Source organism: Janibacter sp. GXQ6167, from assembly GCF_041365945.1.
Classification (GTDB): Bacteria; Actinomycetota; Actinomycetes; order Actinomycetales; family Dermatophilaceae; genus JBGFSK01.
In genome coordinates this window covers 244,015-300,471 of sequence record NZ_JBGFSK010000004.1, presented here as the reverse complement: position 1 = coordinate 300,471, position 56,457 = coordinate 244,015, and the positions used below count along the sequence as shown (strand labels likewise).

The window sequence follows — 56,457 nt, the reverse complement described above, 5'->3', positions numbered from 1 at the left end:
ATGATCCACTCGGCGAAGTTCGGTTCGATCGAGCGCTTCATGGGCGTGCTGATCGAGCACTACGCCGGGCAGCTCCCGCCGTGGCTCGCGCCCGTCCAGGTCCTCGGCGTCCCCGTCGCCGAAGAGTTCGAGCCGTACCTCCAAGAGGTGCTCGACCAGATGGCGGCCGCCGGGATCCGCGTCGAAATCGACCGCACCGATGACCGTTTCCCGAAGAAGATCCGCAACGCGAGCAAGTCCAAGGTCCCCTTCGTGCTGATCGCGGGGGATGAGGACCGCGGCCAGGGCTCGGTCTCCTTCCGGTACCGCGACGGCTCGCAAGAAAACGGCGTCCCGGTCGCCGACGCGATCGCCAAGATCGTCGCCGCGATCGACTCCAAGGCGCAGGTGACCTCCGCGTCATGAGCGTGCCCACGGAGCCTTCGGAGAGCTTCCCGGGCTCGGCGGACGGTTTCGAACGGCTCTGGACGCCTCACCGGCTCGCCTATGTCCGCGGTGAGCGCCCGAGCAAGGACGCCGGAGACGGCTGCCCCTTCTGCGCCGCGCCCGAGAAGTCCGACGAGGACGGCCTGATCGTTCACCGCGGCGAGCGCTGCTATGTCGTGATGAACCTCTTCCCCTACAACCCGGGGCACGTCCTGATCTGTCCCTACCGTCACGTGCCGCTCTACGTGGACCTCACCGACGAAGAGACCGCGGAGTTCACGGCCCTGACGAAGGGGGCGATCGCGGCCCTGGTCGCCGCCTCCGCACCGCACGGCTACAACATCGGCATGAATCAGGGAGAGGTCGCCGGTGCCGGCGTCGCCGCCCACCTGCACCAGCACATCGTGCCGCGCTGGGGTGGGGACGCGAACTTCCTGCCGATCATCGCCCAGACCAAGGCCCTGCCCAGCCTCATCGAGGACATGCGCAGGGCCCTGGTCGCGGCGTGGCCGCAGGGGTCGGACTAACTAGTCCCGATCGGCGAGGTGCTCGGCGACGAGGCGCGTCGGGAGCGGTTCGTACCCGACGAGCTCGCGGGAGAGTTCGCCCGTGCCGTGCGCGAAGGAGCGCAACGCGATCGGGTAGTCGAGCAGTTCGAGCTGAGGCACGAGCGCCGTCAACACGCTGCGGCTCGCGTCCTCGGGATCGGTGTCCGTGCCAAGGATCTGCCCGCGCCGGGTCGACAGGTCCGTCATCGCGGCGCCGAGGTAATCGGTGTCGATCGTGACGGTCACCTTGTCGACCGGCTCCAGCAGCGAGACGGTCTGGGTCGAGGTCATCTCGCGTAGCGCGATCCCGGCCGCAGTCTGAAAGGCCATATCGGACGAATCCACCGAGTGGGCCTTCCCGTCGGTCAGGGTGACCTTGACATCGACGACCGGCCAGCCCGCGAGCAGGCCCTTGTCGAGTTGCGCGCGCGCCCCCTTCTCGACGCTCGGGATGTAGGAGCGAGGCACCGCCCCGCCGACGACCGTCTCGTGGAACTCGACCCCCGCGCCCCGCTCCAGCGGTTCAACCGTGAGGTGGCAGACCGCAAACTGGCCGTGCCCACCGGACTGCTTGACGTGCCGGCCCTGGGCCTCGGCGGTCGCGACGAAGGTTTCGCGCAGCGCCACCTTGACCGGACCGGTCTTCACCTCGAGGTTGAAGCGCTCCCGCAGGCGCTCGAGGACAAGGTCCTGCTGCGCGGGACCGGTGCTCCACAAGACGATCTGGCCGGTTTCGGGGGAGAAGGCGAGACGAAGGGAGGGATCCTCGGCCGCCAACTCGCGAAAGGCCGTCGGCAGCTTGTCCTCGTCGCCGCGTGAGACCGGTTCGAGCGCCACCGGCAGGAGCGCCTCGGGCAGCTCCCAGGGTTCGATGAGCAGCGGCTGGTCGACCGAGGAGATCGTGTCCGAGGTCTGCGCGGACCCCAACTTGGTGACGACCGCGATCTCGCCGGCGATGACCTGCGGCCGGTCGTCGAAGCCGTCGAGCGTCGGCACACCGAGCGCCCCGGCCCGTTCCTCGTCATCGTGGCCCGCGTGACCCTCCGAGGCGTCGGGGCGCAGCCGGTCCAGGTGACCGGAGATGTGCAGCGGGTGCTCGCGGGTGAGCGTCCCCGAGAAGACCCGCACCAGCGAGACGTGGCCGACGTAGGCGTCGCTGCGGGTGTGGACGACCTCGGCGACGAGCGGGCCGCTGGGGTCGGTGGTGACCTCGATGAGGTCGCTGCCGTCGACGGTCGTCACGACCGGGACCGGTCGCTGCGTTGGGTTCGGGAAGGCGGCCGCGAGCAGGTGACGAAGGACCGCCACGCCCGAGCCGGTCTCCGCCGAGACGGGCAGCACCGGGTGGAAGGTCCCGTGCGTCACCGCGGTCAGCAGATCGCGCTCGATGACCGCGAAGTCGATGTCCTCACCGCCGAGGTAGCGCTCCATTAGCGTGTCGTCCTCGGACTCTTCGATGATCCCCTCGATCAGCCCCGGGCGATAGGTATCGAAGATCTCGGCGTGCTCGGCGCCCGCCGGGTGCACCTCGCGGGTACCGCTCGTGTAGTCGTGCACCTCGCCGAGGACGAGGTCGACGATCTGGGTGAGGGCACCACTGCCCCCAGCGATCGGGATCCCGAGCGGCTGCACGCCCTGCCCGAAGGTCGCCTGGCACTCCGCGAGGGTCCGGGCGTAGTCGGCGTCGTTGGCATCAAGCTGAACGATCGCCACCGCACGGGGCATCTGGACGAGCGCGCACTCGTGCCACAGGGCCCGGGTCGCCGCGTCGACGCCATCGGCGGCCGAGACGACGAAGATCGCTCCATCGGCGGCGCGGAGCGCGGCTCGCACCTCGCCGACGAAATCGGGGTGTCCGGGGGTGTCCAGCAGGGTCAGTGCCAGGCCTGGGTCGAGCGCGATGGTCGCCGCCCGCAGGCTCGTCGAGCGGTCCTCTTCGTGACCGGGGGAGAGGACCTCGCGAGCCAGGTGCGAGTAGAGCCGGGACTTGCCCGACCCAGACGGACCGACCAGGGCGACATTGCGCACCTGGTCGGGAGATGTGACGACGGGGGAGGTGGTGGTGGCTGGTCCGCTCATGCTCTTCACCCAACTCCTAACCCGGCCCGCAGGCAAGTCGGCACGGCGCCTCTTGGCGCGGGATCTGATCGCCGCGCGGCTAGGCTGGGTCCGCCATGCTCAATCGATACGCGCGCGCCCTCGTGACCCGCATCCTCACGCCGGTAGCCAAACTCCTTCTTCGCCTGGGCATCGGCCCCGATCTCGTGACGATCGTCGGCACCATCGGCGTTGTCGCCGCCGCCTTGTGGTTCTTCCCGCGCGGCGACCTCTTCGTCGGGACGATGGTGATCACCCTCTTCGTCTTCTCCGACACGATCGACGGCGTGATGGCGCGGCTGTCGGGCCGCACGAGCACCTGGGGCGCCTTCTTAGACTCGACCCTGGACCGGATGGGCGACGCCGCGATCTTCGCGGGCCTGACGATCTGGTACTTCGAAGGGGGCGCGGACCGGCTGACCGCGATCCTCGCCCTGCTCTGCCTTGTCCTTGGGATGCTCGTCTCCTATGCCCGGGCCCGGGCCGAAGGGGTGGGCCTGCGCGCCGATGTCGGCATCGCCGAACGCGGCGACCGGCTCGTCGTCACCTTGGTCACGGCCGGTTTTGTCGGTCTCGGGGTCTTCCCACCGGTCGTCATGACCGTCGTGCTTGCCCTCCTCGCGGTCGCGAGCGTCATCACCGTGCTCCAGCGGATTCTCGTCGTGCGCCGCCAAGCGCTGGCCGAGTCGTGAGCCGGGCCGCCGACGCAGCGACGGTCGCGGCCTTCCGGGTCGGCTGGCGGGCCCTGCGCGCCCTACCCGAGCGGCTCGCCTACTCCCTCTTCGACGCCGTCGCCGATGTGGTGACCCGCCGCGGTGGCCCCAGCGTCGAACGGTTGCGCGCCAACTACGCCCGGATTCGCCCCGATCTCACCGATCGTGAGCTCGATGACGAGGTCCGCCAGGGCGTGCGCTCCTACCTGCGGTACTACTGCGAGGCCTTCCGGCTCCCCGCGATGAGCGGGGAGCGAATCGATCGCGTCGTGCGCACCGAGGGCCTTGATGACCTCACCGCCGAGCTGCGGGCCGGACGCCCGGTCCTTGCCTTCCTCGGCCATACCGGCAACTGGGATCTCGCCGGCGCCTGGTGCGCTCGTCACCTCGGGACCGTCGTCACCGTCGCGGAGCGGCTCGAACCCGAGGAGATGTTTACCGCCTTCCTCGACTTCCGTGAGGGCCTCGGCATGCGGATCCTCCCCGCGGAGAAGGGCGTGTACGGGCAACTGCGCGCCCAACTTCAGACCGGTGAACCGGTCGTCATGCCCCTGCTCGCCGACCGCGACCTCACCGCGACCGGCGTAGCGGTCGACCTGCGCGGTCACCGAGCGCAGATGGCTGCCGGCACCGCTGCTCTGGCCATCGACACCGGCGTGCGCCTCTGGCCGGTCACCATGCGCCACGAGCGCGTCGGCGACACCTGGGGCATGGTGATCCACTGCCACGACGAGGTCCTACCAACCCCTGGCCTCACCCACGCCGAGCAGGTCGCCGCGATGACCCAGCAGTGCGCGGACGCCCTGGGTGAGGCGGTCGCCGGCTCGCCGCGGGACTGGCACATGATGCAGCGGGTCTTCCACGAGGATCTCGACCTCGATCGGCTCCCGACATGATCGCGACGCTGCCATGAGCCGGCCCCTGCGCATCGGGCTGGTCTGCCCCTACTCCTTCGATGTGCCCGGGGGAGTGCAGTTCCACGTCCGCGATCTGGCCGAACACCTCATCGAAGGGGGGCACCACGCCTCGGTCCTCGCGCCGGCCGATGAGGACACCCCCCTTCCGCCCTATGTCGTCCCGGCCGGTCGGGCGATCCCGATCCGCTACAACGGGTCGGTGGCGCGCCTGCTCTTCGGCCCGATCGCCGCGGCCCGCGTCTCGCGCTGGCTCGACGAGGGTGCCTTCGATGTCCTCCATATCCATGAGCCGATCGCGCCGAGCGTCTCGGTCCTCGCGCTCTGGGCGACGCAGGTCCCCGTCGTCGCGACCTTCCACACCTCCAATATCCGCTCCCGCGCGATGCAGGCCTTCTTCCCCGTCTTGCGCCCCTCGCTGGAAAAAATCCACGGCCGGATCGCGGTCTCCGAAGATGCCCGCCGCACCGTGACGACCCACCTCGGCGGCGATGCCGTCGTGATCCCGAATGGCGTGGACGTCGGCTCCTTCGCCTCCGCCGAGCCGCGCCTTCGCTGGACCGGGACGAGCGAGGCCCCCGTCATCGCCTTCCTCGGCCGGATCGACGAGCCCCGCAAGGGGCTGCCCGTCCTCACGGCGGCGCTCCCGCGGCTGCTCGACGAGATCCCGGGACTGCGGGTCCTCGTCGCGGGTCCCGGGTCGATCGAGGCCGCCAAGGCCAAGCTGGAGCCCCGGGTCGCCGACGCCTGCGAGTTCCTCGGGATGATCAGCGACGAGGACAAGGCCCGGATGCTCGCGTCCGTCGACCTCTACATCGCCCCGCAGACAGGCGGGGAGAGCTTTGGGATCGTCCTCGTCGAGGCGATGGCCGCGGGCGCCCCGGTCCTCGCGAGCAACCTGCCCGCGTTCGAGCGAGTGCTCGACGGTGGGCGCGCGGGCGCGCTCTTTGACAACGGCCGCTCCGAAGACCTCGCCGACCAGATCCTCGCCCTGCTGCGAGACCCGGCCCGACGCGAGAGCCTGCGCGAGCGCGGCCAGCGCCGGGCGAAGATCTTCGATTGGTCGGTCGTCGCCCGCGAGATCCTCGCGGTCTACGAGACGGTCGCGGCCGCGGCCGGATCGCCCCTACGCTCCTTGCCCCCGACGCCTCCCGAAGGAGCCGAGCCGTGGAGACCCTGACTTGGATCGCGATCGGCGTCACCGTCATCATCCTCGGCGCGTGGTACCTCTCCTACTCGGCCGCCCGCCTCGACCGGCTCCACGCCAAGGTGGAAGGGGCCCTGTCCGCCCTCGACGCCCACCTCGTGCGCCGCGCCGAGACCTCCTTCGAGCTCGCCACCTCCGGCGTCGTCGATCCGGCGAGCGCCTTCCTCGTCGCAGGGGCAGCGACCGAATCCCTCGAGCGCACCAACGAGCGCACCTTCGAGGCCGACTTGCTTGAAGGCCAGCATTTCGCCGGACGCGAAGCCGTCGAGTCCGGGCTCACCGAGGTCCTACGCGCCGCCTTCTCGCCGATCGTCGTCGCCGATCTGCGGAGCGACGGTGGCCACGGCGCCGACCTCATCGATCGGCTCGACGAGGCCTTCGTGCGGGTCCAGCTCGCCCGCCGCTTCCACAACGAGGCGGTCAAGGAGGTCCAGCGCGTCCGGGCCAAGCGGGTGGTGCAGGTCTTCCGGCTGGCCGGGCACGCGCAGATGCCCCAAACGGTCGAATTCGACGACGACGCGACCTTCTTACGCGCCGCCTGAGCCCATCCACGGACACCCGTGCGAAGGGGGCTCACGGCAGACCTACACTGTCGCGGTGACTGACCAGAACTCCACCGGGACCACCCGCGTCAAGCGCGGCATGGCCGAGATGTTGAAGGGCGGCGTCATCATGGACGTCGTCACCCCCGAGCAGGCGAAGATCGCCGAGGATGCCGGTGCCGTCGCCGTCATGGCCCTCGAGCGCGTCCCCGCCGATATCCGCGCCCAAGGCGGCGTGTCGCGGATGTCCGACCCGGACATGATCGACGGCATCATCTCCGCCGTGTCGATCCCCGTCATGGCCAAGGCGCGCATCGGCCACTTCGTCGAAGCGCAGGTGCTGCAAAGCCTCGGCGTCGACTACATCGACGAGTCCGAGGTGCTCACCCCGGCCGATTACGCCCACCACATCGACAAGTGGGCCTTCACCGTCCCCTTCGTCTGCGGCGCGACCAACCTCGGTGAGGCCCTGCGCCGCATCACCGAGGGCGCGGCGATGATCCGCTCGAAGGGCGAGGCCGGCACCGGCGATGTGTCCAACGCGACGACCCATATGCGCTCGATCCGCGATGAGATCCGGCGCCTCACCTCCCTTCCCGAGGACGAGCTCTACGTCGCGGCGAAGGAACTCCAGGCCCCCTATGACCTCGTCGCCGAGGTCGCCCGCACCGGTGAACTGCCCGTGGTGCTCTTCACCGCCGGCGGCATCGCCACCCCGGCCGACGCCGCGATGATGATGCAGCTCGGCGCGCAGGGCGTCTTCGTCGGCTCCGGCATCTTCAAGTCCGGCAATCCGGAGCAGCGCGCCGCCGCCATCGTGAAGGCGACAACCTTCTACGACGACCCCGACACCATCGCCAAGGTCTCCCGCGGCCTCGGTGAGGCCATGGTCGGCATCAACGTCGAGGAGATCCCCGAGCCGCACCGCCTCGCCGAGCGCGGCTGGTGAGCCCGCGCATCGGCGTGCTCGCCGTCCAAGGGGACGTCCGCGAGCACGCCGCTGCGCTCGCTGCCGCGGGCGCCGAACCGACTTTGGTTCGGCGCCCCGCGGAGGTCGAGGCCGTCGATGGCCTGGTGATCCCCGGCGGCGAATCCAGCACGATCGACAAACTGGTGCGCGCCTTCGAGCTGTTGGACCCCCTTCGCGCCCGGATCGCCTCGGGGATGCCGGTCTACGGCTCATGCGCCGGGATGATCCTGCTCGCCGACCGGGTCCTCGATGGCGCCCCGGGCCAGCAGAGCATCGGCGGGCTCGACATCACGGTGCGCCGCAATGCCTTCGGCCGCCAGGTCGACTCCTACGAGACCGATTTGAGCGTGGAGGAGATCCCCGGCGGCCCGGTCCGCGCGGTCTTCATCCGCGCGCCCTGGGTCGAAGAGGTCGGGCCAGGTGTCGAGGTGCTCGCCAGCGTGAGCGCGAAGGGGGAGGACCACCCCATCGTCGTGCGTCAGGGCCCGCTCCTTGCGACCTCCTTCCACCCCGAGGTGACGGGGGATCGGCGCATCCACGAGCGGTTCGTCGAGCTGGTCCGCGACGCGGCTCGGTAGAATTTGTCGTCGAGACGTTGATTCGCCCCAGCCCATCTACTGAAGAAGCAGGAGACCTCAACACGTGTCAGGCCACTCCAAGTGGGCAACCACCAAGCACAAGAAGGCCGCGATCGATGCCAAGCGCGGCAAGCTCTTCGCCAAGCTGATCAAGAACATCGAGGTCGCGGCGCGCACCGGTGGCGGTGACCCCGCCGGGAACCCGACGCTCTACGACGCGATCCAAAAGGCGAAGAAGTCCTCGGTCCCCAACAACAACATCGATAACGCCGTCAAGCGTGGCTCCGGCGCGACCGCCGGCGGCGCCGACTGGGAAACGATCGTCTACGAGGGCTACGCCCCGGGCGGCGTCGCGGTCTACATCGAATGCCTCACCGACAACCGCAACCGCGCGGCTGCCGAGGTGCGCACGGCCCTGACCCGCAACGGCGGCCAGCTCGCCGACCCCGGCTCGGTCGCCTATGTCTTCGACCGCCGCGGCGTCGTCATCGTCCCGAAGGATCAGGACAAGGGCGGGGAGGACGAACTCCTCGAGATCGTCCTTGACGCTGGCGCCGAAGAGGTCAACGACAACGGCGACACCTGGGAGATCGTCTCCGAGCCGACCGACGTGGTCGCGGTGCGCACCGCCCTTCAGGACGCCGGGGTCGACTACGACTCCGCCGAGGCGTCGTGGGTCCCGAACCTGCAGGTCGAGCTCGACCTCGACGGTGCCCGCAAGATGATCCGCGTCATCGAAGCCCTCGAGGACAGCGACGACGTGCAAAACGTCTACGCCAATGGCGACATCCCCGACGAGGTCCTCGCCGAACTGGAGTCCTCCGAGGACTGAGCCCGGTAACCCGCCGGTCTCACCGGCCACGCGGCGTGTCGGGTTAGGCGCTCGGTCGACCCGACCCGTAGCGTGGCCTCAAGCGAACAGGTGTTCGGTCGTGCTCTGGGAGGTCCATGTCGATGCGGGTGCTCGGAGTTGACCCGGGCCTGACCCGATGCGGGCTCGGCGTGGTCGATGGGACCCCCGCCAAGCCGCGCATGGTCGCGACCGGCGTGGTCCGCACCACGCCCGAGCGGGACACCGGGGATCGTCTCGCGTACCTCCAGGACGAACTCGACGCCTGGATCGACCGCTTCGAGCCCGACGTGATCGCCCTGGAACGGCTCTACGTCGCCGAGCATGTCCCGACGGTGATGACGACCGCCCAGGCATCGGCGATTGTCCTGCTCGCCGGGTCGCGGCGCGGCCTGCGGGTCCACCTTCACACCCCGACCGAGGTCAAGGCGGCGGTCACGGGGTCGGGTCGGGCCGGCAAGGCCCAGGTGACCGCGATGGTGACCCGAATCCTCGCCCTGGACTCGCCGCCGAAGCCCGCCGACGCCGCCGATGCCCTGGCGCTCGCGGTGTGCCATCTGTGGCGGGGGAGCGGCCACGACCGGCTCGCCGCGGCCGCCGCCAGCGAACGCGCCCGACTGGGCGCCGCCTCGAAGCGAAAGGTCTCCTCGTGATCGCCTCCGTCCACGGCACCGCCTTGCACGTCGGCCTCGACCGCGTCGTCGTCGATGTCCATGGCGTCGGCCTGCTCGTTCACACTCCGCCCGCGGTCGCCGCCGGCTGCCGAACCGGGGCGCCGGTCACCCTCGCGACCTCGATGGTCGTGCGCGAGGACTCCCTGACGCTCTACGGCTTCGCCGAGCCCGACCAGCGCGACACCTTTGAGACCGTCCAAACCGTCTCCGGGGTTGGCCCCCGGGTGGCGCTCGCGATTTTGTCGGTGCTCACGCCCGACCAACTCGCCGCCGCCGTCACCGGTGAGGACGTCCGGACGCTCACCAAGGTCCCTGGGATTGGGAAGAAGGGGGCCGAGCGGCTCGTCCTGGAATTGCGGGACAAACTCGCCGCGCCGTCCGCGCTCGATCCGTCGCTGGCCCCGGCCGCTGCGGACGAGGCGACCTGGCAGGGGCAGGTCACTGACGCCCTCGTGGGCCTCGGATACTCCAGCAAGCAGGCCGAGGACGCGACGAGCCGGGTCGCCGCGAGCGGCGAAGACCTGAGCGTCTCCGACGCCCTGCGCGCCGCCCTGCGCGCGTTGGCGGGGGGCTAAATGAGCGACGGTTTCTCATCCGAGGTCAGCCTCGGATCGGCGGGCGACCCGCTCGCCGATGGCTCCTTCGATGCGACCGCGCGCGTGGTCGACGCCGGGGGCCGCGATGACGAGAGCGTCGTCGAGGCGGCCCTGCGTCCCCGTCGGCTGAGCGAGTTCCCCGGTCAACCGAAGGTCCGTGACCAGCTCGGCCTCGTCCTGGAAGCGGCCCGCCGGCGCCAGGCGCCCCCGGATCACATCCTGCTCTCCGGCCCCCCAGGACTCGGCAAGACGACCCTGGCGATGATCGTCGCCGCCGAGCTCGAGCAACCGATCCGGGTGACCTCGGGGCCGGCGATCCAGCACGCTGGCGATCTCGCCTCGGTGCTGTCCTCGCTGATGCCGGGGGAGGTCCTCTTCCTCGATGAGATCCATCGGATGTCGCGCGCCGCCGAGGAGATGCTCTACCTCGCGATGGAGGATTTCCGCGTCGACGTGATCGTCGGCAAGGGCCCAGGCGCGACCGCGATCCCGCTGGAACTGCCCCCCTTCACCGTCGTCGGCGCGACGACCCGCGCCGGTCTGCTCCCGGCGCCGCTGCGCGACCGCTTCGGCTTCACCGCTCACCTGGATTACTACGATGCCGCCGACCTCGCGACGATCGTGCGCCGCTCGGCCGGACTGCTCGGCGTGAGTGCCGACGCCGAGGGGATCGCCGAGATCGCCGGGCGCTCGCGCGGAACCCCCCGGATCGCGAACCGGCTCCTGCGCCGGGTCCGCGACTGGGCGGAGATCCACGGCGACGGCCGGGTCGACGCGGTGGCAGCGCGAGCGGCCCTGGAACTCTTCGATGTCGACGAGGTCGGGCTGGACCGGCTCGACCGGGCGGTGTTGGAGGCTCTCTGTCGCCGGTTCGCCGGTGGGCCGGTGGGTCTGGGCACCCTGGCGGTCGCGGTCGGGGAGGAGACCGACACGGTCGAGACCGTCGCCGAGCCGTACCTGGTGCGGCAGGGGTACATCATTCGCTCTCCGCGAGGCCGGATCGCGAGCCTGACGGCCTGGGAGCATCTCGGCCTCGTCCCGCCCGCAAGCGCCGGAGTCCCCCTTCCGCTTGAGCTCGACGGCGGGGATGGTCGACTCGGGCGATGATTGGCCTAGACTCGGCGGTTGGCTGCGGGCTCGCCTTGCAGCCGTTAGGCATGCGCACCACGATTTTCGATGGATCAAGGACCTGATTAGATGATCGCCCTTCTCACGGCGGACCAGCCCGCTGGCCCGAACTTCGGCAGCATGCTCCTGCTGGCCCTCCCGCTCCTGCTGATCGTCTTTTTGATGGTCTCGGGGCGCCGCCGGGCCAAGGCCGCCGAGACCTTCAATGCGAGCATTGAGGTCGGCGACAAGGTCGTGACCACGTCGGGTCTCTATGGGACCGTCCGTGAACTCACCGACCGCACCGCTGAGCTCGAGCTGGCCCCGGGCACGGTCGTCACCATCGACCGGCGCGCCATCGGTGCCAAGGCGCCAGCCGCCGGTCCGGTCGACGGCACCAACTGATGGCAGCCGATCGCCGGCCTAAGGACATCGCCCGTCGGACCCTCGTCTGGTTCTTCGCGCTCACCCTCGGCCTGCTCGCAGCCCTCGCGGGCGGCGTGATCTTCAAAGACGCCGCGTGGGCGCCCAAGCTCGGCCTTGACCTCGCTGGCGGCACGCAGATCGTCCTTGAGCCGCGGGTTCCGGACGGCCAACAGGTGACGACCGAGCAGGTCGAGCAGGCCCGCGACATCATCGTTCAGCGCGTCGATGCCCAGGGCGTGAGCGGCGCCGAGGTCACCACCCTCGGCGAGACCAATATCGTGATTGCGATGCCTGGCGCCCCGACGGCTGAGCAGGAGCAGGCCCTCGCCGCGTCCTCGGAGATGCAGTTCCGCCCGGTCCTCGCGACCGGCATCGGTTCGCTGGAGCCGCAGCCGACCGACACCGGGACCACGTCGCCTGGCGACTCCACCGAGACGACCAGCCCCACCTCCGATGGCTCGGCGACCGTCTCTCCGGATAACCGCACCTCCACCCCGGCGTCGCGCCAGCAGTCGCGGACCACGACGAAGACGACCTCCCCGGCCGATCAGACGAGTTCGCCGACGGACAGCGCAACCACCGCACCCGACCCGTCTTTGCCCACGCAGCCCCCCTTCACCCCGAGCGCGAAGCCGACCGGGCCAATCGATCCGAACTGGATCACGACGAAGGTGTGGAGCGACTTCAACGACCTCGACTGCTCGAAGGGCGCCGATGGCCTGACCGAGGACCGCGATGGCGCGGTCGTCGCGTGCAGCACGGACCAGCAGACCAAGTACGTCCTCGGCCCGGTCGTCGTCCCCGGTAGCGAGATCTCCGACGCGTCCGCGGGATACTCCGTGGGTCAGCAGGGGCAGGTCACCAACACCCCAGAGATTCAGCTGTCCTTCAAGGACACCGGTCGCGACGCCTACGCGCGCGTCTCCTCCGACATGGTCCAACTTCCGGGGATCACCTCGGCGCAGATGCCCCCGGGCAAGTACAACGCCCTCGCGACCGTCCTCGATGGCCAGGTGATCATCGCGCCCGGCTTCGAGTCGACGATCCCGAACGGCCAGGCCCGGATCACCGGCGGCTTCTCCATCGAAGAGGCGCGCTCGCTCGCCAAGCAGCTGAAGTTCGGCGCGCTGCCGCTCTCCTTCGACCTGCAGACCCGCCAGGAGATCAGCCCCACGCTCGGTAACGAGCAGTTGCGGATGGGCCTGATCGCGGGTCTCATCGGCCTGCTGCTCGTCCTCGGGTACGCGATCTTGCAGTACCGGGCGCTCGCCGTGGTGACGATCGGCTCGATGCTGATGGCGGCCCTGCTCACGTATCTCGCGATCGCCTTGCTCGGTTGGGGCTATAACTATCGCCTCGATATGGCAGGCGTGACCGGTCTGATCGTCGCGATCGGTGTGACCGCCGACAGCTTCATCGTCTACTTCGAACGCGTCCGGGATGAGTTACGCGACGGGCGCAACCTGCGCGCCGCGGTCGAAGCCGGCTGGGCGCGCGCCAAGCGCACGATCCTCGTCGCCGACGGCGTGAACTTCATCGCCGCGGTCGTCCTCTACGTCCTCGCGAGTTCAGGGGTGCGCGGCTTCGCCTTCACGCTGGGCCTTACGACCCTGATCGACCTGCTCGTCGTCTTCATGTTCACCCACCCGCTGCTCGGGCTGCTGGCGCGCACGCGCTTCTACTCCTCCGGGCATAAGTGGTCGGGCTTCTCCGTCGGTCAGGTGCACGGTGCGTCCGTGCGCTACGCCGGCCGCGGCCGGGTGGCCGTGCGACCCGCGACCGAGGAAGGGGGTGCCCGATGAGTTACGCCTCCTTCGGTAACGACCTCTACACGGGCCGCCGCTCGATCAACTTCGTCGGCCAGAAGAAGAAGTGGTACGCGATTTCCGCGGTGCTGCTCATCATCGCCGCCGTCGGGCTCGGGGTTCGCGGGCTGAACCTCGGTCTGGAGTTCACCGGTGGGTCGGAGTTCCGCGTCGCGACCGCGGGCGCGGCGCCATCGGATTACGAATCCCGCTCGATCGCTGCCGTGCGCGATGTGGCCGGGGCCAACGCCACCGCCCGAGTGAGCCGGCTCGGGAACTCGACCGTGCGAGTCCAGACCGAAAAGCTCGAGGCCGACGCGTCCCGTCAGGTGACCGAGTCCCTGGCGAACACCTTTGAGGTGCAAAACGATCGGGTCTCCTCGACCTTCATCGGCCCCTCCTGGGGGGCCTCGGTCAGTCAACAAGCCCTCCGGGCGCTCGTCGTCTTCCTGCTCGCCACCATGGCCCTCATGGCCCTGTACTTCCGCACCTGGAAGATGGCCGTCGCCGCGATCGTCGCGCTCGCCCATGACATGGCGATCACGGTCGGGATCTATGCCCTGTCGGGTTTCGAGGTCTCCCCGGCGTCGATGATCGGCTTCCTCACGGTGCTCGGGTATTCGCTCTATGACACCGTCGTCGTCTTCGACAAGGTGCGAGAGAACACGACCAACGCCTTCGCCAACCGGCGGATGTCCTATGCCGATGCCGCGAACCTCGCGGTGAACCAGACCCTGGTGCGTTCGATCAACACCACGGTCGTCGCGTTGCTGCCGATCCTCGCGGTCCTCGTCATTGGCTTTACCCAGTTGGGTCCGGGCACCCTGCTCGACCTGACGCTCTCCCTCTTCATCGGCATGGCAGTCGGTGCGTTCTCCTCGATCTTCATCGCGACGCCCTTGCTCGTCTGGCTGCGCCGCAAGGAGCCGGCCGTGGTCGAACTCGACCGGTACGTCGAGCGGCACGCGAGCTCGCAGCGGCCGGTCGAGCAGGACCCGGCCGATGACGAGGTGGACGGCGACGAAGAGCCGGTGACCACCGGGGCGATTCGCACCGGTGCGCGGACGAGTCGCAGCGAGGCAACCACGGTGACCGGCCGAGCCGTGCACAAGTACGCCTCGTCCGGTCCGCGCAACCAGCCGAAGCGGACCCCAAAGTCCAAGCGATAAGGGAGCGACGCCGGTGAGCGCCGAGATCAGCGAGATCGTCCGTGGTTTGCTGCGGGATATCCCGAACTTCCCCGAGCCTGGGGTTCAGTACTGGGACATCACGCCGCTCATCGGTGACGGGCCGGGCTTCGCGGCGGTGACCCGCGATATCGCCTCACGAAATGATGCCGGCATCGACGTGGTCGCTGGTCTCGAGGCGCGCGGGTTCATCTTCGGAGCGGCGGTCGCCCACGAGCTCGGACTCGGGTTCGTCCCGATCCGCAAGGCCGGCAAGCTCCCGGGGCAGACGACCCAGGTGTCCTATGACCTCGAGTACGGCTCGGCGACGCTCGAGATCCACAACGACGGGATCGCCGAGGGCGCCCGGGTCCTCGTGATCGACGATGTCCTCGCCACCGGTGGTACGGCCGCGGCCGCGTGCGAAGTGATCGAGGCCGTCGGCGCCGAAGTGGCGGCCGTCGAGATCATCTTGGAGCTCGCCTTCTTACGCGGGCGCGAGCGCCTGCCGGGCCGTGATGTCCGAGCGATCCTGACGGTCTAGGCTTCGCCCATGAGTGAGGATCGGGCATCGAACGGAGTCCCCGGTGGTGGTTTCTCCGCGCGCCAGCTCGCCCGCGCCTCGCTGGCCCGCCTTGGTGCCCGGACCTCGACCTCCCCGAAGGAGCTCGATCCGCTCATCCAGATCGTCCGGCAGACCCACCCCAAGGCCGATGTCTCACTGATCGAGCGGGCCTACAAGGTCGCCAAGGACGCCCACGAGGGCCAGCGGCGCAAGAGCGGCGATCCGTACATCACCCACCCCCTCGCGGTCACCACGATCCTCGCCGAACTCGGGATGACGCCGATCACGCTGGCGGCGGCCCTGCTCCACGACACCGTGGAGGACACCGACTACAGCCTTGAGCAGTTAGAAGAGGATTTCGGCGCCGAGATCGCCAAACTCGTCGATGGCGTCACCAAGCTGGACAAGGTCACCTACGGGGAAGCGGCGCAGGCCGAGACCGTCCGCAAGATGATCGTGGCGATGGCCCGCGATATCCGGGTTCTCGTGATCAAGCTGGCCGACCGCCTCCACAATGCGCGCACCTGGCGCTATGTCTCGGCGACCTCGGCACAGCGCAAGGCGCAGGAGACCTTAGAGATCTACGCGCCGCTCGCCCACCGACTCGGGATGAACACGATCAAGTGGGAGTTGGAGGATCTCGCCTTCGCCACCCTCTACCCGAAGGTGTATGACGAGATCGTCCACCTGGTCGCCGATCGGGCCCCGGCGCGCGAGGAGTACCTGACGACGGTGCGCGCGCAGGTCGTCGGTGACTTGAAGGAAGCCAAGATCAAGGCCACCGTCACCGGGCGGCCCAAGCACTACTACAGCGTCTACCAGAAGATGATCGTCGGGGGCCGCGAGTTCGGCGAGATCTATGACCTGGTCGCGGTCCGGGTGCTCGTCGATACCGTGCGAGATTGCTATGCCGCGCTCGGCGCGCTGCACGCGCGCTGGAACCCCCTTCCTGGCCGGTTCAAGGACTACATCTCGCTGCCGAAGTTCAACATGTACCAGTCCCTGCACACCACGGTGATCGGGCCGCAGGGCAAGCCCGTCGAGATCCAGATCCGCACCCACCAGATGCACCGGCGCGCCGAGTACGGCGTCGCCGCGCACTGGAAGTACAAGGACGACCGCACCGCTGGCGGGGGCTCCGGGGACGGCGCGCAGCTCGGCGAGATGGCGTGGTTGCGCCAACTGCTCGACTGGCAACGCGAGACCGCCGATCCCGGGGAGTTCCTCGACTCCCTGCGCTTTGAGATCAACACCCGCGAGGTGTACGTCTTCACGCCGAAGGGTCAGGTGATCGCCCTTCCGGCCGGGTCGACGCCCGTCGACTTCGCCTACGCCGTCCACACCGAGGTGGGGCACCGCTGCATCGGCGGGCGAGTCAACGGGCGGCTCGTCCCGCTCGACTCGCCGCTCGAAAACGGTGATGTGGTCGAGATCCTCACCTCCAAGGCCGAGGGCGCTGGTCCCTCGCGAGACTGGCTGAGTTTCGTCAAGTCGCCGCGGGCGCGCAACAAGATCCGCCAGTGGTTCACCAAGGAACGCCGCGAGGAGATGGTCGAGGCCGGCAAGGACGCCATCGCCAAGGCGCTGCGCAAGCAGAACCTGCCGCTGCAGCGACTCCTCACGGCTCCGAGCATGACCAGTGTCGCCAACGATCTGCGCTATGCCGATATCGCCGGCGTCTACGCCGCGGTCGGCGAAGGCCACGTCTCGGCGCAGCACGTCGTCGAGCGGCTGCTCGCGGTCGTCGGGGGCGAAGAGGGGGCGAGCGAAGACCTCGCCGAAGCCACTCGCCCCGGGCCGATCGATCGGCGCCGAGGAAGCGGCGATCCGGGCGTCATCGTCAAGGGCATGGACGACGTCTGGGTCAAGCTCGCGCGGTGCTGTACCCCGGTGCCGGGTGACTCGATCATGGGCTTTATCACCCGTGGCAACGGGGTCTCGGTCCACCGCAAGGATTGCCCGAATGCGGGCTCCCTGCGCAAGGAGCCCGAGCGGATCATCGACGTCGCCTGGGCCCCGACCTCGGCGGCGGTCTTCCTCGTCCAGATCCAAGTCGAGGCGCTCGACCGCTCCGGTCTGCTCTCGGACGTGACGCGGGTCCTCTCCGACAGCGGCGTCAACATCCTCTCGGCCGCCGTCCACACGACCCGCGATCGGGTCGCGGTGCTGCGCTTCACCTTCGAGATGGCCGACACCTCGCACCTCACCCACGTCATGCAGCAGGTCAAGCGGATCGAAGCGGTCTTCGACGTCTATCGCCTCAACGGCGGGCGCGGCGAGTCCAAGCCGCGTACCGACCAAAAGCCGGCGTAGCGACTGGCCTAGCCCTGCGAGTCGTTGAGGCTCCGCCGGGCCTGGTCCAACCAGGTCTGTTGGCTCGCGATCTGCTCGGCGAGCGAGGCCGCCTTGGCGGAATCGCCCTTCTCCTCGGCGGTGGCGCGCTGCTTCTCGAGCCCCGCGATCTTGGCCTCCAACTGGTCAACCATCGACTGTGCACGGGCGTTGAGTTCGGGATTGGAGCGCTTCCACTGCTTTTCCTCGGCGTCGCGCACGGCCTGCTCGACCTTACGCATCGCCTTTTCGACGCGCTCGAGGTCGGCGCGCGGCACCCGGCCAGCGGCCTCCCAGCGCTCCTGGATCGAGCGCAGGGCCCCCTTCGCCCGGTCCAGGTGAGAGATCGGCAGGAGAGCCTGGGCCTCGGCGAGTAGCCCCTCCTTCACCTCCAGGTTCCCCCGCAGCGCCTCATCCTCCTTGGCGCTCTCGGCATCCTTGGCCGTAAAGAACGCGTCCTGGGCGGCGCGGAAGCGCTCCCACAGGGCGTCGTCCTCGGCGCGCCCGGCCCGACCGGCGCGGCGCCAGCGGTCCATGAGGCGCTTGAACGCGCCCGCCGTCGGGCCCCAGTCGGTGCTGGAGGCCAGCGCCTCGGCCTCGGTGACGAGTTCTTCCTTCAGCGCACGCGCCTCACCGCGGGAGGACTCCAACTGCGCGAAGTGGGCGCGCCGCCCCTTGTCGAAACCGTTGCGGGCCTTAGAAAAGCGTTGCCACAGGGCATTTTCGACGTCCTTGTCGATGCGCGCCGACGAACGCTGGTGCGCCTTCCAGGCATCGAGCAACTCCCGCATGCGCGCGGTCGACTGCTTCCACTGGATGCGCTCATGAGGCTGACCGGCGATCTGCTCGGCCTCGGCGACGATCTCCTCGCGCTCGCGCGCAGCGGCCGCCTTGGCCTCGGCGCGGGCTGCGGACTCGGCCTCGCGCTTGTTCGCCAGGCTCGTCTCGACCTGCTCGACGAGCGCGTTCAGGGCAGGCAAGTCCCCAACGACATTGGCCTCGCCGATGTGTTCCTTCAACGAACTGAGGCCATCGGCGATCTCCTTGGCGGAGACCTCCGGTGCGCTGAGGCGCTGGTGCAGCAAGGTCGCCGAGGCGTACAGCTCGTCGTACTTGCGCGCGAAGTACTGCAGCGCTTCCTCCGCCGTGGCGCCCGGGTACGAACCCACTTCCCGTTCACTATCGCCGTCGGTGACGTACACCCGCCCGTCGTCATCGACCCGCCCGAAGGCGGCCGACGCGCTGTGGTCATCAGTGACGGCAGCAGCGGGTGGGGTCGGAACTCCTGCTGGCCGGCGGGGTGCCATCTTCGCCAGGGCAGCAGGGGAGGGCGCGCTCGGGCGCGGGGTCGGGGCGTTCTCGTCGCTCACAAGGAGCGAGATTACCGACAAACCGCCTCGGCCACCTGCACCTGCGCTCGGTAGGCTGCCCGGCGTGCTCACCATTGCCTTCCCCGCAGCGGCCTTTGCGACGAATTGCTATGTCCTCGCCGACGGTCCAGGGGAGGAGTGCGTCATCGTCGATCCCGGGATCGGAATCGAGCCGACCCTGCGCGAGGTCCTGACCGAGCATCGCCTCAAGCCGGCCGCCGTCCTGCTCACCCACGGTCACCTCGACCACGTCTACTCGGTGACTCCGGTCTGCGGCGGTGAACTCGGCGCCTACATCCACCACGATGATCGCTACCGGCTCGCCGACCCGATCAGCACCCTCGACCCGGCGCTGATCGCGATGTTCGAGCAGCAGTTCGGCACCGCGGCGTCCTGGCGGGAGCCGGACGACATCGTCGAGGTGACCGACCGCGAGCGCCTCACCCTCGCCGGGCTGGACTTCGAGGTCTTGCACGCGCCCGGCCACACGGAGGGCTCGGTGATGTTCGCGACCGACCGCGTCCCGACCGGAGTCTCCGATCAGGTCGAGGTCGATCGCACGCTCATCAGCGGTGATGTCCTCTTCGCCGGTTCGATCGGACGCACCGATCTGCCCGGCGGCAGCCATGAGGCGATGCAGCGCTCCCTTCGCGATGTCGTGCTGCCGCAACCCGACTCCGCCCTCGTACTGACGGGGCACGGCCCGGCCACCACGATCGGGCGCGAACGCTTCACCAATCCCTATCTCCAGGACCTCACGTGACCCAACCCCGCCAGAAGGTGCGACCCCTCTCCGGCTTCCCTGAGTACCTCCCCGCTGAGCGGATCGTCGAGCAGTACTTCCTTGATGTCATTCGCGAGACCTTCGAGTTGCACGGTTTCCCCTCGATCGAGACCCGCGCGGTCGAGCCCGTCGAGCGCCTCCTCGGGAAGGGGGGCGACGCCGACAAGGAGATCTACGCCGTCACCCGGCTCGCGGGTGACCCGGCCGAGCGCGCGGACGCTGAGCTCGGACTCCACTTCGATCTCACCGTCCCCTTCGCTCGATACGTGCTCGAGCACGCCGGCCACTTGAACTTCCCCTTCCGGCGCCACCAGATCCAAAAGGTCTGGCGCGGCGAACGCCCGCAGGAGGGCCGGTACCGCGAGTTCACCCAGTGCGATATCGATGTCGTCGACGTGGGGGAGTTAAGCCCCCACTTCGAGGCCGAGATCCCCCTCGTCATGGCCGAGCTCTTCGCGCGGCTCCCGCTCCCGGCGCCGATGACCATCCAGGTCAACAACCGCAAGATCCCCGAGGGCTTCTACCGCGGTCTGGGCATCGAGGACATCACCGGGACCTTGAGGATCGTCGACAAGCTCGACAAGATCGGCCCCGACGCGGTCGCGGAGCTCCTCGTCGAGGCTGGTCGCACCCCGGAGCAGGCGCAGGCCTGCCTCGACCTCGCGGCGATCCGCTCCAGCGATACCTCCTTCGTCGAGCGCGTGCGTGACCTCGGCGTCACCCACCCGATCCTCGACGAGGGCCTCGCCGCCCTCGCGGCCGTGATCGAGACCGGCTCGCTGGCGGCGCCGGGAGCGCTCGTCGCCGATCTGAAGATCGCGCGCGGGCTCGACTACTACACCGGCACCGTCTACGAGACCCAGCTTCGAGGCTATGAGTCCTGGGGCTCGTTCTGCTCCGGCGGGCGCTACGACACGCTCGCGAGCGATGGCAAGAACACCTACCCGGGCGTCGGGATTTCGATTGGGCTCTCCCGCCTCATCGGGTTGCTGGTCGGGCAGGGACTCGTCACGGCGTCCCGCAAGACCCCGGCGGCGGTCCTCGTCGCGGTGACGACCGAAGAGGATCGAGCCGCTTCCGTGGCGATCGCCACCGCCCTTCGGTCCCGCGGGATCGCCTGCGAGGTCGCGCCCGCGGCCGCCCGCTTCGGCAAGCAGATCCGCTATGCCGAGCGGCGCGGGATCCCCTTCGTCTTCTTCCCGGGAGCGGGTGAGGACGGCGCGCACCAGGTCAAGGACATCCGAAGCGGCGAGCAGATCGACGCCGACCCGGCCGCGTGGAACCCGCCCGCGGAGGACCTGCGTCCATTGGTCACGGCGGTGACGCCGGCATGACCTGCGACGAGGAGCGCTCGGCGATCGCCGCCTTTTGGGATTGGTGGGCGAAGGGGGGAGCGCTGCACGTCGACCTCGCCCGCGAGGCCTCCGAACCCGGAGAAGCCCTCGACAAGCTCCTCACCGAGCGCGTCCACGCCATCCACCCCGGCCTGCGGTGGGAGGTCGGTGACGATGGCGTGCTCGTCGTCACCGCCGAGGGGGACCACGACGCCCTCGCTCCGGCCGCGCGCTGGCTCGCGAGCGCGCCCGCGCCCGATGAGACCTGGTCCTTCGCCGACCTGCGTCCCGCGGGCGATGCCGATAGCGAGGTGAGCGCCAGTGGGGTGACGATCGACCTCGCGCGGTGCGTGGCTGGGGTCCAGGTCGCCGGTCAGGGGGTCAACGTGACCCTCCACCACCCGATCTTCGCGGGCCAGCCCGCCGAGGTGCGCCGCGCCCTCGCCGAACTCGCCCTCGAGCAGGTCCTCGGCGAAGAGGATGCCGCGCTCTGGCTGGGGGCCGTGAGCGCCTCGGAGGTCGAGCCCCTCGACGCCTTCGCGCTCTCGCTCATCCCGAGCGTCATCGCCCAGGTCCGTCCGCCCGATGATGAGCTCAACTGGGCGGCGCTGAAGGGCGAAGACGCGCAGGGCCGCGAGGTCGTCGCCCTCGCCGAGCATCCGCTGCGCCAGATCACCGGCCGCCGCTTCGACACCTACGCCTCGGTCGAGGTGCGCTATGGACGAGGGCGGCGGGCCGGGCTCCCAGGGCGCGGCGACCTCAAGGCGCTCACCGCGCTCCACGACCGGCTTGACCACGCCCTGGGCGACGACGGCCGAGTCGTCGCTCACCAGTCCAGCGCCGGAGTGCGGATCATCCACCTCTTCATCGACGGCTGCACCGATGCCGCCGAGCGCCTGGGCGCGGTCGTCGCTAGCGAGCGGTCCGCTGAGGTCAGCGCGGTCGTCGCGGATCCGGGCTGGTCCCGGGTCCGACACCTCGCGGGGTGACCGGCTCGGGGGGCAAGCGCAGGCCGCTCGCTTGCAGCTCTAGCGCCGCGAGCGCTCGAATCGCCGCGGGGTCTCCTCTTCGCCACGCTCCGGCGGGGTCGGGTCCCACGCCGGCGAGGCGGGTGAGTGGCTGGCGCGCGAGCGCCCGCAACGCGAAGAAGTCGAGGTCGGGGTAGCCGCCGACCGCGAAGGCCCGCGCGGCGCTCGCCCGACGGATGAACGCGATGCGGGTGAAGGCCCAGATCCCCCCGACGATGATGATCGGGATGAGCGCGGTACCCCAGCCGAGGAGTGTCGCGAGATTCGTCACGCCGGTGACGAGGTCCTGCCCGGCGTCTTGCAGCTTGGTCCCAGCACCGGCGGCGGAGCGGAAGGGGACCGCGATCCGATCTTCGAGCAGCGGCAGGCCGGTCACCTGATCCCCGGCGTTATTCATGGTGGTGCTGAAGTCGGTGCCCGCCTGCTTCAGCTGATGCCCGGGCTCGGCCATCTCCATCGTGGTCCCGTACACCCGTTGGCCCGCGCGCACCCAGAAGATCACCCAGGCGATGATCGCGATATCGGCGATGATCTGGCGGGTGCGCCGCACCGGGGTATCGGCATAGAGCTTCATGGCTGACCTTCCGTCGGGTTCGATCAATGTGACCCTCGCCACGTGGGCCCCCTACACTCGCGAACAGCCTCATCGAGCGAAGAGGGGCTGCGCTGCGCGGACATCGTGGTCCGCCCGGCGCCCGCGCGTCAATCAAGGATCGGTGTCACGGTGAAGGTCGGAATCCCTCGCGAGGTCAAGAACAACGAGTACCGGGTGGGGATTACCCCGGTCGGCGTCCACGAACTGGTCGCGCGTGATCATGAGGTGCTGATCGAAAAGGGCGCCGGTGAGGGATCGTCGATCCCCGATGAGGACTTCGTCGCCCAAGGGGCCACGATCATCGACTCGGCCGACGAGCTCTGGGGCGCGTCCGACATGGTGATGAAGGTCAAGGAACCAGTCGCCGAGGAGTACCACCGCCTGCGCGAGGGGCTCACCCTCTTCACCTACCTCCACCTCGCCGCGGACGAGCCTCTGACCCGCGAACTCGTCGACAAGAAGGTCACCTCGATCGCCTACGAGACGGTCCAGATGCCCTCGGGCCTGCTGCCCCTGCTGTACCCGATGTCCGAGGTCGCCGGCTGTCTCGCGCCACAGGTCGGTGCCGCATCGATGATGCGCCCCGCCGGCGGGAGCGGCATGCTGATGGGTGGCGTCGGCGGTGTCGCCAACGCCAAGGTCGTCGTCCTCGGCGCCGGTGTCGCCGGCCAGAACGCCGCCAATATCGCCCTCGGGATGGGCGCGGAGGTGACCCTGCTCGACACCGATCTCGACAAGTTGCGGATGAGCTTTTGGCGCTACGGCAACCGGGTTCGCCAGATCGCCTCGTCAAAGCTCTCGGTGCGCGATGAGGTCCTGAGCGCCGACCTCGTGATCGGGACCGTGCTGATCCCGGGCGCCAAGGCCCCGAAGCTCGTGACCGACGACATGGTTGCCGAGATGAAGCCCGGTTCGGTCCTCGTCGATGTCGCGATCGACCAGGGCGGATGTTTCGAAGGGAGCCGCCCGACCACCCACGCCGACCCCACCTTCCGCGTCCACGACTCGGTCTACTACTGCGTGGCGAACATGCCGGGCGCCGTTCCGCACACCTCCACCTGGGCCCTGACGAATGCCACCTTGCGCTACGCGACCGCGCTCGCCGACAAGGGCTGGGAAGAGGCCATGCGCGAAGACACACCGCTGTCGCTGGGCCTTAACACCCACGCCGGTCACATCACCTGCGAAGGGGTCGCCGACGCCTTCGGCGAGTCGTACCACCCGGTCGCCGAGGTTCTCGGCTAAAACTGGGGCCCTATGACGACGACGATGGGTGGCGCGGTACGGGCCTGGCTCACCCATCTCCAGGTCGAAAAGGGCGTCTCGGCTCATACGCTCGCGGCGTATCGCCGCGACAGCACCCGCTATCTGGACTATCTCGGCGGGCTCGGGATCGACGATCCCGCCGAGATCGGTCCGGGACACCTGAGCGGATTCCTCACCGCCCTTCGCACCGGTGACGCCGATCATCGGCCGCTCGCCGCGAGTTCTGCGGCCCGCACTCTCGTGGCGGTTCGCGGGCTGCACCGCTTCCTCGCCGACGAGGGCATGACGAGCGACGACCCCGCCCGCGAGGTCGCGCCACCCGCGCCGCCTGCTCGCCTGCCGAAGGCGATTTCGCTTGATGACGTCACCCGGCTCATCGAGGCCGCTGGAGTCGGCGATGGGCCGGCCCCCCTACGCGATCGGGCCCTGCTGGAAGTGCTCTACGCCAGCGGCGCGCGCGTCTCCGAGGCGATCGGTATTGACCTTGACGACCTCGACCTCGACCGCGAGCGCGGGGGATCGGTCCGGCTCGTCGGGAAGGGGGACAAGGAGCGGGTCGTCCCCCTTGGGTCCTACGCTGTTGCCGCGATCGAGGCTTGGCTCGTCCAGGGGCGGCCGGACCTCGCGGCGAAGGGAGTGGGTGGCCCGGCGCTTTTCCTCGGCCAGCGTGGGCGACGACTCAGCCGGCAGGCGGCGTGGGCGGCGATCCAGCAGGCGGCCGAGCGGGCGCAGATCTCGGCCCACCTCTCCCCGCATACGCTGCGGCACTCCTTCGCGACCCATCTGCTCGAAGGGGGCGCCGACGTGCGCGTGGTCCAAGAGTTGCTCGGGCACGCGTCGGTCACGACGACCCAGATCTACACCCTGGTCACCGCCCAGCAACTGCGGGAGGTGTACGCCCAGAGTCACCCGCGCGCCCGCTCTATTTCGGGGCCCCGACATTGATAAGGTCGGCACGATCAGCGAGATGCTGACCGCCCCCACGACGAGATGGAAGTGATCCGCAATAGTGGCTTCGGAGCTCACGCCGTCGCTTGATATCGAGCACGGCCAAGACCGTCTCGGTCCGACCGGCCGCGTGATGCCTGACCTGCCCGCGCCCGCGCCGCTCGCGTCCCACGGCCCGGCGCGGATCATCGCCATGTGCAATCAAAAGGGCGGGGTCGGCAAGACGACCACGACGATCAACCTCGGGGCGGCGCTCGCGGAGTACGGGCGCAAGGTGCTCCTGATCGACTTCGACCCGCAGGGGGCCCTGTCCGTCGGCCTCGGCGTACCCACCCACCAGTTGGACGTCACGATCTACAACCTGCTCGTCGAGCGCGGGCATGACATCCGCGATGTCATCGCCCACACCTCGGTCCCCGGCCTCGACATCGTCCCGGCCAATATCGACCTGTCCGCCGCCGAGGTCCAGCTCGTCGGGGAAGTCGCCCGCGAGCAGATCCTGGCCCGGGTCCTGCGCCCAGTCCTCGACGACTACGACGTCATCATGATCGACTGTCAGCCCTCCCTCGGGCTGCTCACGGTCAACGCCCTCACCGCCGCTCACGGCGTGATCATTCCGCTCGAGACCGAGTACTTCGCGATGCGCGGCGTTGCCCTGCTCGTGGAGACGATCGAGAAGATCACCGACCGGCTCAACCCGCGCCTCACGATCGATGGGATCGTCGCGACGATGTACGACGGCCGGACCCTGCACAGCCGGGAGGTCGTCGGGAGCGTCGTCGACCACTTCGGCGATCAGGTCTTCCACACCGTCATCTCGCGCACCGTGAAGTTCCCCGACGCGACGCTCGCCGCCGAGCCGATCACGACCTATGCCTCCGGCCACAGCGGCGCCGAGGCCTACCGTCAGCTCGCCCGCGAACTGATTGCGCGCGGCGGCGCCGCGTAAGGCTCGCGATGACCGAGCCGCCCTCGGTGCCGGGCGGGGTTCTCACCCGGCGGGCGGCGCCCCAGGAGTTCACCGTCCACCTCGAAAACTTCGAGGGACCCTTTGACCTGCTCCTCGGTCTGATCAGCAAGCACCAACTCGATGTCACCGAGATCGCGCTGGCGCGGGTCACCGACGAGTTCCTCGTGCATCTGAAGGCCCTCCAGGCCGGTGCCGGCTGGGATCTCGGACAGACCTCGGAGTTCCTCCTCGTCGCGGCGACCTTGCTCGACCTCAAGGCTGCGCGGCTGCTGCCCGGGTCGGGACCCGATGACGAAGAGGACCTGGCGCTGATCGAGGCGCGCGATCTCCTCTTCGCCCGCCTCTTGCAGTACCGCGCGTTTAAGGAGGTCGCGGGGCGCTTCGGTGAGCAACTGACCCGTAACGCCGCGATGGTGCCCCGCACCGCTGGCCTCGAGGCCCGCTTCGCCGCGCTGCTACCCGAGGTCGTCCTCAACGTCTCGCCGGAGCAATTGGCGATGATCGCGGCGACCGCCCTCACCCCGAAGGCTCCGCCGACGGTGGGGCTGGCCCACCTTCACGCGACGACCGTCAGCGTGCGCGAGCAGGCGACCCTGCTGGCCGAGCGATTGCGCCGAGAGCAGGTGTGCTCCTTCCGCGCGCTGGTGCGTGATGCGGATTCGACGATGATGATCGTGGCGCGCTTCCTCGCCATCTTGGAGCTCTACCGCGAGCAGGCCGTGACCTTTGAGCAGGCCGAGGCCCTCGGCGAGCTCACCGTCCGCTGGATCACCGACGACCAGGCGGTGGTCGAGGTGAGCGACGAGTTCGACGAGTTGGAGATGCCATGAGCGAGCACGACGATCAGCACACCCAGATCGCCTTCGATGTCGGCGAACTCCCCGGCGGCTTGCCGGGCGCGATCCAGGCCGTCCTCATGGTGGTCGAGGAGCCGGTGAGCGCGCTCACCTTGGCCTCGGCGCTGCAGGCCCCGCTTGACGAGGTCGAAGAGCAGCTCGCGCTCCTCGCCGAGCGCTACTCCGACGGGCGCGATGGCTTCACGGTTCGTCACGTCGGGGGCGGGTGGCGGTTTTATAGCCACGCTGCGTACGCGCCGGTGATCGAGCGCTTCATTCTCGACGGCCAGCAGGCGCGCCTCACCCAAGCGTCTTTGGAGACGCTTGCGGTCATCGCGTACCGTCAGCCGATCTCGCGCGGGCGGATCGGCGCGGTCCGTGGCGTGAGTGTCGATGGGGTCGTGCGGACGCTGCTCACTCGTGGTCTCATCGAAGAGGTGAGCCACGACGGCGAGAGTGGTGCCACGCTCTATGGCACGACCGATTACTTCCTTGAGCGGATGGGCCTCACAACCCTCGACGACCTGCCCGCTATCGCTCCCTACCTCCCGGAGGCCGACATGCTCGATGAGATCACCGACGAGGGCCGGTCATGACCCCGCCCCGCGAGCGCCGTGGCGGCGCCCCGAAGCGTTCCGGTGGTGGCGGGCCGCGTCGCGGCAGCACCGCGAGGACGCGCTCCGGTCAGCCGACCGCACCACCGAAGCCCCGGCCGCAGGCCCCGCAGGTCGATGTCCACGACCCCGATGGTGTCCGCTTGCAGAAGTTGCTCGCCGGGGCCGGGGTGGGTTCCCGCAGGGCGTGCGAGGAGTTGATCACCCAGGGCCGAGTCGAGGTCGACGGTCAGGTCGTCACCGAGCTCGGCGTGCGCGTGGACCCCTCTCGGCAGAAGGTGCACGTCGACGGTGAGCGGGTGCAACTCGACGAGAGCCGGGTCTACCTCGCCTTTAACAAACCGCTCGGTGTGGTCACCACGATGAACGACGAACTCGGTCGTCCGTCGATCGGTGATTACCTCGTCTCGCGGCCCGAGCGGCTCTTCCACGTCGGGCGGCTCGATGCCGACACCGAGGGATTGCTGCTCCTGACGAACGACGGGGACCTCGCGCACCGTCTGCAGCACCCGCAGTACGGCGTGCTGAAGACCTATGTCGCCGAGGTGCCGGGCCCCCTTCCGAAGGACCTCGGTCGGACGCTGCGGGCCGGGATCCAGCTCGAGGACGGCCCGGTCGCGGTCGACTCCTTCAAGGTCATCGACTCTCGGCCCGGCAAGGCGCTCGTCGAGGTGATCTTGCACGAGGGGCGCAAGCACATCGTGCGGCGCATGCTCGAAGCCGTCGGCCACCCCGTGATCACCCTCGTGCGCACTCAGGTCGGACCCATCCAACTCGGCAACACCAAGTCCGGGCGGTGGCGCGCCCTGACGCGCCAGGAAATCGGCCAGCTCTACAAGGCTGCGGGGCTGTGAGCGCGATCCCCACGCGGGTCGATCTGCCCCCGGTGCGGATCATCGGGACCGGGCTGATCGGGACGAGCATTGGCTTGGCCCTGCGCCGGGTTGGCGTCGACCCCCTTCTGCAGGACCAGTCCACGACCGCGATGGCGCTCGCGCGCGATCTCGGCGCTGGCCGGATGGGCCCGCGGCTCGGCTACGACGACGAGGGCACCGAAGAGCCGGGGCTCGTCATCGTCGCCATCCCGCCCGATATCACGCCGCGCATCGTCGCCGACGCTCTCGAGCGATGGCCGGGGGCCGTCGTGACCGACGTGGCCTCCGTGAAGGGGGTGGTGCTCGCCGATCTGGTCCGCCTCGGTGCTCCGCTGGAGCGGTACGTCGGATCCCACCCGATGGCCGGGCGTGAACGCAGCGGCGCGATCGCCGCGCGCCCCGACCTCTTCCAGGGCCGCGCGTGGGTGATCTGTGTCGAAGAGGAGACCCACGAGGCCTCGATCGCGCTCATCGAGCGCCTGGCGCACGCCGTCGGCGCGGCGGTCACCCGCCTCACCGCCACCGAACACGACGCCGCCGTCGCTGCGGTCTCGCACGTGCCGCAGGTCGCGGCCAGCCTCGTCGCGGCTCGGCTCGAAGACCTGACGGAGGACGCCGTCGGCCTCGCCGGGCAGGGAGTTCGCGATGTCACCCGGATCGCGGCCAGTGAGCCCAGCCTCTGGACCCAAATCCTCGCGGGCAATGCCGCGGCGGTGCGCGATGTCCTCGCGGTCGTGCGCGATGACCTGAGCGCCCTGGTCGATGCGCTCGGCGAACTCGGTGACGGGCTCGACCGGGACGCACCCGGCGCGCGGGCCGTGCTCGCCAAGGCAATCGCCGATGGCAATGCCGGCCGCGCTCGGATCCCGGGCAAGCATGGCGCGGCGCCGACGCTTTACACGATCGTCTCCGTGGTCGTCGGGGATGCCCCCGGCGAGCTCGCGCGACTACTGGCCGATATCGGCGAGGCCGGGGTCAACCTCGAAGACATGCGCCTCGACCACGGGCTCGGCTTGCCCTTCGGCATCGCCGATATCTCCGTGCTTCCGTCTGCCGCGGGGCATCTTGAGGACGCCCTGACCGCCAAAGGATGGCAACTGCACGGCTGAGCCACGATTAGGCTGAGCTGCATGTCTACCCCCTTCGTCGTCGCCATTGATGGGCCCTCGGGCTCGGGCAAGTCCAGCGTGTCCAAGGCCGTCGCCGCGCGGCTCGGAGCGGGCTACCTCGACACCGGTGCCATGTATCGGGCCCTCACCTGGTGGTGCCTCGAGCGCGGTCTGGACCTTCAGGACCAAGACGCGATCGCGACCGCGGCGGTCGAGTTGCCGCTCGCGATCGGGGATGACCCGCAAGAGCCGGCCCTCGAGGTCGACGGCACCGATATCGTCTCCGCGATCCGTGGACCCGAGGTCACCAGTGCCGTCTCGGCCGTCGCGACCAATCCCGGTGTGCGCTCCGAGATGCAACGCCGCCAGCGCGAACTCATCGCCCGGATCGCGCGGTCGCGCGGGGGAGTGGTCGCCGAAGGGCGTGACATCACCACCGTGGTCGCGCCGGAGGCGGATGTGCGTCTGCTCATCACCGCCAGCGAGGACGCGCGTCTTCGTCGCCGGTCGACCGAGCTGCACGGTCACGCCGATGACAGCGCCGTCGAGGCGACCCGGGACCAGATCGTGCGCCGCGACCGCGATGACTCGACGGTCTCGCAGTTCACGACCGCGGCCGACGGGGTCACCCTGCTGGATACCTCGGAGTTGAGCTTCGACGAGAGCGTCGAGGCGGTGCTCGACATCGTCGAGGAGACCCGGGGTCTCGAGCGGGCGCTGCGGGCAGGGCTCGAAGAGGTCGAGCTCACCGATGAAGACCGGGCGCTGATCGATGGCTACCAGAGCCTCGATGAAGAGGTGGTCGACGGCCCCCTTCCGGTCGTCGCGATTATCGGGCGACCCAATGTCGGCAAGTCCACGCTCGTGAACCGCATCCTGCGCCGCCGCGAGGCCGTCGTCGAGGACACCCCGGGCGTGACCCGGGACCGCGTTGCGTACGAGGGGGAGTGGACCGGGCGCCGGTTCACCCTGCTCGACACCGGTGGGTGGGAGAGCAGCGCTGCCGGGATTGACCTGCGGGTCGCCGAGCAGGCCGAGGCCGCGATCGACCTCGCCGATGCCGTCGTCTTCGTCGTCGATGCCCTCGTCGGTGCCACCGATGATGATGAGGCGGTCGTGAAACTGCTGCGCCGTTCCGGCAAGCCGGTGGTGCTCGTCGCCAACAAGGTCGACGACCAGCGCCAGGAGGCCGACGCCGCAGCCCTGTGGAATCTCGGTCTCGGGCAGCCCTGGCCGGTCTCCGCCCTGCACGGGCGGGGTTCGGGTGACGCCCTCGACGCCGTCGTGGAGGTCCTCCCGGAGGTCTCGGCGCACGCGCCGCTGCACCCGACCGATGGCCTGCGTCGCGTGGCCCTGATCGGCCGGCCCAATGTCGGCAAATCGAGCCTGCTCAACAAGCTCGCCCGCGAGGACCGGGTCGTCGTCGACGATGTCGCCGGGACAACGCGGGACCCGGTCGATGAGGTCGTCGAACTCGGCGGGCGCCTCTGGCGTTTTGTCGATACCGCCGGGATCCGCCGCCGCGTGCACCAGACCCGAGGCGCCGACTTCTACGCCTCGCTGCGCACCCAGACCGCGCTAGAAAAGGCCGAGGTCGCGGTCGTGCTCATCGACGCCGAGCAGAGCATCGCCGAGCAAGACCTGCGGATCATCGGCCAGGTCGTCGAGGCCGGGCGTGCGCTCGTGATCGCCTACAACAAGTGGGATCTGCTCGATGAGGAACGCCGCTACTACTTAGAGCGCGAGATCGAGCGCGAACTCGTGCAGGTGCAGTGGGCGCCGCGGGTCAACATCTCCGCGCAGACCGGGCGCCACGTCGAAAAGTTGGTCCCGGCTCTCGAGCGGTCACTCGCGTCCTGGGACACCCGGATCCCGACGTCGCGCCTGAACGCCATGCTCGGCGAGATCGTCGCTGCGCACCCGCACCCGGTGCGTGGTGGGAAGCAGCCGCGCATCCTCTTCGCCACCCAGGCCTCGACGCGTCCGCCGCGCTTCGTGATCTTCGCCAGTGGCTTCATCGAGGCGGGGTACCGCCGCTTCCTCGAGCGGCGGATTCGCGAGGAGTTCGGCTTCGAGGGGACCCCCATCGAGGTGTCGGTTCGGGTCCGCGAGAAGCGTCGGCGCTAACGCGCCTGCTCGCCGGGAGGGGAGGCCCCCGACCCGATTCGGTCGAAGCCGGATCGCTGCGCTAAGGTGACGCAGGCTCGCCTGGCGAGCACGAAACGGGCTGTGGCGCAGTTTGGTAGCGCACTTGACTGGGGGTCAAGGGGTCGCAGGTTCAAATCCTGTCAGCCCGACGTTTTCGCGAAGGTCCCGGGAAGTTCCAGTTATCTCTTGGAACTCCCCGGGACTTTCGGATTTTCTGGGGAAGTTCAGCGCCCCGCCTCCGCCCGGCGGGGTTGCCCGGGTCCCGGGAAATTCCAGTTTTCTCCTGGAACTCCAGGGGAAAACGGGAGTTTCCGGGGACAACGGATGGGGCTGTGTTTCGCGCTAGAGCGCGGCCGAAATCCGGATGATCGCCTCGGTGAGGATCTCGGGGGAGGTCGCGGTGTTGATGCGGACAAAACCCTCGCCCCCTGGGCCGAAGCTCGGTCCAGGGTTGAGCGCGACCCGAGCCCGATCGAGGAGCGCCGCTGCGGGGTCATCACCGAGACCGTAGGCCGTGAGATCCAGCCACGCGAGATAGGTCGCCTCGTGCGGTTGCCAGCGCGCATCCGGTAGGTGCTCGGCGAGAAGGTCCGCGAGCAGGCTCCGGTTGGCGCCGAGATCGCTCACCAGATCGGCGAGCCAGTCCGCACCGTGATCCATCGCCGCCACGTGCGCCTGGACCGCCATGTGGCTCGCGCTGAAACTCGCCAGCGGAGGCACCCGGGTCATCGCGGCGGTGGCGTCGGCGCCGGGGACGATGGCCGCTGATTTCAGCGCCGCGAGATTCCACCCCTTCGCCGGAGAGATGACACTGATCGCCCGCGACCCGCCCGACACGGTCTGGACGGGCACGAACTCGGCCCCCGGCAGGACCAGGGGAGCGTGGATCTCATCGACCACGACGCTCACGTCGTGCTGATCGGCGAGGGCCATGACCGCTTCGAGTTCGGCCGCAGTGTGGGCGACCCCCGTGGGATTGTGCGGGCTCGCAAGAAGTAGCGCCGCTCGCGGCGCCCGCCGACGTGCCGCGGCCATCGCGTCACCGAGCGCGTCGAGATCCAAGCGGCCCGAGGTAAGAAGGGGGACCATCACGAGTTCGCGCCCGATGTCCTTCACGACCCAGTGGAAGGGGGGATAGACCGGCACCGTGATCAGGACCGGGTCGCCAGGGTCGGTGACCGCCGAGAGCGCGTGCCCGACTCCACTCATGACATCGGTCACGAGCCGGCTCGCTCCCGGATCACTGCGCCACCCCCACGCGGCCTCCGTCCAGCGCGCGACCGCTTCCAGGTAGGTACCGGCCACCGGATAGCCGAGGTTCTGTAAACGCACCTACCTCTCACTGCGAGCAGGAAGGTGGGCCGGAGATGGGCCACGACAAGCAGGAACAGCAGGAACAGGCCACGATGCCGGGGTCGTCGTTGCGGGCGGCGGTGTACGTCCGCATCAGTGATGACCCGGAGGGAACCGAACGCGGGGTGGATCGGCAGGAGGCCGACTGCCGCGCCTATGCGGCCGCGCACGGCTGGGAGGTCGTTGCGGTGTTTCGGGAGAATGACACGTCGGCGTTCAAGCAGCGCACGATCACGTTGCCCAGCGGTGAGCGGGTGCGGCGGGTGATCCGCCCGGAGTTCCGCACCATGCTTCGACACCTGGCCGACGGGCAGGCGCAGGTGATGGTCGCCTACGACCTGGATCGCGCTGTACGCGACCCGAGGGACTTGGAGGACTTGATCGACGCGAAGGTGCTCGCCGGGTTCGGGGTCCGCTCGGTGACCGGCTCCCTCCGACTGGACACCGATTCGGATGTGGCGATGGCCAGGGTGCTGGTCGCGATGGCGAACAAGTCCAGCGCGGACACCGCGCGGCGGGTGGCGCGGGCGGCGAAGCAGCAGGCCATTGAGGGCGCTTGGCATGGGGGCCGGGTGCCGTTCGGGTACCGGGCCGAGTCGGGCAACCTCGTCATCGACCCGGTCACGGGGCCGATGGTGGCCGAGGCAGCGCAGCGGGTGCTGTCGGGTGAGTCGTTGTACCGGATCGAGAAGGACTGGAATCAGCGCGGGGTGCTGACCACGCATGGGTGCGCGTGGTCGGACAGGACGCTCAAACTGATGCTGCGCAACCCCTCGATCAAGGGGGTGCGGGAGTACCGGCCGATGCTGCCGGACGGCACGCGCGCAAAGACCTCACAAATGCAGGTGAAGGCGGTCTGGCCCGCGATCCTGGACGAGGACACCTGGCAGCAGGTCTGCGATGTGCTCGACGCGCGGAAGCAGGCGCGGAACTTCCATCAGCCCGGCACCGGGGCGGCGAAGCGCATGTATCCGTTCTCGGGGCTGATCCGCTGCTCGGACTGCGGGCGGGCGATGATGCACCGGGGCGACGTGTACCAGTGCGTGCAGTCCACACGGGGCGGCTGCCACCGCTCGATCCGCTCCGCCGAAATCACCCGGCTCGTGGAGGAGGCGGTGCTGGCGACGTTCGAGCAGATCACCCTCAACCCCACCACCCGGAGAACCCCGAGCGCGGACGCGGGGGCGCGGGTCGGGCTCGCAGCGAGGCTCGACGCCGACCGGGAACGCCTCGCCAGGCTGGACGACGACCACTACGACGGCCTGATTGACAAGGCGATGTGGGTTCGGCAGCGGACACGGATCGCGGAACGGATCGAGGCCAAGCGCCGCGAGTACGCCGCCGCGATACCCGAGCATGCCGGGCCGGGCATCGACATGACCACCGTCGCCAAGGAATGGGTCGGGCGAACCCCGATGTGGCAGTACCAGGCGACCAGCCTGATCCTTCAAGCCGTGCTCGTTCACGCCCATCCCGCCGACATGATGACCGCCGTACCCAAGCGCCGCAACGAGACCGTCGAGGCGTTCCACGCCCGCCGTGACGCGCACCGCGCTGAGGTGCTGGCCCGCCGGGTCGAGTTCGTCTGGCGCGCCTGACCCTCCGGCGAGGCTCTATCGGCCCCGCATCCTGGCTGGACGCGACGGTCAGGAGGCGGGGCCTTCCCCTGCCGTGACAGCGGTTCCCCGCGTGGGTCGAGGTGCGGCGCACAGTTCCCGCAGCTCGGCCAGCACGGTCGGGTCGCTCACCCCCGGCCCGAGGCCCTGGGCCTCGCGGCTGCGCCGGGCCAGGCGCGCCCCGAACGACTCGGGGGCATCGCTGGGCGGTTGGGGTTCGGTGGTGGTCGTGGTGGTCGGTGCTGTGGTCGTCATGGAGGACAGGTACGACCGCCCGACCACACATCTAGTATTCGTTGCACGATTGAGGTACTATATGCAGACTTATCCACAGGGTGAGCGGTCGGCGCGGGCCGCGCAGCGGGGCAGGTCACGGTGGTGCCGAATCGGCACCCCCGTGACCCCCCACTCAGGGCGAGGAACCGCGAGTTCTCCGGTGGTGGTGATTCACGACCACCGCGAACGATGCGAAACCCCAGGTCGCACGGTGGGGTCAACTTGGCACCACCGTGACGGGGCCGAAAAATTTCCCGGGGCCGTGGACGGTGCGAGAAAATTTCGCACACCGTCACCCCGGTAACGACGGTGACGGCGAGTTGCAGGCACCGTACACCCCGTATCCGCACGCCGCTGGTGCCGCCGATTCGACGGCACCACGCCCGCCCCGTCAGCGATGAGGCACGGTCTGGGCGCCACATGCCGGTGACGACACGGGAGTTGAACTGATCCGTTTCCCCTCGCACACGAAATCACGAATCGGCGTTCTGCCGCATGATTCCGCGGTTTCTGCGAGGCTTGCCTGTGGATAACTCCACCGCGATACGCACCCCTACGCGGTCGGTAGCACATGAGTCAGCACATGAAAGGTACCGCTCCCCGTCACATCACACCTCACGGTGCGCGTCGCAGGCAGCCCGAGCGACGGCAACGCCTGGCCCCTCGCGGCTTTCGGTCGGTGGCCCGTAGCGGCGATAGTGAATCGGGGTGACTCCCATGTATCGGCGGAACGCTCGCGAGGCGACGCCGCTGTGGTAGCACCAGCCGACTCGCTCGGCAATGACGGTTACGAGCAGGTCGGTTTCGCGGATCAGGCGCGCCATTTCCTGCACCCGGAGCATCGAGAGGTACGCCAACGGCGTGATTCCGAAAGCCTCTTTGAATACTCGGCTGAGCTGGCTTGGCGAGAGACAAGCATGCGCAGCCAAGGCGTCCAGTGGCCAGTGTCGCGCTATGTCGCTGTGCATGAGTGCCGCTACTCGTGCGGCTTCACGACGAACCGGACGAAACGCCCGCCAGCGCGGTGGTGCGATGCGCACGGCACGTTGTCTCGCTGTGAGAGGCGGTACTTCGACTGCTGCGTGTCGGATATGCGGCGTGATCGCTTCCAACACCATCATCAGGAGCGCATGGGCGCGGAAGTACCCTGCTGCGTCCTGCGCGGCTTTAGTTCGGGTGGCGAGTTCATCGAGGATCGGCCCCAGTCGTTCGACCTCGCGTTCTCCAAGGCGAAGCACCTGAACCGGTTCGGGGTAGAGTCTGGCGGCGAGTTCACGGGCTGCGTCGCGGTCGGGGATCAGATCGAGGTGCTGCCAGAACAAGTGGTCGATGAGATAGTCGGTATCGATCAGAAGCGTGGTCATGCATACTTGGCCCTCGGGTTCGTATCCGAGCACCGCCCCCGGCGCAATGAGCACGGCATCCCCACAAGCGGCAGTGCGCAGCTTCGAGTCGTCGGCAAGGAGAACAGAGCCGTCGCGCACTACGACCACGCGCACGCAGTCGTACCCGGTGGCCCTCGTTATGCGTCGAGAGGATTGCGAGCTGCATCGCACAGCCGCCATGCTCTGAACGCTTGAGGTCATGCTGTTCTGATGGTGCGTCGTCGTATCGCGATCAGCCCGATGACGGCGAGCACGATGCTGCCGCCGATGAGCAGGGCGATTCCTGTTCCGTCGAACCCGTTCTCAAGGGGTTTCTCGCCGAGCGCCCAATGCCAGGGGGATGCGGCAGCGAGCCCGTCGAGTGATTCGATCATCGGGAGCAGCGCGTAGACCAGGTAGCCCAGTACGAGCACCCCGAACGATCCGGCGAGTACGATCCCGGCGCGCAGTCCGAGCCCCGCGAGCGCCAGCGCGAGCGCAGCGTGCAGCAGCGCGAGGAGGAAGATGCTCAGGGTCGCTGCGACAACGCCCTCCGTGTCGAGTTCCATGTCCAGGGCAGGTGCTCCGAAGCCGACTGTGACTCCGACCAGGAGGGCGATGCCAGCCAGCACAAGGACGACGGAGACGAAGCGGTTGAGATAGACGCTGACCCTGCTGACGGGAAGCGCGAGGAGAAGTTCCAGCCGCCCGGCATCCTCGTCGCCTGCGGTCAAGGCGTTCATGTGCATGATCCCGAGCACCGCGAACAGCAGTGGCAGGAGGAGCGCGTAGAGGTTGCCGTTCAGGAATCCGGCCGGGGATGCCAGTGCTTCGAGGCCGAGTGCGGCGATGAGTTCGGGCGACATGCCGCTGACGAGCGATTCGAGCGACCCCGATTCGTTCATGGACGGCCAGACCGCCAGCACAGATGCCGTGAGGATGAGCAGCGCGATGCCCCAGACGAGTGCGCTGCGTCGCTGTGCGCCGAGGCCCCGGTTCAGAAGTTCCGCGTTCATCATGCGCTCCTTTCCACAAGTGCTGGGGTGGTGTCTTGGCTGCGGTAGTAGGACATGAATGCCGTCTCAAGGTCGGGCTCAGGTGCAGTAAGCGATTCAAGTTCGTACTCGGCGAGCTTTTGTAGAAGCGGGCGCGGCGGGCCAGCCCATTGAATCCTCAACTCGCCCGGCTGCGGAGACTCGATAGCTCCCACCCCTGCGAGTGACGCAAGCGCGGACAGATCGGGTACAGCATCGGCGAACACCGCACGGAACTCTTGCGCGGCACCCTTGCGGAGTTTCGCAGTCGGGCCGTCGGCCACAACAGCCCCGGCCCTGATGACGATGATCCGCTCTGCGATCCGCTCGACTTCGCTGAGGATGTGCGACGACAGCAGCACACTCGTGCCAGTCGCGGTGACCTCTTCGAGGATTGACATGAACTCGTTCTGCACCAGCGGGTCGAGACCATTGGTGGGCTCATCGAGAATCAAGAGCTCGGGGCGCGACATCAAAGCGCCGACAAGCGCGAGCTTGCGCCTGTTTCCGGTCGAGGGGCCGCGCACATGCCGACCCATTTGCACCCCGAGCCGGTCAATGAGGCTGTCGCGGAACGCCTCATCGACTCCGCCGCGAAGTCGCGCCCAGCTTTTCAGGGTCGCGGCCACGGTCAGCCTGTCGTCGAGGCGGAGTTCTCCTGGCGAGTACCCGACCCGCGTGCGTGCGGCCCGGTTGCGCAGCGGATCTTCGCCGAAGAGTCGTACCGTGCCCGAGCTTGGCATTGAGAGTCCGAGCATCATACGAATCGTGGTGCTCTTGCCCGCTCCGTTCGGCCCGAGGAACCCGAGCACGGTTCCCGGTTCGAGCTCGAGGTCGAGGTCTTGAACGGCGGCCAAGTTGCCGAACCGCTTGGTCAGCTTCTCGCATTGAATGATCGGAGGCATGGTCACTTCTTCTCCTGGTTCTCCATCGCGGACTTGGTTGCGTTAAGGATCGAGTCGTCCTTGTAGAAGCCGTGGGTGAACAGTTCCAGCAGGGGGATGGTGATGCGGGCGAGAGCCGTAGGTGTGAGTTCGTCGGCCCCGAGGGAACGAGCGAAGTGACGGCTCAAAACAAGGGGTGCGAGGCCGAGGCCCGTGAGGAGCAGAGCGGTAACATTCGGATCGCTTTGCGGATGGATCACCCCGGCTCGCTCCTGATCCTGAACGACTTGGAGTGTGCCTTGCAGGAGGCTGTCGAACAGCTCGTCCACTGAGCGAGAGTCATCGTCCGAGAGCATCCGCGCGAGATAGTTCAACGCTGGGCCGTTTGCCTCCCAATCGTTCAATGCGGCTCGGATGGAGTCCAAGGAAGGAGCCCCGTTCGCGCCCACGCGCTCGACGGTGAACATGGCCGAGACATGCGCGTTGCAGGCTGCTCTGAGCCCGTCCTTATCGCCGAAGTGGTGAACGACCAGCGCAGGGCTCACCCCGGCAGCCTGGGCAATCATCCGCATACTCGCCCGCTCGAACCCGTGGGTACCGATCAGCTCGATCGCCGCATTGCGGATGCGAGCACGAGTCGTCAGGTCATTCGAATCTACTGAACGCATGTTCATGAGTCTAAACGTACGTTCAGATTCTCGTCAAGGCCACAGGCCTCCGCTCGCTGTGGACGCAGCGGTTATCGGTTGAGTTGGAGTCGTGCCCAGGCAGCGCAGGTGAGTGCCGCGAAGACGATGCCGACCGCGATTGCGAGGGCGAGCTGGACAGGAGTCACGGCAGTGCCGCTGCTCATTGCCCAGAGCGCGGGAGCTGCGAGAGGCATCCATCCTCCGGCTCCGGCGAGGGCTCCGACCTGGGCGATGATGACGAGGGCAATCGCACCGCCGACCGAGGCGAGCATCGAGCGTGTCACGGAGGCGATCCACGCCACGGGAACGGCGATTGCGGCCGTGAACATGGTGAGCGCGCCGTGCCTGGCGAGACCTCCCCAGTCGTCGGCGGTCGGGGTGCCGTAGCCGAGCAGAAGTCCGAGGGCGAGGATGCCGAGCGTGAGCACAACGCTGACCGCGATCGACCACGCGGTATAGACCGTCAGTTTGGCAAGCGCGATCCGGCTGCGGCTGACGGGGAGCGCGAACAGGCCGGTGATCGTGCCGTCCGTGAACTCGCGGCCGAACATCCAGGACAGCACGACGCCGAAGCCGAGGAGTCCTCCGGCGGCGGTGATCTGCGCGGCGCCGGCGAGCAGGCCGTTCCAGTCCAGCGTCGCCGCAGCACCGGCCTTGGCCGTCAGCTCCGGGTTGCCGTCCGCCAGAGCCACAGTGATCCCGCCCAGCAGCGCGAGCGTACCTGCGACGAGGGCGAGGGTGCCGATCATGCCGACCGGGGAGCGCACAAGTTTGAGAGCTTCGACACGGATCGCCGCGTTCATCGTGCAACCTCCCCGGCTCTCAGATGGTGTTCGTCGTCTTCTCGGATGCGCTCGAAGAAGGCGCGTTCGAGGTCGGGGCTGGTGGTGTGGAGTTCCCCGATCAAGCGACCCGCGTTCATCAGCAGCACGCGATCCGCGATCCGTGCCACTTCGTCCAGGTGGTGGCTGCTGACCAGGACCGCCGACCCCTCTCCGGCGCGGCGGGTGAGCTGGTCGCGCAGCAGGATCACCGACGCGGGATCGAGCGCGTTGCTCGGCTCGTCCAGCACGATCAGCCTCGGGTCGTGTTGGAGCGCGGCGGCGAGGCCGACGCGCTGCCGGTTCCCGAGGGAGAGACGGCGGAACCGGCGATCAGCGACCGGCGTCAGCCGCCAGGCGTCCAGCGAGTGCTCGACCCGGTCGGGGTCGGTGCCGTGCAAGAGGCAGGCGATACGCAAGTTCTCCCGCACGGTCAGCTCGGGGTAGGCCAGCGGCATCTCGATCAATGCCCCGACCCCCGCCCAAGTCGATGTAGGGGCAGATTCCAGCGACTCGCCGAACAGTCGTACCGTGCCGCGCTGAGGACGGAGCATCCCGAGCGCGAGCCGCATCAGCGTCGTCTTACCCGCACCATTCAGACCGATCAGGGCGACGATCTCGCCCGGCAGGGCGCGGAACGTGAGATGCTCCACACCCGCGCCGCCTCGGAAGCGCAGGCCGACGTTCTCGAACTCAAGCACTAGCCGCACCTCCCAGGACGTCGAGAGCGCGGGCCAGCGCGTCGCCCGGAGCGGCATGCTCAGACTGCGCCCAATCCAGCAGCGCGACGCTCAACCCGGAAATCACCGCAGTCGCCGCAACCCGAGCCGCGACCGGAGCGACGCCCCGATCCGAAAGCGCACCGCTCAGGGCGGTGATCGTCGCCTCGCTGTTGCGCTCCACCGCTCCCCGGAGACTGGTCGCGGCCACCACCATCCGCAGACGGACACGCAGGGCGGCAATACTCTCGGCATCGACCTCGGCCCATGTCTGCCGGATGCCCTCCGCCACAGCCCGCATCGGCGGCTCGTCCTTGGGTCGTGCGCGAACCGCCTCCGCGATCAGCGGATCGAACGGGTCGGCGAGCAACAACGCTTCCTTGGACGAGAAGTGCCGGAACAGTGTCATCTCGCTCACCTCGGCACGCGCCGCGATCTGAGCCGTGCCCGTCGCGTCATACCCGTGCTCCGTGAACAGCTCCAACGCGGCCTGCCTCAGCGCCTCATGCGTCCGATCCCAACGATCCATAGTCCAAATGTTAGTCACTCACAGTTCTTCGATCAAGGCTCTCGCGGTCAACCGCCAAGCCCACTGGCTCACGCTTCCCGCTCTCTACCAACCCGAACACCACCCCTGTTCTTCAAAATGCACGTATGCCACCGTGGGTGGGGCGTGCGCACCTCCCTCATGAGACGACTCATGAGGGAGGCCGAGGTGAAGGGCGGGGTGATCCTGTTCCGCGGCAGCGGTTCTGCCGCGCGCAGATATGTCGAGGCCGACCGCTCCCGCGCCGACGAGTATTACCTCGGCGCGGATGACGCCGTAGCCGACTACGCGGTGCTCGACAACACGGGCGAAGCCACCGATACTCGATCCCTGACTGCCGACGAGTATGAGGGGTGGGTGGACTGGCGCGATCCGGTCACGGGCGAGCAGATGGGCACCCCGCGCGCGGCAGCGGTGGGTACGAAGGGTTCGCCGTTGTTCGCGGAGATGACGATCAACGCCCCCAAGAGTCTGTCCGTCGCGGCTGCCCTCCACCCGGAAGTCTCCGATGCCCTCGATGCAGCGCAGCAGGATGCCCTGGCCGAGATACGGCGTTGGCTCGGTCAGCACTCTGTGACGCGGGTCGGCCCGCGTGACGCCCGTGAAATCATTCCCATCGAGCGGATGCAGGTCGTCGGTATCCGGCACAAGGCCTCCCGTGCTGGCGATCCGCACCGGCATATCCATATGCAGATCGGCACGAGGGTGTGGGCGGCTGGGAAGTGGCGGGCGCTCGATACGGCGGCGTTGTTCAAGCAGCAGGGCGCGATCCGCGCGATGGGCACCGCCGTGATCGCCGCACATCCCGAGTTGGCCAAGACCCTCGCCGACCATGGCCTGACGCTCGATCCCGCCTCCGGTGAAGTAGCGGAATTGGAGCCGTTCAACGGGGTGATGTCGAAGCGGTCGGCGCAGATCAGGCGCAACCTGGACCGGCTCGAAGCTGAATGGGAAGCGCTGCATCCGGGTGAAGTACTGGGCCCGGTGATGACGGCGAGGTTGCAGGGCATCGCCTGGACGCGCCAGCGGCCCGGGAAGAAGCCCGCAGACCTCAAGAACGAGGAATGGTGGCAGCAAGAACTCCGCGACGCCGGATACAACCCCGCCCTACAGCAGCGACGACCCGCGCAACGGGCGGTCTCGGTAGATGACCTCGCAGTGCAGGAAGTCGCATCGCGCGCGCTCGACCGGAGCGCCGCAGACTCGTCGGCGTGGACGCGGCACACGATCCAGGAGCACGTCACCCGCATCACCACTGAGGCAGGCGTGCAGGCGACGTCCGCCGAGTTGCGGGAGTTCATCACCCTGGCGACCGAGCTTGCCGTCTCGGACTGCCTCTCAGTCTTGCCGCCAGGCGCGCCGACGCCGGAGCATGTCGCGCACCTGACTAGCCTGAGCGTGGTTGCTGCCGAGACCGCGCTGCGCGACCAGCTCGCCGCCGCGACGCCGGAGCGGGAGCCGGATCATCCCGACGTGACCGAAGCCGCGCGAACGGCTGGACTCGATGAAGGACAGACCCTCGCGGCTGCGGCGGTTGCCTCGACCGACCCTTTGGTGATCGTGGAGGGCGCGGCGGGGAGTGGGAAGACGACGATGCTGCGCACCGCGATCACCGTCGCTGCCGAGCACGGGCGTGCGTCGCGGGTGGTTGCGCCGACGCTGCGCGCGGCGCAGGTCGCGCATGAAGAACTCGGGGTGCCCGCAACGAGCGTTGCGACGCTCGTGCATGCGCACGGGTGGCGGTGGAACAGCGACGGCGTATGGACACGCCTCGCCCCTGGCGATACCGACCCCGAGAACGGGCGCACCTACACCGGCCCGCGCGAAGACGCGCGGCTCGCGCGGGGCATGCGCGTGATCGTGGACGAGGCCGGGATGCTCGGCCAAGACACCGCTCGCGTCCTCCTCACGGTGACTGCCGAGGCGGGGGCGACGGTCGCGCTCGTGGGCGACCGCGCTCAACTCCCCGCTGTCGGTCGTGGCGGTGTGCTCGACATGGCCGCGCAGATCAGGGGCCGCACCTACGACATGACCGAGTTGCACAGGTTCTCCGATGCCGAGTTCGCGGCGCTCACGTTGCGGATGCGTGACCGTACCAAGCCCGGCGAGGTGTTCGACCGTCTCGCGGTTATGGGTCTCGTCACGCTGCACGCAGACGAGGGAGCCGCCCGCGACCGCATCACCGACCAAGCCCGTGACGGCGAAGCCATCACGGTGGCGACCAACGACGAGGCCGCTGCGGTGAACGAGCGCATCCGGGCCGGACGGGTCGAGTCCGGCGAAGTTGACGACACTATGACGGCGACCGGCAGTGACGGCCTCCCCATCGGGGCCGGTGATCTCATCCAGACTCGCAAGAACGACACCGCCCTCGGCGTGGCGAACCGGCAACAGTGGATTGTCCAGCACGTCACTAACGACGGCACCGTGTACGCCCGCGAAGCCGCGAGCGGACGCAAGAACCCCCGCACCGTCACCCTGCCCGCCGAGTATGTGGGTGAGCATGCGCACCTGTCCTATGCCGCGACTGCCTACGGCGTCCAAGGCGCAACCGTGGGCAGCTCTCACACGGTGCTGTCGGAGGCCACCAGCGCGGCAGGCGTCTACGTCGGCATGACCCGCGGCCGAGAGGCGAACTGGCTCCATGTCGCGGCCGCAGACATGGCCGACGCGCGGGCGCAGTTCATCGAGGCGATGGAACGCGACCCCGCAGACCGGGGCCTCGACCACGCCACACGACAGGCCACCGAAGCGGTACGCGGCCTCATCGCAGACGGCCCGGCGCGATTGGTCACCGAAGAACTCGCCCGCCTTGACCACGAGACCGAGCGTGCAGAGCGGGCGGCGGAGCGGTGGGAGCAGATCGCCGCGAAGTTCGATACCCAACGCGCCGCCCACCATGCTGAGGACGAAGAGACCGCTGATGTGCTCCGCAAGGTCGAGGAAGCCGCCGAGCAGGTGCGTGCCAAGGTTGCCGCACCCCTCATGGAGCAAGCCGAGCGCGACGGTGCAGCCTACCTCGCTGCGGTCAAGGACGAGGCCGCTGCCCGTGGTCGGCTTGCCGCAGTCGGACGGTTCGGCAGACGCAAGGCCAGGAACGAGCATCAGGCCGTGACCGAGCAGACCCAGACACGACGAGCGCAGGTACACGACGCTTGGGGTGGCGAGCCGCCCCGCACCGACGAGACGCTGCCCGGGTGGGCGACACAGGCAGCGGCACGACGAGCCGAGAGCGACCCCCGCGTGACCGACGCCGACCGCGCTGTCGAAACAGTACGCGCTGAACGAAAGGCGACGCAGCAGCGGCACCAGCGGGAACGCCTGGCATTGCTGGTCAATGAGTACGGAGCCGAGCCAGCCCGCCGCGCCTATCATGGGATACGTGCACCCAGCCCGCACAGCCTCGCAAGAGACGCCACGACCCGAGTCGCCATCCTCCGGGCGGAAGCCGACGAACTCCGCAGGCTCCCCATCGATGAAGCCACCGAGCGCATCAAGACGAAGCGAGCCGATCAAGAGCACCAGCGACGACGGACGGCCAGGCGAGAGCGGCAACTATCAGAGCCGGTAGAGCGTGACCCCCACAGCGACCCACGACACCAGGGGCCAGCCCGAGGATTGTAGGATGGACGAGCAGCGGAGCACGGCGCTTCGGTATCGTTCGTCAGCGTGCCGCAGTAGACGGTTCCATACTCTACTGTCGCGGTTGCGATTGGGTATGGTGTGGCGAAGACCATTCATCTCTTCATTCTTCGCCTTCGGCAGCATCGTGAGCGGAAAAGGGGGACGAGTAGATGACCAAGATGCTCCTTGCTGCGGTTAGTGGCGTTGTCCTCTTGTATGTGCTTGTCCAGGCCCTACGATGCAGAATCGCCCTGAAGAACGCGCGGTCTCGTTTGTCGGCCTATCGCTGCAAAACCGTCACGCTGTCCTATGGAGAGATGACCTATGTCGATGAGGGCGTAGGAGAGGTGGTTCTGTGCAGCCACGGAATATTCGGTGGGTATGACCAGGCGTTCGAGACGTGTCGGAATCGTACGGCCAGCAACCGAGTCATCGCGCCGTCCCGCTTCGGATATCCAGGAAGCGATGTGTCGGGTGATGGCAGCCCTCGGGAACAAGCTGCGGCTTTCGTAGAACTGCTTGATGCTCTAGAGATCGACCGAGCGTACGTGTTGGGGACCTCGGCAGGTGGAACGGCGGCGATTCGCTTCGCGCTCGATTATCCGAATCGTACACGAGGTCTTATCTTGTATTGCTCCGCGCCGCCGCTCACGAGCAAACCCGAGAAGTACCGGGCGTACCAGGGGCCGCCGAAACTTCTCGTCAGCAACTGGGGGATGTTTCTCATCAGTCCGTTGTTCAAGCTCACCATGGGCATGGAGCCGCGGACGATCGAGGGCATGTTGCCCGTTGATCAGCGTCGAAGCGGGGTATTGCTCGACGCGACTGTCAGCAACCCGGATATGGCCAGGAACTTCGACGATTACCCGATCGAAGACCTGACGGTCCCGACGCTCATTCTTCACGCTAAAGACGACAAGCTGGTGAACTTCTCGGACATGGAACGCGCCGCGAAGAGATTCCCTGAGGCCACGTTCATCGCATTCGAGAACGGCGGGCACCTTATGACAGGACATGAGGCCCAGATAGACCAAGCTCTGGATAATTTCCAAGAATCGACCTAGATAACTCGGCAAGGATATGGGTGCCCACGGTCACGGTGGTCGGCTTGGCACTGCCAAGAGAGGATAGCCCCGCCTGGCCGATAGTTCTACCTTCCAGACTGGCGCAAGAGTCACGTCACCATGTGTTAGCCGCCGCACCGTCGTCATCAGCCGTTCGCCGCACGATCACGAATCCGTACGGCGACGACATCATCAGGGAACCTCCCGCATCCTCCTGAGTGACCGATACACTGGAACTGCGCACACGCGCATGATCACAGGTGAGTGTGTTTAGGGCACCTCGGCTAGCCGAGATCGCCCTCCCGAGCCGCCCGTTCCAGGGCCTCAACGACCGCCGGGGCGGGGAGCACGTCCATCTCGGCCACCCAGAGCGGCAGCACATCGGAGTCGTAGAGGCGCCACTTGATGCTCGAGCGGGAGCGCAACTGGTCTAGGTCAAGATTCAGTACACGGCGCGGATGAGCGGACGTCATGCGCCGTAGTGTCTCAGGCAGCGCTTAGGCTGCTCGGGTGAGCAGCACGACCGGTACCTCCCCGCCCGCCCGCGCGGGTGGCCTGTGGACCCTCCCCAACCTGCTCTCCGCCCTTCGCCTGCTCGGCGTCCCACTGTTCTTGTGGGCTCTCCTCACCGAGCGCGACGGCCTCGCCGTGATCATCTTGATGGCCTCGGGGATCACCGACTATCTCGACGGCTGGATCGCCCGCCGGTTCGCGATGACCTCCCGGGTCGGCGCGATGCTCGACCCGATCGCCGATCGGCTCTACATCTTCACCACCGTGCTCGGGCTCGCCTACCGAGAGGTCATCCCGTGGTGGGTGGTCGCCATCTTGATCGCCCGTGATGTGCTCCTGTCGATCATGTTGCTGACCGTGCGTGACGAGCGGTCGAAGGGGTTGCCCGTCCACTTCGTCGGGAAGGCCGCGACGGCCTGCCTGCTCTACGCCTTCCCCCTTCTGCTCCTCGCCGCTGGCACCGGCACCCTGGCCGACATCTCACGGCCGGTGGGATGGGCCTTCGCCTGGTGGGGGATGGTCCTCTACTGGGTCTCCGTCGTCGTCTACGCCGTGCAGGTCGCCGCGATCCGGGCACAGAGCGGCGGTGAGCGTGTCCACTAATCCCGGGCACCCGGGCAGCAAGCCCCCGGTGGATGCCTCGATGACCCTCATCACCTCGATGCTGAAGCGTCCCCTGGACCCCGGCTACCAGGCCGCTGCCGACAAGCGCACCGCGGCGGGCCGCCCGCCCGCGACCGGCTGGCGGGCGCCATGGCTGCTCGTCTTCCTGCTCATCACCGGGATCGTGATCGGCATCAGTTCGGCGGCCCTGCGCACGCGCGAATCCAGCAGGGCCGACGCCCGCGCCGAGCTCATCCGGCAGATCGAGGCTCAACAGGACCTCGTCGACGAACGCTCCGACACCGTCCGCGACCTGCAAGAGCAGATCGACCGGGCCACGGGGCGGCTCAACCCAGGTGCCCCAGGTGCACAGCAACTCCAGGACCTGCGCGCCGTCAATGGACTGGTCCCCGTGAGCGGCCCCGGCGTGCGCCTCACCCTCGACGATGCCCCCGGCAGCGGCACGAGCGCCGATGGCGACCCCCGCTCCAATGCCTCCAACGAAGGGCGGGTGCTCAGCCGTGACCTCCAGATCATCACCAATGGCCTGTGGGCGGCGGGCGCCGAGGGCATCTCGATCAACGGCCAGCGGCTCACGTCCCGCTCGGCCATCCGCTTCGCGGGCGACGCGATCCTGGTGAACTTCCGCCCGCTCAATCGGCCCTACACCATCGATGCGATCGGGGACTCCGAGTCCCTGCGGACCGACTTCGCGCAGGGCAGCGCCGGCGCCTACTTCGATGGGTTGCGGCAGAACTACCGCATTCCGACCAGCCTGACGACTCAGCAGGAACTCACCCTGCCGAGTGCCGTCGCCAGCACCACCCGCTACGCCACGGTCGTCCCCGACGGCCGCGCTGCGCCCGCACCCAAGCGGGCGCCGACCAAGGAGAGCACCCCGTGATCCCTGCCATCGGCCTCATCGCCGGCGTCGTCATCGGCCTCGTCCTGCAGCCCGATGTCCCGATCTGGCTCCAGCCGTACCTCCCGATCGCCGTGATTGCCGCCCTCGACGCGGTCTTCGGCGCGGTCCGCGCCACCCTCGATGGGATCTTCAACGACAAGGTCTTCGTCGTCTCCTTCCTCTCCAATGTGGTGGTCGCGGCCTTCATCGTCTTCCTCGGTGACCAGCTGGGCGTCGGCTCGCAGCTCTCGACCGGCGTCATCGTGGTCCTCGGCGTGCGGATCTTCTCCAACGTCGCCTCCATCCGCCGTCACCTCTTCAGCGCATGACGACCAATCCACCGGGGCCGAACCCGCCCGACGACGAGCCGACCCAGATGATGTCGATCCGTCGCGATCCCCCGCAGGGCGATCATCAGGCCGCGCCAGAAGGGGGCGAGGCGCCAGCGGACGAGCGCCCACCGGTCCCACCGGCTACCCCGTTGTCCTCGGACCGGTGGCGCCGCCTCTATCTGATCGCCCGGCCGCGGGCGACCCGCGCCAACTTCTTCGCCCTTGCCCTCGCCTGCCTCCTGGGCTTTGCGATCGCGACCCAGGTGCGCCAGACCCAGGCCATGGGCCTCGAAGATCTGCGCCAAGACGAACTCGTGCGGATCCTCGACGATGTCACCAAGAACGGCTCACGGCTCGATGACGAGATCACCGATCTGGAGCGCACGCGCAGTGACCTCGTCGGCAGCCAGGGCGACGAGGAGCAGGCCGCACGGGCCGCCCAAGAGCGCCTCGATGCGCTCGGGATCCTCGCGGGCACCTCGCGGGCCAGCGGACCGGGCATCACCCTGACGATCACCGACCCGCAGGGCAAGGTCACCGCGGCCACCCTGCTCGACACCCTGCAGGAGTTGCGCGACGCCGGCGCCGAGGCGATTCAGGTCGGCAATGTCCGGCTCGTCGCGGCGAGCTACTTCACCGATCGCGATGGCACGGTCCTCGCCGATGGCAAGCCGCTGCGTTCGCCCTATGTCTTCACGGTCATCGGTAATGCCCAGACAATGAGCACCGCGATGGAGATCCCTGGGGGAGTCGGTGAGACCGTGCGCGGGCTGGGTGGCAGGATCGCTATCGAGCAGTTTGAGTCGGTGAACGTGGACGCGTTGCACGAGCTTTCATCGCCTCGTTACGCTCAGCCCGTGCCGGAGCCGTCACCCGACGGTTCACGCTGACCCAAGGAGAGCCATGAGCGACGCCGAGTACCCCGCCGACCTGCGCTACACCTCCGACCACGAGTGGTTGCGCTCGGGCGAGGGCAAGACCGTCCGCGTCGGGATCACGAGCTATGCCCAGGAGGCGCTCGGTGACGTCGTCTACGTCAGCCTGCCCGCGGTCGGTGACGCGGTGAGTGCCGGCGAGTCCTGCGGCGAGGTGGAGTCCACCAAGTCGGTCTCGGACCTTTACGCTCCCCTCGACGGCACCGTCACGGCCGTCAACGAGGCTCTCGAGGCCACCCCCGAGCTCGTCAACAGCGACCCCTATGGCGAGGGCTGGATGTACGAGGTCGAGCTTGCCGACGGTGTCGACACCGACGGGCTCCTCGACGCCGAGGCGTACCAAGCCCAGCTCAGCTGATCTCGACCTTTCCCCTGACTGCGTGAGCGCGCCCAAGCGCTCTCGCGTAGTCTTCAATCTCCAAGAGCACCACCAGGAGGCACCGGATGACCGGCCACGACGAGACGCCCCGGCAGGATCCGCAGACTCAGACATTTCAGAGCCTGCCGCACCCGCCCCAGAGCGACGCGCACGAGATCGATTACTTCCTCTCGCGCGAGGAGCAGGCGACCGTCGAGGCGCTGCGTGCCGGGACGGCTTTGCTGATCGTGCTGCGGGGCCCCAACACCGGCGCCCGCTTCCTGCTCGACGACGCCGAGGTGACGACCGGGCGCGGCCCGGACAGCGACATCTTCCTCGACGACGTCACCGTCTCGCGCAAGCACGCCGTCTTTAGCCGGGAGGGCGAGGGCTTCTCGGTGCGTGACGTGGGTTCGCTCAATGGCACCTACGTCAACCGCGAGCGGATCGACGCGAGCCCGCTCACGACCGGCGATGAGGTGCAGATCGGCAAGTTCCGGCTCGTCTTCTACGCCGGGACCGCCTGAGCGCGTCTGCTGCGGTACCGGTGCCTTCGACCCCGCGCGGTCTGATCGGGATCGGGGCGGTCCTTGATGCGCTGAAGGGGGACTTCCCCGACATCTCGATCTCGAAGATTCGCTATCTCGAGACCGAAGGGCTGATCAATCCGCATCGCACCGCCTCGGGCTATCGCAAGTACGCCCGCAGCGATCTCGACCGGCTCCGGCTGATCCTCACCTGGCAGCGCGACCGCTTCTGGCCGCTGAAGGTCATCGGTGAGCGGCTCGATGCCCTCGATCGGGGTCTTGAGGTGAGCGAAGGGGGAGCCACGGCACCGGCCGTGACGGCGGGGGAGGCCGCCGCCCTTCCCGATGCTGACGCGCTGCGCCAGGTTCGCCCCCTTCGGCTCCGTTCGGCCGAGCTGCAGGAGCAAGCCGGGATCGATCGCGGCACGTTGCGCGAACTCGTCTCGTACGGCCTGATCTCCGCCGAGGACGGATGGTTCGGCGCCGATGACCTCGACGCGGCGCGCGCCGCGGGCGCCCTCGTCGCCGCTGGGATTGACGTGCGCCACCTTCGACCGTTTCGCACCGCCGCCGATCGGGAGGTCGACCTCGTCGAGCATGTCCTTGGACGAAGGGGGCTGCACGGTGGGGTCGCCGGGACCGAGGGGCTCGACGACGAAACCGTCGCCGCCCAGGTCGCGGCCGACTGCCTCGCGCTCCACGTCGCCATGGTCAAGAGGGCGCTGCGACACCGCTAGTCCGGTCTCAGGTCCACGGGTTACGGTGGGCAGGTGAAGCAGCTCGATGTCCTCGGGGTCCGGGTGGAAATGCCCACCTCCCAACCGATCGTGCTCCTGCGCGAGCGCGACGGGAGCCGCTATGTGCCGATCTGGATCGGCGCCGCCGAGGCGACCGCGATCGCCTTCGCGCAGGAAGGCGTCGTCCCGCCTCGACCGCTCACCCACGATCTGCTCGTCGATGTCATCGGCGCGGTGGGGCGGAGCCTTGCTCGGGTGCACATCGATGAACTCCTCGACGGGGTCTTCCACGCGACGCTCGTCCTCGACGATGGGACCGAGATCTCGTCGCGCTCGTCGGACGCCATCGCCCTCGCTGTCCGCGTCGGTGCGGACATCCTTGCGCCAGAACAGCTTTTGGACGAGGTCGGGGTCGAGTCGTCCACCGAAGAGGACGAGGTCGAAAAGTTCAAGGAGTTCCTCGACGAGGTGAGTCCCGAGGATTTCGAGACGACCGAAGAGGGCCCCGCGACCGAATCGTGACGTGACGAAGTGAAACGCCGCCGCGCGGCGGTCGTTGACCCGAGTGGGGGCCCGACGTACCGTCATTAACACGCAGCGTGAGTAACATGTCGCGAACCATTCTTTCTTTTTCAGGAGGACCGCGGTGGCAGACACCCCCGACGGCACGTCGACCCCTCCCGGCAGCATGCAGGCGGTCCTCTTCGACGATGACCTTCCCGATCTTCGCGATGACCGCGGCTACCGCGGGCCGATCGCGTGCAAGGCCGCTGGCATCACCTACCGCCAGCTCGACTACTGGGCGCGCACCGGTCTGGTCGAGCCGTCGGTGCGGGGCGCGGCCGGTTCGGGGAGCCAGCGGCTCTATGGATTCCGCGACATCCTCGTCCTGAAGGTCGTGAAGCGACTGCTCGACACCGGGGTCTCCCTGCAACAGATCCGGGTCGCGATCACCCACCTGCGCGAGCGGGGCGTGGCCGATCTCGCCCAGATCACCTTGATGAGCGACGGCGCGAGTGTCTACGAGTGCACCTCCGCCGACGAGGTGATCGACCTCGTCCAGGGCGGCCAGGGCGTCTTCGGTATTGCCGTCGGCCGGGTCTGGCGCGAGGTCGAGGGATCGCTGCTGGAGATGCCGAGCGAGCGCTTCGATGACGAGCCCGCCGAGATCCCCGAGGTCCCGGGTGATGAGGTGGGCGCCCGTCGTCGCGCGCGCGGTGCCTAAGCGCCGTCGCTGTTAGGCTTACCTCTGCCGTACACCCCGTGGGGGAGAGTCCCCGCTGATGCGCCGAGCGCGTCAAGGGGCGCCGAAGGGGCAAACTCCCCGGAACCTCTCAGGCGCCAAGGACCTCACGGATCAGGCACCTCTGGAACGGTCTATCCGCCACAGAAGGGGAGGCTGTTCGCCCGTGCCATACGAAAGGACGCCTCATGAGCGACTCACCCCTTGCCGCCTTCGTCGGCCGCCACATCGGGCCACGTGAGGAGGACCTTGAGCAGATGCTCGGGGTCGTCGGCCACGACAGTCTCGACGCCCTGACCGACGCCGCCGTGCCCGGTGCGATTCGCCAGACGCAGTCCCTGACGATCGAGGCGGCGCCGTCCGAAGCCGCCGTGGTCGCCCAATTGCGGGGGATCGCCGCCCGCAACGAGGTCGTCACCTCCCTCATCGGGCTCGGCTACTACGGGACGATCACCCCCGCGGTGATCCAGCGCAATGTCCTCGAGAACCCCGCCTGGTACACCGCTTACACCCCCTACCAACCCGAGATTTCCCAGGGCCGCCTCGAGGCGCTGCTCAACTTCCAGACCGTGGTCTCCGACCTCACCGGGCTCACCGTCTCCGGAGCGTCCCTGCTCGACGAGGGCACCGCGGCCGCCGAGGCCATGACCCTGATGCGGCGCGCCAGCAAGGTGTCGCGCGACGCTGTGCTCCTCGTCGACGAGCACGTCTTCCCCCAGACCCTTGCCGTGCTCCAGACCCGAGCCAAGCCCCTGGGCCTGCCGGTGGTTGTCGCCGATCTGAGCGGAGTCACAACGGCCGAGGAGCTGCGCGCAGCGGCCGGCGACCAGGACGTCTTCGGCGTCCTCGTCCAATACCCGTCGGCCGATGGCCAAATTCACGCGTGGGGCGCGCTCGCCGACGCCGCGCACGAGGTGGGGGCCCTGCTCACCGCCGCCGCGGACCTGCTCGCGCTGACTCTCCTGACGCCGCCCGGCGAGTGGGGCGCCGACGTCACCGTCGGCACCACCCAGCGGTTCGGGGTCCCGATGGGCTTTGGCGGTCCGCACGCCGGGTACATGTCGGTCCGCCTCGGGTTGGAGCGTTCGCTCCCCGGGCGACTCGTCGGCGTTTCCGTCGACGCGGTCGGCGCCCCGGCCTTCCGGCTCGCCCTCCAGACCCGCGAGCAGCACATCCGCCGCGATCGCGCGACGAGCAATATCTGCACCGCCCAGGTGCTCCTGGCCGTGATGGCCTCGATGTACGCGGTGTACCACGGTCCCGAGGGCCTGAAGATGATCGCCGAAGAGGTGCACGCCAAGACGGTGAGCCTCGCCGAAGCGCTCGCGAGCGGGGGAGTTGAGCTCGCCGACGGCCCGTACTTTGACACTCTGCGGGTGAGCGTCCCGGGTCGCGCCGACGAGATCGTCGCCGCCGCCCGCGAGGCGGGCTACAACCTGTGGCGCCACGATGCCGACACCCTCTGGCTCAGCCTCGACGAGACGACGACCGCCGATGATGTCGCGGCGATCGCCGGGGTCTTCGGAGTCGACGAGGTGAGCAGCGGTGGGACGTCACCCCTCACCGATGACCTGCGCCGGACCTCCGAGTACCTCACGCACCCGGTCTTCCACGACCACCGCAGCGAGACCGCGATGTTGCGCTACCTGCGTCGGCTCTCCGACCGCGACTTCGCTCTGGACCGCGGGATGATCCCGCTCGGCTCGTGCACGATGAAGCTCAACGCGACGACCGAGATGCTCGCCGTGACCTGGCCGGAGTTCTCCGCGCTGCACCCCTTCGCTCCGGCCGAGCAGACCGAGGGCATCCGCTCGCTGATCGACGAACTCGCGACCTGGCTCGCCGAGGTCACCGGGTACGACTCGGTCTCGCTGCAGCCCAACGCCGGCTCGCAAGGGGAGTTCGCTGGCCTGCTGGCGATCCGCGCGTATCACGACGCGCGCGGCGACGGAGAGCGCCGGATCTGCCTCATCCCGGCGAGCGCCCACGGCACCAATGCCGCGAGTGCGGTCATGGCCGGCATGAAGGTCGTGGTCGTGGCCACCGGGGCCGGTGGCGATGTCGATATGGACGACCTGCGCGCCAAGATCGACAAGCACCGGGACGAGCTCGCCGCGATCATGGTGACCTACCCCTCCACCCACGGGGTCTTCGAGGACACGATCAGTGAGCTCTGCGAGCTGGTCCACGACGCCGGCGGGCAGGTCTACGTCGATGGCGCGAATCTCAACGCGCTCGTCGGCCTGGCCCAGCCCGGCAAGTTTGGCGCCGATGTCTCGCACCTCAACCTGCACAAGACCTTCTGCATCCCGCACGGTGGCGGTGGCCCGGGGGTGGGTCCGGTCGCGGTGCGCGAGCACCTCGCCGCCTACCTGCCGAACCACCCGCTCGCTCCCGAGGCGGGCCCGGCCAGCGGGGTCGGCCCGGTGAGCGCGGCCCCCTTCGGCTCGGCGAGCATCTTGCCGATCTCGTGGGCCTACGTGCGCCTCATGGGCGGAGAGGGCCTTGCTCGCGCCACCCAGGTCGCGGTGTTGAACGCCAACTACATCGCGGCGCGGCTGCGCGACCACTACCGGGTGCTTTACTCCGGCCCCGGCGGCATCGTCGCGCACGAGTGCATCCTCGACCTGCGCCAGATCACCAAGGAGACCGGCGTCACCGTCGACGATGTCGCCAAGCGGCTCATCGACTATGGCTTCCACGCACCGACGATGTCTTTCCCGGTCGCCGGAACGCTGATGGTCGAGCCGACCGAAAGCGAGAACCGCTACGAGCTCGATCGCTTCTGCGACGCGATGATCGCGATCCGCGAAGAGATCGCCGCGGTCGGCTCGGGCGAGGTCGGGGTCGCCGATTCGATGCTGCGACACGCGCCGCACACCGCGGCCTCGCTCGCGGGGGAGTGGGACCACCCCTACGACCGGACCAGTGCGGCCTTCCCCGTCGGGATCGACGCGGCCGACAAGTACTGGCCGCCGGTAGCGCGAATCGACGGAGCCTACGGCGACCGGCACCTGATCTGCTCCTGCCCCTCGCCGAGCGAACTCGCCGAGGTCGATGCATGAGCGCCGATCGCGAGCCGGAGCAGCGGAGCGACGGCGAACCCGAGCCCTACCGGCCTCCCTTGCTCGATGCCGAAGGGGTCTCTGGTTCACGGGTCGTGGTGATCGGCGTGATCATCATCCTCGTCGGGCTGCTGCTCTGCCTGATCGCCCTGCGGGCGCTGACCTAGGGCTCGCTCGCGAGCCGCCAGGGCCCGGGGGTATCGGCGTCGGCAAAGACCAACCAGGTCCGGCTCGAGCGCACCCCCGGGACGGATTGCACCTGCTCGAGCACGACATCGCGCAGCGTGACATTGTCCGGTGCCCGCACGAGGACGATCACGTCGAAATCGGCGGCCACGAGGGCGACGTGCTCGACGTACGGCACCGCGGCGAGCGCGTCGTGGACCTCCCGCCAGGCATTTTGTTCGATCGAGAGGCAGACATAGGCGGTCGTGGTGAGGCCCGCCTTCTCTGGTGAGATCCGGGCGGTGAACCCGGTGATCACGCCGGTCTCAATGAGCCGATCGACGCGCGCATAGGCATTGGCGCGACTGATGTGCAGGCGCTCGGCCATCGCCCGGATCGACAGCCGGCCGTCTCCGACCAGCGCGGCGACGATCGCTCGGTCGGTCGGGTCGAGCGGGGCGGTCGTGGGCAGGTGGTCCGCCATCAGACCTCCTCGGGTCCATTTGTCTCGCGTTTTCGGGATTTGTTGAGCCGAGCGTATGGCTCAGGTCAAGATCGAGGCTAGGGCCGTCAACGATGCCGTGCCCTGGACGAAGAGGATGTGACCGCCCCATGCCCAGCTCCGCCACCAGGCGCGAGGCCAACGCCCGCGCCGCCAAGGCCGCCGACCAGGCCGCGCGCGAGGTCGCGAGCGATGACGAGCATCCCCCCTTCCAAGCCGGGCTCATTCCGGCCCCCGAACCCGTGCGCTTCCTCGATGAGCACGGCAACCGGGTCGAGCCCAATACCGATGACTACGAGGCACCAGACGACAATCTCGTCCTGGAGTGCTACCGCAAGATGATGATCGGCCGCCGCTTCGATGTGCAGGCGACGGCGCTCACCAAGCAGGGACGGCTCGCGGTCTACCCGAGCAGCCGCGGCCAGGAAGCCTGCCAGGTCGGGTCGGTCTTAACCATCCGCGATGACGACTGGTTCTTCCCGACCTACCGGGATTCGGTCGCCCTCGTCACCCGGGGCATCGACCCGGTCGAGGTCCTCACCCTGTTGCGCGGCGATGCGCACTGCGGATACGACCCGGCCGCGACCTTCACCGCCGCGCAGTGCACCCCGCTCGCCACTCAACTCCTCCACGCCGTTGGGGCCGCCTACGGGGAGGCTCGCCAGGGGCGCGACAGGGTTGCGTTGGCCTTTATCGGCGACGGGGCGACGAGCGAGGGTGACTTCCACGAGGCCCTGAACTTCGCGGCCGTCTTTAAGGCACCGACCGTTTTCGTCGTGCAGAACAACGGCTGGGCCATCTCCGTGCCGCTCTCTAAGCAGACCGCAGCGCCGAGCCTCGCGTACAAGGGGATCGGCTATGGCGTCGTCTGCGAGCAGGTCGATGGCAACGACGCCCTCGCCGTGCTCGCCGTCGTGGGCAAGGCCGTCAACTGGGCGCGGGCGGGCAAGGGCCCGGTCCTGATCGAGCTGCACACCTACCGGATGGAGGCCCACACCAACGCCGACGATTCGACGCGATACCGCACCGACGAAGAGGTCGAGGAGTGGAGCCACCGCGACCCGGTGGTGCGTCTCGAGGCGTACCTGCGCTCCGTGGGCCGTCTCGATGATGACCTGATCGAGCAGATCAAGGCCGAAGGGGAGGCCGCCGCCGCGGCCCTTCGCGATCGGATGAACCTCGACCCGAGC

Annotated in this window: 56 protein-coding genes, 1 tRNA gene and 1 riboswitch (2 of these 58 cut by a window edge); of the genes, 44 read left to right on the top strand and 13 right to left on the bottom strand. The window is 68.4% G+C overall.

Going from position 1 to position 56,457, the window contains the following annotated elements:
• Positions 1-405, top strand: the final stretch of a protein-coding gene (gene thrS / locus AB8K43_RS08270; protein WP_370893304.1) for a threonine--tRNA ligase. The gene continues 1,593 nt to the left of window position 1, outside the view; only the last 405 of its 1,998 coding nucleotides appear in the window; its start codon lies beyond the left edge, outside the window; it ends in the stop codon at positions 403-405.
• Positions 402-953 (top strand): HIT domain-containing protein, encoded by a 552-nt coding sequence (locus tag AB8K43_RS08265; protein ID WP_370893302.1) that lies wholly within the window; start codon positions 402-404, stop codon positions 951-953. Before thrS ends, AB8K43_RS08265 begins: the two co-directional genes overlap by 4 nt.
• Here the strand turns inward: AB8K43_RS08265 and AB8K43_RS08260 are convergent, their stop codons facing one another.
• Complete coding sequence (locus AB8K43_RS08260; protein ID WP_370893300.1) at positions 954-3,053, bottom strand: elongation factor G; 2,100 nt, start codon at positions 3,051-3,053, stop codon at positions 954-956. It abuts the gene before it with no gap.
• 95 nt (positions 3,054-3,148) lie between these two features.
• Between AB8K43_RS08260 and pgsA the strand changes: the two genes are divergently transcribed.
• The 15 genes from pgsA (at position 3,149) to AB8K43_RS08185 (ending at position 17,497) form a co-directional block, all read left to right on the top strand.
• A complete protein-coding gene (gene pgsA, locus AB8K43_RS08255; protein ID WP_370893298.1) occupies positions 3,149-3,763 on the top strand; it encodes a phosphatidylinositol phosphate synthase in 615 nt (204 codons plus the stop codon).
• Positions 3,760-4,680 (top strand): phosphatidylinositol mannoside acyltransferase, encoded by a 921-nt coding sequence (locus AB8K43_RS08250; RefSeq protein ID WP_370893296.1) that lies wholly within the window; start codon positions 3,760-3,762, stop codon positions 4,678-4,680. The genes pgsA and AB8K43_RS08250 overlap by 4 nt, the downstream gene beginning before the upstream one ends.
• 25 nt (positions 4,681-4,705) lie before the next feature.
• Complete coding sequence (locus tag AB8K43_RS08245) at positions 4,706-5,878, top strand: glycosyltransferase family 4 protein (RefSeq protein WP_370893390.1); 1,173 nt, start codon at positions 4,706-4,708, stop codon at positions 5,876-5,878.
• On the top strand, positions 5,866-6,447 hold the full coding sequence (locus AB8K43_RS08240; protein ID WP_370893294.1) for a hypothetical protein: 582 nt from the start codon (positions 5,866-5,868) through the stop codon (positions 6,445-6,447). The genes AB8K43_RS08245 and AB8K43_RS08240 overlap by 13 nt, the downstream gene beginning before the upstream one ends.
• Positions 6,448-6,502: 55 nt before the next feature.
• The gene (pdxS, locus tag AB8K43_RS08235; RefSeq protein ID WP_370893292.1) at positions 6,503-7,396 is read left to right on the top strand and encodes a pyridoxal 5'-phosphate synthase lyase subunit PdxS; all 894 of its coding nucleotides are present in this window, start codon (positions 6,503-6,505) and stop codon (positions 7,394-7,396) included.
• Positions 7,393-7,995 carry a pyridoxal 5'-phosphate synthase glutaminase subunit PdxT gene (gene pdxT, locus AB8K43_RS08230; RefSeq protein ID WP_370893290.1) on the top strand — a complete coding sequence of 201 codons (603 nt, stop codon included), beginning with the start codon at positions 7,393-7,395 and terminating at the stop codon, positions 7,993-7,995. Before pdxS ends, pdxT begins: the two co-directional genes overlap by 4 nt.
• Positions 7,996-8,059: 64 nt before the next feature.
• Positions 8,060-8,827, top strand: coding sequence for a YebC/PmpR family DNA-binding transcriptional regulator (locus AB8K43_RS08225; protein WP_370893288.1), 768 nt, complete (start codon positions 8,060-8,062; stop codon positions 8,825-8,827).
• 122 nt (positions 8,828-8,949) lie between these two features.
• On the top strand, positions 8,950-9,498 hold the full coding sequence (gene ruvC, locus AB8K43_RS08220) for a crossover junction endodeoxyribonuclease RuvC (protein ID WP_370893388.1): 549 nt from the start codon (positions 8,950-8,952) through the stop codon (positions 9,496-9,498).
• Positions 9,495-10,094, top strand: coding sequence for a Holliday junction branch migration protein RuvA (ruvA, locus tag AB8K43_RS08215; protein ID WP_370893286.1), 600 nt, complete (start codon positions 9,495-9,497; stop codon positions 10,092-10,094). Before ruvC ends, ruvA begins: the two co-directional genes overlap by 4 nt.
• Entirely contained in the window at positions 10,095-11,222 is a 1,128-nt protein-coding gene (ruvB, locus tag AB8K43_RS08210; protein ID WP_370893284.1) for a Holliday junction branch migration DNA helicase RuvB, read from the top strand.
• 90 nt (positions 11,223-11,312) lie between these two features.
• Positions 11,313-11,627 carry a preprotein translocase subunit YajC gene (gene yajC, locus AB8K43_RS08205; RefSeq protein WP_370893282.1) on the top strand — a complete coding sequence of 105 codons (315 nt, stop codon included), beginning with the start codon at positions 11,313-11,315 and terminating at the stop codon, positions 11,625-11,627.
• On the top strand, positions 11,627-13,450 hold the full coding sequence (secD, locus tag AB8K43_RS08200) for a protein translocase subunit SecD (protein WP_370893280.1): 1,824 nt from the start codon (positions 11,627-11,629) through the stop codon (positions 13,448-13,450). Before yajC ends, secD begins: the two co-directional genes overlap by 1 nt.
• Positions 13,447-14,622 carry a protein translocase subunit SecF gene (secF, locus tag AB8K43_RS08195; RefSeq protein WP_370893278.1) on the top strand — a complete coding sequence of 392 codons (1,176 nt, stop codon included), beginning with the start codon at positions 13,447-13,449 and terminating at the stop codon, positions 14,620-14,622. The genes secD and secF overlap by 4 nt, the downstream gene beginning before the upstream one ends.
• 13 nt (positions 14,623-14,635) lie before the next feature.
• A complete protein-coding gene (locus tag AB8K43_RS08190) occupies positions 14,636-15,163 on the top strand; it encodes an adenine phosphoribosyltransferase (protein ID WP_370893276.1) in 528 nt (175 codons plus the stop codon).
• Positions 15,164-15,172: 9 nt separating this feature from the next.
• Positions 15,173-17,497, top strand: a complete 2,325-nt coding sequence (locus tag AB8K43_RS08185) for a bifunctional (p)ppGpp synthetase/guanosine-3',5'-bis(diphosphate) 3'-pyrophosphohydrolase (protein ID WP_370893275.1) — start codon at positions 15,173-15,175, stop codon at positions 17,495-17,497.
• 8 nt (positions 17,498-17,505) lie between these two features.
• Here AB8K43_RS08185 and AB8K43_RS08180 read toward each other — a convergent pair whose 3' ends face one another.
• Positions 17,506-18,885 (bottom strand): DUF349 domain-containing protein, encoded by a 1,380-nt coding sequence (locus tag AB8K43_RS08180; RefSeq protein WP_370893274.1) that lies wholly within the window; start codon positions 18,883-18,885, stop codon positions 17,506-17,508.
• A 64-nt stretch (positions 18,886-18,949) separates the two neighbouring features.
• Here AB8K43_RS08180 and AB8K43_RS08175 point away from each other — a divergent pair, with 64 nt between their 5' ends.
• Genes AB8K43_RS08175 through AB8K43_RS08165 form a run of 3 tightly spaced genes read left to right on the top strand, consistent with a single transcriptional unit; the run spans position 18,950 to position 21,992 of the window.
• The gene (locus AB8K43_RS08175) at positions 18,950-19,648 is read left to right on the top strand and encodes an MBL fold metallo-hydrolase (protein WP_370893272.1); all 699 of its coding nucleotides are present in this window, start codon (positions 18,950-18,952) and stop codon (positions 19,646-19,648) included.
• The gene (hisS, locus tag AB8K43_RS08170; RefSeq protein ID WP_370893271.1) at positions 19,645-21,003 is read left to right on the top strand and encodes a histidine--tRNA ligase; all 1,359 of its coding nucleotides are present in this window, start codon (positions 19,645-19,647) and stop codon (positions 21,001-21,003) included. The genes AB8K43_RS08175 and hisS overlap by 4 nt, the downstream gene beginning before the upstream one ends.
• Complete coding sequence (locus tag AB8K43_RS08165; protein ID WP_370893269.1) at positions 21,000-21,992, top strand: hypothetical protein; 993 nt, start codon at positions 21,000-21,002, stop codon at positions 21,990-21,992. Before hisS ends, AB8K43_RS08165 begins: the two co-directional genes overlap by 4 nt.
• On the opposite strand, the gene AB8K43_RS08160 is transcribed toward AB8K43_RS08165, so the two are convergent.
• Complete coding sequence (locus tag AB8K43_RS08160; protein WP_370893267.1) at positions 21,937-22,605, bottom strand: hypothetical protein; 669 nt, start codon at positions 22,603-22,605, stop codon at positions 21,937-21,939. The genes AB8K43_RS08165 and AB8K43_RS08160 overlap by 56 nt on opposite strands.
• A 150-nt stretch (positions 22,606-22,755) precedes the next feature.
• On the opposite strand from AB8K43_RS08160, the gene ald reads away from it, so the two are divergent.
• The 9 genes from ald to AB8K43_RS08115 all read left to right on the top strand — a co-directional run bounded on the left by ald (position 22,756) and on the right by AB8K43_RS08115 (position 31,541).
• Positions 22,756-23,871, top strand: a complete 1,116-nt coding sequence (ald, locus tag AB8K43_RS08155) for an alanine dehydrogenase (RefSeq protein WP_370893265.1) — start codon at positions 22,756-22,758, stop codon at positions 23,869-23,871.
• A 12-nt stretch (positions 23,872-23,883) separates the two neighbouring features.
• A complete protein-coding gene (locus AB8K43_RS08150) occupies positions 23,884-24,837 on the top strand; it encodes a site-specific tyrosine recombinase XerD (protein WP_370893263.1) in 954 nt (317 codons plus the stop codon).
• A 64-nt stretch (positions 24,838-24,901) separates the two neighbouring features.
• Positions 24,902-25,789, top strand: coding sequence for a ParA family protein (locus AB8K43_RS08145; RefSeq protein ID WP_370893261.1), 888 nt, complete (start codon positions 24,902-24,904; stop codon positions 25,787-25,789).
• An 8-nt stretch (positions 25,790-25,797) separates the two neighbouring features.
• Positions 25,798-26,640 carry a ScpA family protein gene (locus AB8K43_RS08140; protein WP_370893259.1) on the top strand — a complete coding sequence of 281 codons (843 nt, stop codon included), beginning with the start codon at positions 25,798-25,800 and terminating at the stop codon, positions 26,638-26,640.
• Complete coding sequence (gene scpB, locus AB8K43_RS08135) at positions 26,637-27,242, top strand: SMC-Scp complex subunit ScpB (protein WP_370893257.1); 606 nt, start codon at positions 26,637-26,639, stop codon at positions 27,240-27,242. Before AB8K43_RS08140 ends, scpB begins: the two co-directional genes overlap by 4 nt.
• A complete protein-coding gene (locus AB8K43_RS08130) occupies positions 27,239-28,114 on the top strand; it encodes a pseudouridine synthase (protein ID WP_370893255.1) in 876 nt (291 codons plus the stop codon). The genes scpB and AB8K43_RS08130 overlap by 4 nt, the downstream gene beginning before the upstream one ends.
• The gene (locus AB8K43_RS08125; RefSeq protein WP_370893254.1) at positions 28,111-29,244 is read left to right on the top strand and encodes a prephenate dehydrogenase; all 1,134 of its coding nucleotides are present in this window, start codon (positions 28,111-28,113) and stop codon (positions 29,242-29,244) included. Before AB8K43_RS08130 ends, AB8K43_RS08125 begins: the two co-directional genes overlap by 4 nt.
• Before the next feature lie 21 nt (positions 29,245-29,265).
• Positions 29,266-31,371: a bifunctional cytidylate kinase/GTPase Der gene (gene der / locus AB8K43_RS08120; protein ID WP_370893252.1), complete on the top strand. Its 2,106-nt coding sequence runs from the start codon at positions 29,266-29,268 to the stop codon at positions 31,369-31,371.
• A gap of 96 nt (positions 31,372-31,467) precedes the next feature.
• Positions 31,468-31,541: transfer RNA gene (locus tag AB8K43_RS08115), tRNA-Pro, on the top strand.
• A 193-nt stretch (positions 31,542-31,734) separates the two neighbouring features.
• On the opposite strand, the gene AB8K43_RS08110 is transcribed toward AB8K43_RS08115, so the two are convergent.
• A complete protein-coding gene (locus AB8K43_RS08110) occupies positions 31,735-32,724 on the bottom strand; it encodes a MalY/PatB family protein (RefSeq protein WP_370893250.1) in 990 nt (329 codons plus the stop codon).
• Between the two features lie 35 nt (positions 32,725-32,759).
• Here AB8K43_RS08110 and AB8K43_RS08105 point away from each other — a divergent pair, with 35 nt between their 5' ends.
• On the top strand, positions 32,760-34,343 hold the full coding sequence (locus AB8K43_RS08105) for a recombinase family protein (protein WP_370893249.1): 1,584 nt from the start codon (positions 32,760-32,762) through the stop codon (positions 34,341-34,343).
• A gap of 902 nt (positions 34,344-35,245) precedes the next feature.
• On the opposite strand, the gene AB8K43_RS08100 is transcribed toward AB8K43_RS08105, so the two are convergent.
• The 7 genes from AB8K43_RS08100 to AB8K43_RS08070 all read right to left on the bottom strand — a co-directional run bounded on the left by AB8K43_RS08100 (position 35,246) and on the right by AB8K43_RS08070 (position 40,677).
• Positions 35,246-36,001 carry a helix-turn-helix transcriptional regulator gene (locus tag AB8K43_RS08100; RefSeq protein WP_370893247.1) on the bottom strand — a complete coding sequence of 252 codons (756 nt, stop codon included), beginning with the start codon at positions 35,999-36,001 and terminating at the stop codon, positions 35,246-35,248.
• 218 nt (positions 36,002-36,219) lie between these two features.
• Positions 36,220-37,020, bottom strand: a complete 801-nt coding sequence (locus AB8K43_RS08095; protein ID WP_064319233.1) for an ABC transporter permease subunit — start codon at positions 37,018-37,020, stop codon at positions 36,220-36,222.
• Positions 37,017-37,940: an ABC transporter ATP-binding protein gene (locus AB8K43_RS08090; RefSeq protein ID WP_370893244.1), complete on the bottom strand. Its 924-nt coding sequence runs from the start codon at positions 37,938-37,940 to the stop codon at positions 37,017-37,019. Before AB8K43_RS08090 ends, AB8K43_RS08095 begins: the two co-directional genes overlap by 4 nt.
• A 2-nt stretch (positions 37,941-37,942) precedes the next feature.
• A complete protein-coding gene (locus AB8K43_RS08085; RefSeq protein ID WP_370893242.1) occupies positions 37,943-38,587 on the bottom strand; it encodes a TetR/AcrR family transcriptional regulator in 645 nt (214 codons plus the stop codon).
• Positions 38,588-38,658: 71 nt separating this feature from the next.
• Positions 38,659-39,411, bottom strand: coding sequence for an ABC transporter permease (locus AB8K43_RS08080; RefSeq protein ID WP_370893240.1), 753 nt, complete (start codon positions 39,409-39,411; stop codon positions 38,659-38,661).
• Positions 39,408-40,130: an ABC transporter ATP-binding protein gene (locus AB8K43_RS08075; protein WP_370893239.1), complete on the bottom strand. Its 723-nt coding sequence runs from the start codon at positions 40,128-40,130 to the stop codon at positions 39,408-39,410. The genes AB8K43_RS08080 and AB8K43_RS08075 overlap by 4 nt, the downstream gene beginning before the upstream one ends.
• On the bottom strand, positions 40,123-40,677 hold the full coding sequence (locus AB8K43_RS08070) for a TetR/AcrR family transcriptional regulator (RefSeq protein ID WP_370893237.1): 555 nt from the start codon (positions 40,675-40,677) through the stop codon (positions 40,123-40,125). Before AB8K43_RS08070 ends, AB8K43_RS08075 begins: the two co-directional genes overlap by 8 nt.
• A gap of 171 nt (positions 40,678-40,848) precedes the next feature.
• Between AB8K43_RS08070 and mobF the strand changes: the two genes are divergently transcribed.
• Together mobF and AB8K43_RS08060 are read left to right on the top strand one after the other, a co-directional pair.
• Positions 40,849-44,319: a MobF family relaxase gene (mobF, locus tag AB8K43_RS08065; RefSeq protein WP_370893236.1), complete on the top strand. Its 3,471-nt coding sequence runs from the start codon at positions 40,849-40,851 to the stop codon at positions 44,317-44,319.
• 170 nt (positions 44,320-44,489) lie between these two features.
• Positions 44,490-45,383, top strand: a complete 894-nt coding sequence (locus AB8K43_RS08060) for an alpha/beta fold hydrolase (RefSeq protein WP_370893234.1) — start codon at positions 44,490-44,492, stop codon at positions 45,381-45,383.
• 284 nt (positions 45,384-45,667) lie between these two features.
• Here the strand turns inward: AB8K43_RS08060 and AB8K43_RS08055 are convergent, their stop codons facing one another.
• Positions 45,668-45,856 (bottom strand): hypothetical protein, encoded by a 189-nt coding sequence (locus AB8K43_RS08055; RefSeq protein WP_370893232.1) that lies wholly within the window; start codon positions 45,854-45,856, stop codon positions 45,668-45,670.
• A 37-nt stretch (positions 45,857-45,893) separates the two neighbouring features.
• Between AB8K43_RS08055 and AB8K43_RS08050 the strand changes: the two genes are divergently transcribed.
• From AB8K43_RS08050 to AB8K43_RS08000, 11 genes are all read left to right on the top strand, one after another.
• Positions 45,894-46,499, top strand: coding sequence for a CDP-alcohol phosphatidyltransferase family protein (locus AB8K43_RS08050; protein ID WP_370893231.1), 606 nt, complete (start codon positions 45,894-45,896; stop codon positions 46,497-46,499).
• Positions 46,500-46,539: 40 nt separating this feature from the next.
• On the top strand, positions 46,540-47,403 hold the full coding sequence (locus AB8K43_RS08045) for a DUF881 domain-containing protein (protein ID WP_370893229.1): 864 nt from the start codon (positions 46,540-46,542) through the stop codon (positions 47,401-47,403).
• On the top strand, positions 47,400-47,732 hold the full coding sequence (locus AB8K43_RS08040; RefSeq protein WP_370893227.1) for a small basic family protein: 333 nt from the start codon (positions 47,400-47,402) through the stop codon (positions 47,730-47,732). The genes AB8K43_RS08045 and AB8K43_RS08040 overlap by 4 nt, the downstream gene beginning before the upstream one ends.
• Entirely contained in the window at positions 47,729-48,625 is an 897-nt protein-coding gene (locus tag AB8K43_RS08035; RefSeq protein ID WP_370893225.1) for a DUF881 domain-containing protein, read from the top strand. The genes AB8K43_RS08040 and AB8K43_RS08035 overlap by 4 nt, the downstream gene beginning before the upstream one ends.
• 13 nt (positions 48,626-48,638) lie before the next feature.
• Positions 48,639-49,028: a glycine cleavage system protein GcvH gene (gene gcvH / locus AB8K43_RS08030; protein WP_370893223.1), complete on the top strand. Its 390-nt coding sequence runs from the start codon at positions 48,639-48,641 to the stop codon at positions 49,026-49,028.
• 86 nt (positions 49,029-49,114) lie between these two features.
• Positions 49,115-49,555, top strand: a complete 441-nt coding sequence (locus AB8K43_RS08025) for an FHA domain-containing protein (protein ID WP_370893221.1) — start codon at positions 49,115-49,117, stop codon at positions 49,553-49,555.
• Positions 49,556-49,575: 20 nt separating this feature from the next.
• Positions 49,576-50,292 (top strand): MerR family transcriptional regulator, encoded by a 717-nt coding sequence (locus AB8K43_RS08020; RefSeq protein ID WP_370893219.1) that lies wholly within the window; start codon positions 49,576-49,578, stop codon positions 50,290-50,292.
• 33 nt (positions 50,293-50,325) lie between these two features.
• Positions 50,326-50,814, top strand: a complete 489-nt coding sequence (locus AB8K43_RS08015) for a bifunctional nuclease family protein (protein ID WP_370893217.1) — start codon at positions 50,326-50,328, stop codon at positions 50,812-50,814.
• A 166-nt stretch (positions 50,815-50,980) separates the two neighbouring features.
• Positions 50,981-51,517, top strand: a complete 537-nt coding sequence (locus AB8K43_RS08010; protein ID WP_370893386.1) for a MerR family transcriptional regulator — start codon at positions 50,981-50,983, stop codon at positions 51,515-51,517.
• Between the two features lie 31 nt (positions 51,518-51,548).
• Positions 51,549-51,653, top strand: a riboswitch (glycine riboswitch).
• 70 nt (positions 51,654-51,723) lie between these two features.
• On the top strand, positions 51,724-54,600 hold the full coding sequence (gene gcvP / locus AB8K43_RS08005) for an aminomethyl-transferring glycine dehydrogenase (RefSeq protein WP_370893215.1): 2,877 nt from the start codon (positions 51,724-51,726) through the stop codon (positions 54,598-54,600).
• Positions 54,597-54,767 (top strand): hypothetical protein, encoded by a 171-nt coding sequence (locus tag AB8K43_RS08000; protein ID WP_370893214.1) that lies wholly within the window; start codon positions 54,597-54,599, stop codon positions 54,765-54,767. Before gcvP ends, AB8K43_RS08000 begins: the two co-directional genes overlap by 4 nt.
• Here AB8K43_RS08000 and AB8K43_RS07995 read toward each other — a convergent pair.
• A complete protein-coding gene (locus tag AB8K43_RS07995) occupies positions 54,764-55,249 on the bottom strand; it encodes an Lrp/AsnC family transcriptional regulator (RefSeq protein WP_370893213.1) in 486 nt (161 codons plus the stop codon). The two genes, AB8K43_RS08000 and AB8K43_RS07995, sit on opposite strands and share 4 nt — an antisense overlap.
• A gap of 128 nt (positions 55,250-55,377) precedes the next feature.
• On the opposite strand from AB8K43_RS07995, the gene pdhA reads away from it, so the two are divergent.
• On the top strand, positions 55,378-56,457 hold the 5' portion of the coding sequence (gene pdhA, locus AB8K43_RS07990; protein WP_370893211.1) for a pyruvate dehydrogenase (acetyl-transferring) E1 component subunit alpha. Its footprint extends 117 nt past the window's final position; the window shows 1,080 of its 1,197 coding nt (coding positions 1-1,080); it begins with the start codon at positions 55,378-55,380; its stop codon lies off the right edge, out of view.

Excerpts from the sequence above, each read along its gene's own strand:
- secF (WP_370893278.1), top strand. The coding sequence starts at position 13,447 with ATGAGTTACGCCTCCTTCGGTAACGACCTCTACACGGGCCGCCGCTCG.
- AB8K43_RS08060 (WP_370893234.1), top strand. The coding sequence starts at position 44,490 with ATGACCAAGATGCTCCTTGCTGCGGTTAGTGGCGTTGTCCTCTTGTAT.
- ruvC (WP_370893388.1), top strand. The coding sequence starts at position 8,950 with ATGCGGGTGCTCGGAGTTGACCCGGGCCTGACCCGATGCGGGCTCGGC.
- gcvP (WP_370893215.1), top strand. The coding sequence starts at position 51,724 with ATGAGCGACTCACCCCTTGCCGCCTTCGTCGGCCGCCACATCGGGCCA.
- AB8K43_RS08260 (WP_370893300.1), bottom strand. The coding sequence starts at position 3,053 with ATGAGCGGACCAGCCACCACCACCTCCCCCGTCGTCACATCTCCCGAC.
- yajC (WP_370893282.1), top strand. The coding sequence starts at position 11,313 with ATGATCGCCCTTCTCACGGCGGACCAGCCCGCTGGCCCGAACTTCGGC.
- AB8K43_RS08025 (WP_370893221.1), top strand. The coding sequence starts at position 49,115 with ATGACCGGCCACGACGAGACGCCCCGGCAGGATCCGCAGACTCAGACA.
- mobF (WP_370893236.1), top strand. The coding sequence starts at position 40,849 with ATGAGGGAGGCCGAGGTGAAGGGCGGGGTGATCCTGTTCCGCGGCAGC.
- AB8K43_RS08095 (WP_064319233.1), bottom strand. The coding sequence starts at position 37,020 with ATGATGAACGCGGAACTTCTGAACCGGGGCCTCGGCGCACAGCGACGC.
- AB8K43_RS08165 (WP_370893269.1), top strand. The coding sequence starts at position 21,000 with ATGACCTGCGACGAGGAGCGCTCGGCGATCGCCGCCTTTTGGGATTGG.
- secD (WP_370893280.1), top strand. The coding sequence starts at position 11,627 with ATGGCAGCCGATCGCCGGCCTAAGGACATCGCCCGTCGGACCCTCGTC.
- AB8K43_RS08185 (WP_370893275.1), top strand. The coding sequence starts at position 15,173 with ATGAGTGAGGATCGGGCATCGAACGGAGTCCCCGGTGGTGGTTTCTCC.
- AB8K43_RS08160 (WP_370893267.1), bottom strand. The coding sequence starts at position 22,605 with ATGAAGCTCTATGCCGATACCCCGGTGCGGCGCACCCGCCAGATCATC.
- AB8K43_RS08140 (WP_370893259.1), top strand. The coding sequence starts at position 25,798 with ATGACCGAGCCGCCCTCGGTGCCGGGCGGGGTTCTCACCCGGCGGGCG.
- AB8K43_RS08150 (WP_370893263.1), top strand. The coding sequence starts at position 23,884 with ATGACGACGACGATGGGTGGCGCGGTACGGGCCTGGCTCACCCATCTC.
- AB8K43_RS08100 (WP_370893247.1), bottom strand. The coding sequence starts at position 36,001 with ATGACCACGCTTCTGATCGATACCGACTATCTCATCGACCACTTGTTC.
- AB8K43_RS08055 (WP_370893232.1), bottom strand. The coding sequence starts at position 45,856 with ATGACGTCCGCTCATCCGCGCCGTGTACTGAATCTTGACCTAGACCAG.
- ruvB (WP_370893284.1), top strand. The coding sequence starts at position 10,095 with ATGAGCGACGGTTTCTCATCCGAGGTCAGCCTCGGATCGGCGGGCGAC.
- AB8K43_RS08085 (WP_370893242.1), bottom strand. The coding sequence starts at position 38,587 with ATGCGTTCAGTAGATTCGAATGACCTGACGACTCGTGCTCGCATCCGC.
- gcvH (WP_370893223.1), top strand. The coding sequence starts at position 48,639 with ATGAGCGACGCCGAGTACCCCGCCGACCTGCGCTACACCTCCGACCAC.
- AB8K43_RS08265 (WP_370893302.1), top strand. The coding sequence starts at position 402 with ATGAGCGTGCCCACGGAGCCTTCGGAGAGCTTCCCGGGCTCGGCGGAC.
- AB8K43_RS08130 (WP_370893255.1), top strand. The coding sequence starts at position 27,239 with ATGACCCCGCCCCGCGAGCGCCGTGGCGGCGCCCCGAAGCGTTCCGGT.
- AB8K43_RS08080 (WP_370893240.1), bottom strand. The coding sequence starts at position 39,411 with ATGAACGCGGCGATCCGTGTCGAAGCTCTCAAACTTGTGCGCTCCCCG.
- AB8K43_RS07995 (WP_370893213.1), bottom strand. The coding sequence starts at position 55,249 with ATGGCGGACCACCTGCCCACGACCGCCCCGCTCGACCCGACCGACCGA.
- AB8K43_RS08090 (WP_370893244.1), bottom strand. The coding sequence starts at position 37,940 with ATGCCTCCGATCATTCAATGCGAGAAGCTGACCAAGCGGTTCGGCAAC.
- AB8K43_RS08000 (WP_370893214.1), top strand. The coding sequence starts at position 54,597 with ATGAGCGCCGATCGCGAGCCGGAGCAGCGGAGCGACGGCGAACCCGAG.
- scpB (WP_370893257.1), top strand. The coding sequence starts at position 26,637 with ATGAGCGAGCACGACGATCAGCACACCCAGATCGCCTTCGATGTCGGC.
- pgsA (WP_370893298.1), top strand. The coding sequence starts at position 3,149 with ATGCTCAATCGATACGCGCGCGCCCTCGTGACCCGCATCCTCACGCCG.
- der (WP_370893252.1), top strand. The coding sequence starts at position 29,266 with ATGTCTACCCCCTTCGTCGTCGCCATTGATGGGCCCTCGGGCTCGGGC.
- AB8K43_RS08105 (WP_370893249.1), top strand. The coding sequence starts at position 32,760 with ATGGGCCACGACAAGCAGGAACAGCAGGAACAGGCCACGATGCCGGGG.
- AB8K43_RS08010 (WP_370893386.1), top strand. The coding sequence starts at position 50,981 with ATGCAGGCGGTCCTCTTCGACGATGACCTTCCCGATCTTCGCGATGAC.
- AB8K43_RS08070 (WP_370893237.1), bottom strand. The coding sequence starts at position 40,677 with ATGGATCGTTGGGATCGGACGCATGAGGCGCTGAGGCAGGCCGCGTTG.
- AB8K43_RS08045 (WP_370893229.1), top strand. The coding sequence starts at position 46,540 with ATGACCCTCATCACCTCGATGCTGAAGCGTCCCCTGGACCCCGGCTAC.
- AB8K43_RS08035 (WP_370893225.1), top strand. The coding sequence starts at position 47,729 with ATGACGACCAATCCACCGGGGCCGAACCCGCCCGACGACGAGCCGACC.